Origin of the sequence: Pseudomonas sp. GM48 (assembly GCF_000282335.1) — a bacterium.
Lineage (GTDB): Bacteria > Pseudomonadota > Gammaproteobacteria > Pseudomonadales > Pseudomonadaceae > Aquipseudomonas.
In genome coordinates, this window is sequence record NZ_AKJM01000117.1 from 1 (window position 1) to 57321 (window position 57321).

General features: G+C 60.0%; 51 protein-coding genes and 1 other RNA gene (1 of these 52 only partly in view). 34 read left to right on the top strand and 18 right to left on the bottom strand.

All coding sequences use genetic code 11. The features are described 5' to 3' along the window. The 4 genes from PMI28_RS07695 to PMI28_RS07680 form a co-directional block, all read left to right on the top strand. Positions 1-538 (top strand): DUF1329 domain-containing protein (locus PMI28_RS07695; RefSeq protein WP_007989826.1); only part of this gene is annotated, 538 nt, incomplete at its 5' end. Between the two features lie 176 nt (positions 539-714). Beyond that, a complete protein-coding gene (locus PMI28_RS07690) occupies positions 715-3453 on the top strand; it encodes a LuxR C-terminal-related transcriptional regulator (RefSeq protein ID WP_007989828.1) in 2739 nt (912 codons plus the stop codon). Positions 3454-3539: 86 nt separating this feature from the next. Next, the gene (locus PMI28_RS07685) at positions 3540-4181 is read left to right on the top strand and encodes an MBL fold metallo-hydrolase (protein ID WP_007989829.1); all 642 of its coding nucleotides are present in this window, start codon (positions 3540-3542) and stop codon (positions 4179-4181) included. 102 nt (positions 4182-4283) lie between these two features. Then, complete coding sequence (locus PMI28_RS07680) at positions 4284-5024, top strand: OmpA family lipoprotein (protein ID WP_007989831.1); 741 nt, start codon at positions 4284-4286, stop codon at positions 5022-5024. A gap of 233 nt (positions 5025-5257) precedes the next feature. Here the strand turns inward: PMI28_RS07680 and PMI28_RS07675 are convergent, their stop codons facing one another. Then, entirely contained in the window at positions 5258-5692 is a 435-nt protein-coding gene (locus PMI28_RS07675; RefSeq protein WP_007989833.1) for a YhcB family protein, read from the bottom strand. A 144-nt stretch (positions 5693-5836) separates the two neighbouring features. On the opposite strand from PMI28_RS07675, the gene PMI28_RS07670 reads away from it, so the two are divergent. The 3 genes from PMI28_RS07670 (at position 5837) to zapE (ending at position 9031) form a co-directional block, all read left to right on the top strand. Continuing rightward, the gene (locus PMI28_RS07670) at positions 5837-6466 is read left to right on the top strand and encodes an alpha/beta hydrolase (RefSeq protein WP_033063536.1); all 630 of its coding nucleotides are present in this window, start codon (positions 5837-5839) and stop codon (positions 6464-6466) included. 24 nt (positions 6467-6490) lie between these two features. After that, positions 6491-7846 (top strand): tryptophan--tRNA ligase, encoded by a 1356-nt coding sequence (locus PMI28_RS07665; protein WP_007989838.1) that lies wholly within the window; start codon positions 6491-6493, stop codon positions 7844-7846. A 90-nt stretch (positions 7847-7936) separates the two neighbouring features. Beyond that, positions 7937-9031 (top strand): cell division protein ZapE, encoded by a 1095-nt coding sequence (gene zapE / locus PMI28_RS07660; RefSeq protein WP_033063537.1) that lies wholly within the window; start codon positions 7937-7939, stop codon positions 9029-9031. A 179-nt stretch (positions 9032-9210) separates the two neighbouring features. Here zapE and PMI28_RS07655 read toward each other — a convergent pair whose 3' ends face one another. The 5 genes from PMI28_RS07655 to PMI28_RS07635 form a co-directional block, all read right to left on the bottom strand. Continuing rightward, positions 9211-10206, bottom strand: a complete 996-nt coding sequence (locus PMI28_RS07655; RefSeq protein ID WP_007989842.1) for an asparaginase — start codon at positions 10204-10206, stop codon at positions 9211-9213. 78 nt (positions 10207-10284) lie between these two features. Further along, positions 10285-11487 (bottom strand): hypothetical protein, encoded by a 1203-nt coding sequence (locus PMI28_RS07650; protein ID WP_007989845.1) that lies wholly within the window; start codon positions 11485-11487, stop codon positions 10285-10287. A 16-nt stretch (positions 11488-11503) separates the two neighbouring features. Beyond that, positions 11504-12391 carry a nitrilase family protein gene (locus PMI28_RS07645; protein WP_007989847.1) on the bottom strand — a complete coding sequence of 296 codons (888 nt, stop codon included), beginning with the start codon at positions 12389-12391 and terminating at the stop codon, positions 11504-11506. Positions 12392-12595: 204 nt separating this feature from the next. Continuing rightward, a complete protein-coding gene (locus PMI28_RS07640; protein ID WP_007989849.1) occupies positions 12596-14542 on the bottom strand; it encodes a flavin monoamine oxidase family protein in 1947 nt (648 codons plus the stop codon). Positions 14543-14719: 177 nt separating this feature from the next. Next, entirely contained in the window at positions 14720-15715 is a 996-nt protein-coding gene (locus tag PMI28_RS07635; protein WP_007989851.1) for a GlxA family transcriptional regulator, read from the bottom strand. 146 nt (positions 15716-15861) lie between these two features. Here PMI28_RS07635 and PMI28_RS07630 point away from each other — a divergent pair, with 146 nt between their 5' ends. Continuing rightward, a complete protein-coding gene (locus tag PMI28_RS07630) occupies positions 15862-16998 on the top strand; it encodes an acyl-CoA dehydrogenase family protein (protein WP_007989853.1) in 1137 nt (378 codons plus the stop codon). A gap of 103 nt (positions 16999-17101) precedes the next feature. Here the strand turns inward: PMI28_RS07630 and PMI28_RS07625 are convergent, their stop codons facing one another. Next, positions 17102-18142: an NADP(H)-dependent aldo-keto reductase gene (locus PMI28_RS07625; RefSeq protein WP_007989856.1), complete on the bottom strand. Its 1041-nt coding sequence runs from the start codon at positions 18140-18142 to the stop codon at positions 17102-17104. 245 nt (positions 18143-18387) lie between these two features. Here PMI28_RS07625 and rplM point away from each other — a divergent pair, with 245 nt between their 5' ends. The 7 genes from rplM to PMI28_RS07590 all read left to right on the top strand — a co-directional run bounded on the left by rplM (position 18388) and on the right by PMI28_RS07590 (position 23276). Next, positions 18388-18816 (top strand): 50S ribosomal protein L13, encoded by a 429-nt coding sequence (rplM, locus tag PMI28_RS07620; RefSeq protein ID WP_003228062.1) that lies wholly within the window; start codon positions 18388-18390, stop codon positions 18814-18816. Between the two features lie 14 nt (positions 18817-18830). Continuing rightward, on the top strand, positions 18831-19223 hold the full coding sequence (gene rpsI / locus PMI28_RS07615) for a 30S ribosomal protein S9 (protein WP_003228056.1): 393 nt from the start codon (positions 18831-18833) through the stop codon (positions 19221-19223). A gap of 268 nt (positions 19224-19491) precedes the next feature. Further along, positions 19492-20085 carry a ubiquinol-cytochrome c reductase iron-sulfur subunit gene (gene petA, locus PMI28_RS07610; protein ID WP_007989858.1) on the top strand — a complete coding sequence of 198 codons (594 nt, stop codon included), beginning with the start codon at positions 19492-19494 and terminating at the stop codon, positions 20083-20085. After that, a complete protein-coding gene (locus PMI28_RS07605; protein WP_007989860.1) occupies positions 20085-21296 on the top strand; it encodes a cytochrome b in 1212 nt (403 codons plus the stop codon). Before petA ends, PMI28_RS07605 begins: the two co-directional genes overlap by 1 nt. Further along, on the top strand, positions 21296-22078 hold the full coding sequence (locus tag PMI28_RS07600; protein WP_007989862.1) for a cytochrome c1: 783 nt from the start codon (positions 21296-21298) through the stop codon (positions 22076-22078). The genes PMI28_RS07605 and PMI28_RS07600 overlap by 1 nt, the downstream gene beginning before the upstream one ends. A gap of 150 nt (positions 22079-22228) precedes the next feature. Beyond that, positions 22229-22846: a glutathione S-transferase N-terminal domain-containing protein gene (locus PMI28_RS07595; protein WP_007989864.1), complete on the top strand. Its 618-nt coding sequence runs from the start codon at positions 22229-22231 to the stop codon at positions 22844-22846. 16 nt (positions 22847-22862) lie between these two features. Further along, a complete protein-coding gene (locus PMI28_RS07590) occupies positions 22863-23276 on the top strand; it encodes a ClpXP protease specificity-enhancing factor (protein ID WP_007989866.1) in 414 nt (137 codons plus the stop codon). 149 nt (positions 23277-23425) lie between these two features. On the opposite strand, the gene PMI28_RS07585 is transcribed toward PMI28_RS07590, so the two are convergent. From PMI28_RS07585 to PMI28_RS07570, 4 genes are all read right to left on the bottom strand, one after another. Next, complete coding sequence (locus PMI28_RS07585; RefSeq protein ID WP_007989868.1) at positions 23426-24004, bottom strand: BON domain-containing protein; 579 nt, start codon at positions 24002-24004, stop codon at positions 23426-23428. Further along, entirely contained in the window at positions 24001-24594 is a 594-nt protein-coding gene (locus PMI28_RS07580; protein ID WP_007972584.1) for a phosphoheptose isomerase, read from the bottom strand. The genes PMI28_RS07585 and PMI28_RS07580 overlap by 4 nt, the downstream gene beginning before the upstream one ends. Positions 24595-24698: 104 nt before the next feature. Continuing rightward, a complete protein-coding gene (locus PMI28_RS07575) occupies positions 24699-25061 on the bottom strand; it encodes a YraN family protein (RefSeq protein ID WP_007989870.1) in 363 nt (120 codons plus the stop codon). Then, on the bottom strand, positions 25061-26872 hold the full coding sequence (locus PMI28_RS07570) for a penicillin-binding protein activator (RefSeq protein ID WP_007989872.1): 1812 nt from the start codon (positions 26870-26872) through the stop codon (positions 25061-25063). The genes PMI28_RS07575 and PMI28_RS07570 overlap by 1 nt, the downstream gene beginning before the upstream one ends. A 177-nt stretch (positions 26873-27049) precedes the next feature. Between PMI28_RS07570 and rsmI the strand changes: the two genes are divergently transcribed. The 18 genes from rsmI to lpxC all read left to right on the top strand — a co-directional run bounded on the left by rsmI (position 27050) and on the right by lpxC (position 46573). After that, the gene (gene rsmI / locus PMI28_RS07565) at positions 27050-27955 is read left to right on the top strand and encodes a 16S rRNA (cytidine(1402)-2'-O)-methyltransferase (RefSeq protein ID WP_177318978.1); all 906 of its coding nucleotides are present in this window, start codon (positions 27050-27052) and stop codon (positions 27953-27955) included. A 75-nt stretch (positions 27956-28030) separates the two neighbouring features. Then, positions 28031-28384, top strand: an RNA gene (gene rnpB / locus PMI28_RS29130) — RNase P RNA component class A. Positions 28385-28739: 355 nt separating this feature from the next. After that, on the top strand, positions 28740-29195 hold the full coding sequence (gene mraZ / locus PMI28_RS07560) for a division/cell wall cluster transcriptional repressor MraZ (protein WP_007989875.1): 456 nt from the start codon (positions 28740-28742) through the stop codon (positions 29193-29195). Next, positions 29192-30139 (top strand): 16S rRNA (cytosine(1402)-N(4))-methyltransferase RsmH, encoded by a 948-nt coding sequence (gene rsmH / locus PMI28_RS07555; protein ID WP_007989877.1) that lies wholly within the window; start codon positions 29192-29194, stop codon positions 30137-30139. Before mraZ ends, rsmH begins: the two co-directional genes overlap by 4 nt. Next, positions 30136-30429: a cell division protein FtsL gene (gene ftsL, locus PMI28_RS07550; protein WP_007989879.1), complete on the top strand. Its 294-nt coding sequence runs from the start codon at positions 30136-30138 to the stop codon at positions 30427-30429. Before rsmH ends, ftsL begins: the two co-directional genes overlap by 4 nt. Next, positions 30429-32168 (top strand): peptidoglycan D,D-transpeptidase FtsI family protein, encoded by a 1740-nt coding sequence (locus PMI28_RS07545; RefSeq protein ID WP_177318981.1) that lies wholly within the window; start codon positions 30429-30431, stop codon positions 32166-32168. The genes ftsL and PMI28_RS07545 overlap by 1 nt, the downstream gene beginning before the upstream one ends. Then, on the top strand, positions 32168-33631 hold the full coding sequence (locus PMI28_RS07540) for a UDP-N-acetylmuramoyl-L-alanyl-D-glutamate--2,6-diaminopimelate ligase (protein WP_007989883.1): 1464 nt from the start codon (positions 32168-32170) through the stop codon (positions 33629-33631). The genes PMI28_RS07545 and PMI28_RS07540 overlap by 1 nt, the downstream gene beginning before the upstream one ends. Next, on the top strand, positions 33624-34991 hold the full coding sequence (locus PMI28_RS07535; RefSeq protein ID WP_007989885.1) for a UDP-N-acetylmuramoyl-tripeptide--D-alanyl-D-alanine ligase: 1368 nt from the start codon (positions 33624-33626) through the stop codon (positions 34989-34991). Before PMI28_RS07540 ends, PMI28_RS07535 begins: the two co-directional genes overlap by 8 nt. After that, entirely contained in the window at positions 34991-36073 is a 1083-nt protein-coding gene (mraY, locus tag PMI28_RS07530) for a phospho-N-acetylmuramoyl-pentapeptide-transferase (protein ID WP_007989886.1), read from the top strand. The genes PMI28_RS07535 and mraY overlap by 1 nt, the downstream gene beginning before the upstream one ends. Before the next feature lie 6 nt (positions 36074-36079). After that, the gene (gene murD / locus PMI28_RS07525; protein WP_007989888.1) at positions 36080-37426 is read left to right on the top strand and encodes a UDP-N-acetylmuramoyl-L-alanine--D-glutamate ligase; all 1347 of its coding nucleotides are present in this window, start codon (positions 36080-36082) and stop codon (positions 37424-37426) included. Further along, positions 37423-38640: a putative lipid II flippase FtsW gene (gene ftsW / locus PMI28_RS07520; RefSeq protein WP_007989890.1), complete on the top strand. Its 1218-nt coding sequence runs from the start codon at positions 37423-37425 to the stop codon at positions 38638-38640. Before murD ends, ftsW begins: the two co-directional genes overlap by 4 nt. Beyond that, on the top strand, positions 38630-39700 hold the full coding sequence (gene murG / locus PMI28_RS07515) for an undecaprenyldiphospho-muramoylpentapeptide beta-N-acetylglucosaminyltransferase (RefSeq protein WP_007989893.1): 1071 nt from the start codon (positions 38630-38632) through the stop codon (positions 39698-39700). The genes ftsW and murG overlap by 11 nt, the downstream gene beginning before the upstream one ends. After that, complete coding sequence (gene murC / locus PMI28_RS07510) at positions 39693-41153, top strand: UDP-N-acetylmuramate--L-alanine ligase (RefSeq protein WP_007989894.1); 1461 nt, start codon at positions 39693-39695, stop codon at positions 41151-41153. The genes murG and murC overlap by 8 nt, the downstream gene beginning before the upstream one ends. Beyond that, complete coding sequence (locus PMI28_RS07505) at positions 41150-42133, top strand: D-alanine--D-alanine ligase (protein ID WP_007989896.1); 984 nt, start codon at positions 41150-41152, stop codon at positions 42131-42133. The genes murC and PMI28_RS07505 overlap by 4 nt, the downstream gene beginning before the upstream one ends. A gap of 4 nt (positions 42134-42137) precedes the next feature. Further along, complete coding sequence (locus tag PMI28_RS07500) at positions 42138-43007, top strand: cell division protein FtsQ/DivIB (RefSeq protein WP_007989899.1); 870 nt, start codon at positions 42138-42140, stop codon at positions 43005-43007. A gap of 15 nt (positions 43008-43022) precedes the next feature. Continuing rightward, a complete protein-coding gene (gene ftsA / locus PMI28_RS07495; RefSeq protein WP_007989901.1) occupies positions 43023-44282 on the top strand; it encodes a cell division protein FtsA in 1260 nt (419 codons plus the stop codon). Positions 44283-44355: 73 nt separating this feature from the next. Next, positions 44356-45549 carry a cell division protein FtsZ gene (ftsZ, locus tag PMI28_RS07490; protein WP_007989903.1) on the top strand — a complete coding sequence of 398 codons (1194 nt, stop codon included), beginning with the start codon at positions 44356-44358 and terminating at the stop codon, positions 45547-45549. A gap of 112 nt (positions 45550-45661) precedes the next feature. Next, complete coding sequence (gene lpxC / locus PMI28_RS07485) at positions 45662-46573, top strand: UDP-3-O-acyl-N-acetylglucosamine deacetylase (protein ID WP_007939852.1); 912 nt, start codon at positions 45662-45664, stop codon at positions 46571-46573. Between the two features lie 175 nt (positions 46574-46748). Here lpxC and PMI28_RS07480 read toward each other — a convergent pair whose 3' ends face one another. From PMI28_RS07480 to PMI28_RS07450, 7 genes are all read right to left on the bottom strand, one after another. Further along, a complete protein-coding gene (locus tag PMI28_RS07480) occupies positions 46749-48251 on the bottom strand; it encodes a sensor domain-containing diguanylate cyclase (RefSeq protein WP_033063538.1) in 1503 nt (500 codons plus the stop codon). A 247-nt stretch (positions 48252-48498) separates the two neighbouring features. After that, positions 48499-48711, bottom strand: coding sequence for a hypothetical protein (locus PMI28_RS07475; protein ID WP_007989907.1), 213 nt, complete (start codon positions 48709-48711; stop codon positions 48499-48501). 281 nt (positions 48712-48992) lie between these two features. Next, on the bottom strand, positions 48993-50357 hold the full coding sequence (locus PMI28_RS07470) for a heavy metal sensor histidine kinase (protein WP_007989908.1): 1365 nt from the start codon (positions 50355-50357) through the stop codon (positions 48993-48995). Then, positions 50347-51024: a heavy metal response regulator transcription factor gene (locus PMI28_RS07465; protein ID WP_007989910.1), complete on the bottom strand. Its 678-nt coding sequence runs from the start codon at positions 51022-51024 to the stop codon at positions 50347-50349. The genes PMI28_RS07470 and PMI28_RS07465 overlap by 11 nt, the downstream gene beginning before the upstream one ends. 9 nt (positions 51025-51033) lie before the next feature. Next, positions 51034-54135 carry a multidrug efflux RND transporter permease subunit gene (locus PMI28_RS07460; RefSeq protein ID WP_007989912.1) on the bottom strand — a complete coding sequence of 1034 codons (3102 nt, stop codon included), beginning with the start codon at positions 54133-54135 and terminating at the stop codon, positions 51034-51036. Next, the gene (locus PMI28_RS07455; protein WP_007989914.1) at positions 54132-55292 is read right to left on the bottom strand and encodes an efflux RND transporter periplasmic adaptor subunit; all 1161 of its coding nucleotides are present in this window, start codon (positions 55290-55292) and stop codon (positions 54132-54134) included. Before PMI28_RS07455 ends, PMI28_RS07460 begins: the two co-directional genes overlap by 4 nt. 729 nt (positions 55293-56021) lie before the next feature. Beyond that, entirely contained in the window at positions 56022-56990 is a 969-nt protein-coding gene (locus tag PMI28_RS07450) for a LysR family transcriptional regulator (RefSeq protein WP_007972623.1), read from the bottom strand. A 330-nt stretch (positions 56991-57320) separates the two neighbouring features. Between PMI28_RS07450 and PMI28_RS07445 the strand changes: the two genes are divergently transcribed. Further along, on the top strand, position 57321 holds a 1-nt sliver of the coding sequence (locus PMI28_RS07445) for an efflux transporter outer membrane subunit (RefSeq protein ID WP_007989917.1). The gene runs 1499 nt beyond the window's last position; a 1-nt sliver of its 1500-nt coding sequence is all that appears in the window; the start codon is cut by the window's right edge — 1 of its three bases falls inside, at position 57321; the stop codon falls past the right edge of the window.

The following is a 57321-nucleotide window of genomic DNA, read 5'->3' on the forward strand; positions in this document are numbered from 1 at the left end:
GGGTACGCCTGCCGATGGCCTGCGTACCTCCGATAACCTGGACATGTACAACGGTGCACCGGATCGTTATGACTGGAAGCTCGAAGGCAAGAAAGAGATGTACATCGCCTCCGACAGCTACAAACTCGACTCGCCAACGCTCAAGTACGACGACATCATCAAGGCCGGTCATATCAACCAGGACCTGGCGCGTTACGAGTTGCGTCGTGTGTGGCATGTGGTTGCAACCCTGAAGGAAGGTCAGCGCCACATCTACGCCAAGCGTGACTTCTACATCGACGAAGACACCTGGCAGGCAGCGGTCATCGATCACTACGACGGTCGCGGTCAACTGTGGCGCGTCGCCGAGGCCCATGCCGAGAACTACTACGACAAGCAAGTGCCGTGGTATGCCCTTGAAGCCCTGTATGACCTGCAATCGGGTCGTTACCTGGCGCTGGGCATGAAAAACGAAGAGAAGTCGGCCTATGACTTCGGCTTCACTGCCACCACCAGCGACTTCACCCCGGCCGCCTTGCGTCAGGATGGTGTTCGCTGACGTGAACTGAATAGAGGCCGCACCCTCTGAAAAACGCCCCGACTGGTTCGGGGCGTTTTTTTTGTTTGTAGTCTTTTTGTAGCCATTTGTAGCAATAACCTTCATTCCCTATCCGTTTACGGCTAGGCTGCGGACATCTGCAACGCCGCCACCCGCAATTCAAACAAGAGCCGGCTATGACTGATTTGTCTACACCCCCAGGTTCTGCAAACGTTGCTGTCGCGACACTCGACGGGCGCTTCTTCCGCCCGCCGTTGCCCGACGGCCATGTGCTGCGCCCACGTTTGTGCGAGCGCCTGAGTGCCGGGCTCGGTGGCAGGTTATTGCTGGTCAGCGCACCGGCAGGGTTCGGCAAGAGTTCGTTGGCGGTGGAGTTTTGTCAGGGGTTGCCGGCGCACTGGCAAAGTCTCTGGCTGGGGTTGAGCCCGCGAGACAGCGACCCTGGACGTTTTCTCGAGCGCCTGCTGGAAGGCCTTCAGGACTATTTTCCGCACTTGGGCAGACAATCTCTCGGTCTATTGAAAATGCGCCAGCGCCATCAGCCGTTCGCGTTCGAAGAATGGCTGGACGGTCTGCTCGACGAATTGGCCGGGCACCTGTCCACGGCGACGCCATTGCTGCTGGTGCTGGATGATTACCATCTGGCCCAGGGGCCGGTGCTGGACCGTTGCCTGCAATTTTTCCTCAATCATCTTCCCGATGGTTTGCTGGTGATGGTCACCAGTCGCCAGCGTCCCGACTGGCACCTGGCACGGCTGCGGCTGTCGCGGCAACTGCTTGAGTTGCATGAACAGGATTTACGCCTGACCCACGACGAGGCCTTGAGCCTGCTCGACCGGCACAGCAGTTCCTTGCGCGGCGAGGCACTGGAAAACCTGATCCAGCGCAGCGAAGGCTGGGTTGCAGGGTTGCGCTTCTGGCTGCTGGCCGCCTCGGAGGCGGGCACCGACGGTGCGCTGCCGCAATCGTTGCACGGTGGGGAAGGGCTGATCCGCGATTATCTGCTCGAAGAAGTCATCGATTGCCTGCCCGCCGAAGTCCAGTCGTTCCTCTACGACACGGCGCCCCAGGAACGTTTTTGCAGTGAACTGTGCGATGCCGTTCGCGACGCCCATGACAGCGGGGAGATCCTGCGCTTCCTGCTTGCCCACCAGGTGTTCCTGGTGCCGCTGGATGAGCATGGCCATTGGTATCGTTACCACCACCTGTTTTCCGATCTGTTGCGTACGCGGCCGACTTCCCAGTCGATGGTGCCGGCCGCCAGCCTGCACCTGCGCGCCTGCCGCTGGTTCAATGCCCAGGGTCTGCTCGATGAGGCCGTGGAGCAGGCCCTGCGCGCCGGTCATCTGGACGTCGCGGCGAACCTGGTGCAGAACCTCTCCGAAGAACAACTGCTGGCCGAGCAGAACGTCGGCATGTTGCTGCGCTGGAAAATGGACTTGCCTGACAGCTTGCTGATCAGCACGCCTCGGCTGATCGTGCTCTATAGCTGGGCGTTGGGGATGGCTTGTCAACTGGATGCGGCCGAGGAACTGGCCAGCCATTTGAGCCGCTTCCTGCCCGCGCCGTCGGCCACCGCACAGAAGTCCATGCTGGCTCAATGGCTGGCGTTGAGTGGCATCATTGCCCGTGGGCGCGGCAACCGCGAACTGACGCAGCGGTACTGCCGCGAAGCGTTGGACAGTCTTCCGTCCAAGCGTTACGGCCAGCGCCTGATGTGTCTCTCGACCTTGTCCAACCTGGCCATTGCCGACGGTGATTTGTGGCGGGCACGGGGGCTGAACCGCGAGTCGCTGGAGCTGGCGCAGCGGGTCGGCAACCCGTTGTTCGAAGCATTGGCACACTACGACCGCGCCCGGGTTCTGCAAGCACGCGGGGAAATCTGTCGGGCGCTGGAAGAGGTCCGTCAGGGATTGCAGCGCCTGCAGAGCTTGTCTGCGCAACGGCTGTATGCGGTTCGCGCCCGGCTGACCTTGTACGAAGGCTTTTTGCTGGCCCTGCGCATGCAGCCGCAAGCGGCTCGGGTGCGATTGCAGGCCGGTTTGAGCGAGGCGCGCGCCTGTCGTGACATCAGCGTGCTCATCGGCCACTGCGTGATTGCCAGGCTGGAAGGCAGCAGCGGCGAGTTCGCCAAGGCTTTTGCCGAACTGGCCGAAGCCGAACGGCTGATGCACATCTGGGACGTACCGCCGATCTACTACCTGGCGATGATCACCCTGGTCAAATGTGAACTCTGGCTGGCCCAGGGACGCACCGATCTGGCCGAAGCCTGGCTGGCGCGTCTGGGGCAGACCTATAACGGCGAAAACGGCGCGGCACCACCGGAATTCCACCCGCAATTGCCGTTGCATATCGAATTGCAACAAGCCTTGCTGGAAGTCATCCAGGGTCAACCGATGCTGGCCGAAGGGCGTTTGAATGTGCTGCTGGAACATGGTCAGCAAAGCGGTCGGCAGTTGCTCAGCGCCATGGCGTTGACCCAGAAAGTGATGTTGTTGCTTGGCAGCGGGCGCGAGCCGGAAGCACGCAAGGCACTGGCCCAGGCGCTGGACGCCGCCGGCGGAGGGGTGCTGCAACCCTTTGAGGGCTTGCTGGCCGAGCACCCGGACTGGCTGCGTGGGCAGCTGCAACTCTGTCCGCCAACCCCCGTATCCCTGAGCCTCAGTGAAAAACTGCCTGCATTGGCTGCCCGTCCCGGACTGGAGTCCTGCGCGGCCGCGGAACAGCTCAGCACGCGGGAAATGGCGGTCCTGCGCTTGATCGCCCAAGGTTGTTCGAACCAGGAAATCAGCGATCAGCTGTTTATCTCCCTGCACACGGTCAAGACCCACGCCAGCCACATCAACAGCAAGCTCGGGGTCGAGCGACGCACGCAGGCCGTGGCGCGAGCCAAGGAGTTGGGAGTACTGGGTTAAGTATTTTTCACGTTACACATCGCAGCCATTGGCTGGATACTCAATTGTGCGAAAATCGCTCGTCCCCGTTTATCGAGCAGGCCCCGATGTCCCAGCAACCCAGCCTTATCCGCGAAACTTTCCCCGTCGGCCCTTTGCAGTGCAACTGCACGATCATCGGCGATCCGGTGACGAAAAAGGCCATCGTCGTCGATCCGGGTGGCAATCATGAGCTGATCCTGGCGCGGCTCGACGCCTTGGGGTTGAAAGTGGTCAGCATCATTCACACCCATGCGCACCTCGATCACTTCCTGGCCTCCGGTCAACTCAAGGAGAAAACCGGCGCGACCTTGCATTTGCACAAGGAAGACCAGTTTCTGTGGGACAACCTGGAAATGCAGTGCCAGATGTTCGGCGTCCCTTATACCCCGGTGCCGTCCCCGGACCGCTGGCTGGCCGATGATGAAGAACTGGCCTGCGGCTGTGGCGTGGCGCTGCACACGCCGGGCCATACACCGGGCTCAATGAGCTTTTGGTTTTCAGATGCCAAGCTGCTGATCGCCGGTGATACGCTGTTTCGTCGCGGCGTCGGGCGCACGGATTTGTGGGGTGGCGATCAGGCGACCATCGTGCGCTCGATCAAACAGCGGCTGTACACCCTCGACGAAGACGCGACCGTGGTAACCGGACATGGTCCGGATACCCGGCTGGGCGACGAAATGCGCGAAAATCCGTTTGTTCGGGGCTGATTTGTAACAGTTGGAATTTTTACTGATTAACATGATCCAACGCCCGCAAAGGCTGATGCCTTGGTCCGTTGCACCACAGAATGCAAAAAGTAGGAGCTTTACATGTTCACCACGCGTCGTTTGATTATTGTCGCTACGGCTGTGGCCGTTTTGTCCGGTTGTGCATCGCCTAACCCTTACGGCGGTCAGGGCCAGGCTCAGGGCCAGGCGGATAGCGGCTCCGAAGGCATGAGCAAGACCGCGAAATACGGTGGCCTCGGCGCTCTGGCCGGTGCGCTGGCCGGTGCTGCCATCAACCACGATAACCGTGGCAAGGGCGCGCTGATCGGTGCGGCAGTGGTCGGTGCTTCCGCCGCCGGTTACGGCTACTACGCCGATCAACAAGAGAAAAAGCTGCGCGCCAGCATGGCCAACACCGGTGTTGAAGTGCAGCGCCAGGGCGACCAGATCAAGCTGATCATGCCGGGCAACATTACATTCGCTACCGATTCGGCGAACATTGCCCCAAGTTTCTATCAGCCGCTGAACAACCTGGCTGGCTCGCTGAAAGAGTTCAACCAGAACCAGATCGAGATCGTCGGCTATACCGACAGCACCGGCAGCCGCCAGCACAACATGGACCTGTCCCAGCGTCGTGCCCAGAGCGTGGCAACCTACCTGACTTCGCAAGGTGTCAGCGGTGCCAACCTGAGTGCTCGCGGCGCCGGTCCGGATAGCCCGGTTGCCAGCAACGGCGACATCAATGGCCGGGCGCAGAACCGCCGTGTAGAGGTCAACCTCAAGGCGATTCCGGGCCAGCAGTACGGTGCCCAGCAGCAAGGTACGGTCCAGCAGTACCCTTGATCGTCTGATTGAACCCCAGGCGTAAAAAAAAACCGCCCGATCCTTAACAGGTCGGGCGGTTTTTTTGTGTTGTCAGATCCGGCCCCTTCGCGAGCAAGCCCGCTCCCACTCCAATGTGGGAGCGGGCTTGCTCGCGAAGAGGCCAGTGTGGGCAACAGTAATATCGAATCAGAAACAAAAAAGCCCCCGGACATGTGATTGTCCAGGGGCTTTTTGCTATGCGCGAAACCTGATTACTTTTTCAGGCCGTAATGCTCATCGAGCATGCCCGGCGCGTTCGGGGCTTTCGGTGCGTAGTCGCGAGGCGGCTCCTGATTGCGTGGTGGCGTCAGGCGTTCACGGGGTGCCTGTGCCGCATCGGCGTGCAGGGAGGCCAACAGGCGTTGGCGAGTCTGTTCGTCCAGGGCCAGGCGGTTGGCGCCCTCGGCGAGATGGTCCTGCACTTCCTGATAGCTCTGAGTCAGTTTCTTGACCAGTGTCGCGGTGCTGTTGAAGTGGGTCACCACCTCGTTCTGATAACTGTCGAAACGTTCCTGAATATCGTCCAGCTGACGCTGCGTGCGGCTGGGCGCGGCGTTCGGTGCAACGCGAGCGATCAGGAACCCAATGGCGACACCCACAACCAGGGCAAGAGTCGGTAACAACCAAACTAAGAGCGAGTGTTCCACGAGTCCTTCCTCTATAAACGGCTTTGCTTTACGTTAACGGCTCGAACCTGCGCTGTATACCGCGATTCACTCGCAATAGACAGCCACAGACAATTTGCTAGACGAGTCGACCCGATCCGAGGTCACGGAGTTCCTTCCTTGCTTATGCGTGAAACCCCTGTAGTGATTGATGGCCCGGTGGGTCAACTGGAAGCACTGTACCTGGACAACGAGCAGCCGCGTGGCCTGGCGCTGATCTGCCATCCGAACCCGGTGCAGGGCGGCACCATGCTCAACAAAGTGGTTTCGACCCTGCAGCGCACCGCGCGAGATGCCGGTTTGATTACCTTGCGTTTCAACTACCGTGGCGTCGGCGCCAGCGAAGGCACCCACGACATGGGCACCGGTGAAGTCGATGATGCCCAGGCTGTGGCCGAGTGGTTCCGGGCCAAACACCCGGAATTGCCGCTGACCCTGTTCGGTTTCTCCTTCGGTGGATTTGTTGCAGCAAGTCTCGGCGGACGCCTTGAGGCCGAGGGCGAACAGCTCAAGCACCTGTTCATGGTCGCGCCAGCGGTCATGCGCCTCGGCGATCAGGATCGGTTGCCGCGGCACGGCGAACTGACCCTGATTCAGCCGGAAACCGACGAAGTGATCGATCCACAAGTCGTTTACCAATGGTCTGACAAGCTCGAACGCCCCCATGAGCTGCTGAAAGTGGCAGAATGCGGACACTTTTTTCATGGCAAGCTGACCGATCTCAAGGATCTGATCCTGCCGCGTCTCTCGAATTGATTGCAGTCTGACAAGCGATTACCCATGACGACTCGTACCCGTATCCTCACCGGCATCACCACCACCGGCACGCCGCACCTGGGCAACTACGCCGGCGCCATCCGCCCGGCGATCATCGCCAGCCGCGACAGCAATGCCGACTCGTTCTACTTCCTGGCCGACTACCACGCCTTGATCAAATGCGATGACCCGCTGCGCATCCAGCGCTCGCGTCTGGAAATCGCCGCGACCTGGCTGGCCGGTGGCCTGGATGTCGACCGCGTGACGTTCTACCGCCAGTCCGACATCCCGGAAATTCCCGAGCTGACCTGGCTGCTGACCTGCGTCGCTGCCAAGGGCCTGCTCAATCGCGCCCACGCCTACAAGGCTTCGGTGGACAAGAACGTCGAGACCGGTGAAGACCCGGACGCCGGTATCACCATGGGCCTGTACAGCTATCCGGTGCTGATGGCTGCGGACATCCTGATGTTCAACGCGCACAAGGTGCCGGTCGGTCGCGACCAGATCCAGCACGTGGAAATGGCGCGGGATATCGGCCAGCGCTTCAACCACCTGTTCGGCCAGGGCAAAGAGTTCTTCACCATGCCCGAGGCGTTGATCGAAGAAAGCGTCGCCACATTGCCGGGCCTGGATGGCCGCAAGATGTCGAAGAGCTACGACAACACCATTCCGCTGTTCAGCAGTGCCAAAGAAATGAAGGACGCGATTTCGCGGATCGTCACCGACTCCCGCGCGCCGGGCGAAGCCAAGGATCCGGATAATTCGCACCTGTTCACCCTGTTCCAGGCGTTCGCCACCCCGGCGCAGGCCGACGAGTTCCGCAGCGAACTGTTGCAGGGCCTGGGTTGGGGCGAAGCGAAGAATCGACTGTTCCAGCTGCTGGACAGCGAGTTGGGCGAGTCCCGTGAGCGCTACAACCAGCTGATCGAGCGCCCGGCGGATCTGGAAGACATCCTGCAGCACGGCGCGAAAAAGGCCCGTGCGGTAGCGACACCTTTCCTCAACGAACTGCGTGAAGCGGTGGGCCTGCGCTCCTTCGTTGCCCAGGCTCAAGTAGCGGCGACCACCAAGAAAAAAGCCGTGAAGGCTGCACGTTTTGTCAGCTTCCGTGAAGACGACGGCAGTTTCCGCTTCCGTCTGCTGGCCGCCGATGGCGAACAACTGCTGCTGTCGCGCAACTTCGCCGATGGCAAGACCGCCGGTCAGGTGACCAAGCAACTGCAATCGGGTCAGCCACTGGACGTGCGTAGTGAAGACCTGAACTTCAGTGTCTGGCTGGAAGGCGAGTGCGTTGCCGACAGCCCGGCCTTTGCCGACAGTGCTGCGCGTGATGCTGCCGTCGAGGCTTTGCGCATCGCCCTGACACCAGTTCAGGAATAAACAACGGTTCGGCCCGACCATGGGCCGATTGCCATTCCTCCGGGCCGTCGCTACAGTGTCGGCCCGTTTTTGTTGCCTTGCTAACGAATTATGACGCCCCTAGAACGATATCAAGCTGATCTGAAACGCCCGGAATTCTTCCATGACGCCGCGCAGGAAACTGCCGTGCGTCATTTGCAGCGCCTGTACGACGACCTGATCGCGGCCGAGCAAAACAAGCCGGGCCTGCTGGGCAAGTTGTTTGGCAAGAAGGATCAGACCCCGGTCAAGGGCCTGTATTTCTGGGGCGGCGTAGGTCGCGGCAAGACTTACCTGGTGGACACCTTCTTTGAAGCGCTGCCGTTCAAGGAGAAGTCCCGCACTCACTTCCACCGCTTCATGAAGCGTGTGCACGAAGAGATGAAGACCCTGGGTGGCGAGAAAAACCCGCTGACCATCATCGCCAAACGCTTCGCCACCGAAGCCCGGGTGATCTGCTTCGATGAATTCTTCGTCTCCGACATCACCGACGCCATGATCCTCGGCACCCTGATGGAAGAACTGTTCAAGAACGGCGTGACCCTGGTCGCGACGTCGAACATCGTGCCGGACGGCCTGTACAAGGACGGCCTGCAACGCGCGCGCTTCCTGCCGGCCATTGCGCTGATCAAGCAGAACACCGAGATCGTCAATGTCGACAGCGGCGTCGACTATCGTCTGCGTCACCTCGAACAAGCCGAGCTGTTTCACTATCCGCTCGACGAAGCCGCCAACGAAAGCCTGCGCAAGAGCTTCCGTGCGCTGACGCCGGAATGCACGGCAGCGGTCGAAAATGACGTGCTGATGATCGAAAATCGTGAAATTCGTGCCCTGCGCACCTGCGATGACGTGGCCTGGTTCAACTTCCGCGAACTGTGCGACGGCCCGCGCAGCCAGAACGACTACATCGAACTGGGCAAGATCTTCCACGCAGTGCTGCTCAGCGATGTCGAGCAGATGAGCGTCACCACCGACGACATCGCCCGGCGCTTCATCAACATGGTCGACGAATTCTACGACCGTAACGTGAAGCTGATCATTTCTGCCGAAGTCGAGCTCAAGGATCTCTACACCGGTGGTCGCTTGAATTTCGAATTCCAGCGTACCTTGAGCCGTCTGCTGGAAATGCAATCTCACGAATTCCTGTCCCGGGCGCACAAGCCGTAAGATGATTCGGAAAATGAAAAGGGCCTGCACATGCAGGCCCTTTTTTTGCGCTGAAGAAACCTCAAATTCACCGCAATCCCTGTGGGAGCGGGCTTGCTCGCGAAGGCGCCGGGTCAGTTGATATTAATTTCACTGAAAATCCGCTATCGCGGGCAAGCCCGCTTCCACAGGGTTTTGCATCAGGGTTGAAGGCGAGAGTTGTCGTTGAGATAGCGTGCCAATTCATCCTGCCGCTGGCAGCCGAGGAGTAGCCAAAGCAGGATCCTGGCTTTGCGCGGGCAGAGAAAGCCTGCCATCAGTGCGCCCTTGCGAGTCAGGTCCAACTCGCTGCCAGCAAACCCGTAGGAATGTTGCGCGGTGGAGCCAGAACCGGTGCGGGTTGCAATGATCACAGGGATTTTCCCGGCGATGACCTCGATCATCGCAGCCCAGCTCTCCGAGACATGCCCGGCACCGAAACCGGCAATCACCAACCCGTCGTAGCCGAGTTTGAGGACGTTTTCCAATAACAGGGTATCGGCAGACAGTGACGCTTCCAGCAGGGCGACCTTATGCGTTGTGTGTTGTGGCAAGGGCATAACGCTGCGCGGCACCGACGGACACAAATAACCAACGTGGTTTTCCACCAGCAAGCCAGCGGGGCCGAAGATGGGCGAAGAGAATGCCTGCAGGGCCAGCGAATCGGTTTTGCGTACGCACCTGGCCTGATGAATCTGTCCGTTCATCACTACCTGGACGCCTCGCCGCCTGCTGTTTTCGGCCAGCGCGACACGGCAGGCATCCAGCACATTTGCCGGGCCGTCGGCGCCAGCCTGTTTGGCCGAACGCATGGCGCCCGTCAGGACCAGGGGTTCATCGCAGTCCCATAGATAATCGAAAAACACGGCCGCTTCTTCGAGGGTGTCGGTACCTTGGGTGATGACCACGCCGACGGCACCTTGCTCTACCTGATATTTCGCCCAGGAAAGTACGCTCAGCAGGCACCCGAAGTTCAATGATGCACTGGGCAGCAGGCCCAGGGTTTCAACCGTCACCCGGGCCAGCGTCGTCAATTGCGGTACGGATGCCAGCAGGGCTTCGCCGCGGACTGTTGGAATCACGCCTTCGCCGGCGTTCCTGGCTTGTATGCTCACGGTGCCACCGAGCGCAGCGATGGCCAGTTTGGGTCGGTCCATGTCATACCTCGCTTACTTGCGATGAGGGGTGGCTGTATCCGCTTTTGAGGTCGTGATACAGCCGGTTGGCCGCGTGCTTCAAAGCGCGATCAGGAAGCCGATCAGGGGGATGATCAATGCCGTGCTGACAGCCATGGACAGGACATTGCCGATGTAGCCGTGCATGTCGGTCGGCAATCTGGCGGATATCGCACAGGCCAGGGGTGGCGCGCACAGGGCCCCCAGTACTGCGCTTGAGACGATGACCTGCCAACTGCCGCCATAAGTCAAAAGCGCCGCAGGCACGACGGACACCAGCGGCACGTAGGTCGGGTACCAGCCGCGCAACATCCATTGCCGGCGCCAGAACACCACGCCGATGGCAGAGGTCAGCGCCTGGGCGCCGATCAGTTGTGGCAGCAGACCTGAGCCGTAAACCGGGCTCATCGGGTTCAAGGTGTAGGCCAGCCAAGCGCCCGCCAGCAATCCGATGCTTGCCAGTTCATTGCCAAAGAACGGCGCTTCCGAGAAGTCGGCCAGGACCCTGCGCAAGCTCCAGACCACGCCGTAATCCGGCGTTTTGGCGGGGGTGGGTGCGGGTACAAGGTCCGATGGCGTTTCGCAGGGGGCGGATTTCACCAGGCTGGGCAGGTAACGACAGAGCAGAAAAGCCAACACGCTGGCGATCGCCATGCCCGAGACATTGCCGATCACCACCGGCAGGCCCAGTGGGTTGCAGACATGGTTGACGATCAGCAAACACATGGGCGTGACGAGTACAGCCCCCATGATCGCGCCGTTGATCGTGACCTTCCAGCCGCCGCCAAACATCAGCACCATCGCCGCTGGCAGCGAGACAAATGCGGCAAACGTGGGTTGCCAGCTCGAGGCTGTCACCGTCCAGCCCCACAGCAAATTGCTGAGCAACAAACCGAGCAGGGAACTGGTGACCAGCCACGGCCACAATCCGGTGCCATAGGAAATGGCGAAACCTTGCCAGGGCTTTTTCGTGCGATTCGCCCAATACGCCAGATAGGCCCCCGCCAGCAGCCCGATGGAGGCGAACTCGTGTTTGTAGAAAGCCACTTCACTGATGTCTCCCACCACCCAGCGCAACCAGGCGCTCGGCTCGGGCAGGCCCGACAGCATGTCGCTGTAGCTTGGCCAATGAGCGGACCAGAAGGAACGGTTGGTGAATGAAAGCCAGATAATCAGCAACGTCGTGGCGATCATCAGCAAGATGATCGCCGTATCGAAAGGCGTTCGGTGGATAGGGCGGTTTTTGTCGGTTGTGGTTTTCATGAGTGATGTCTCCTGATCAGCGCGGGAGACATGCGTGCTGGGTATAGCCGAGCATTTGGCCGTAGAGGTCGGCTCGACGATCGCGATGCAGGTCGTTCAGGCTGTTCCAGATGGGTGCGCTGCGTGAACTGGTCAGGTCGATGTCGGCAAACAGGATTTCCTGTTTGTCCGCTGAGGCTACCGCGCCAATCGGCCAGCCGTTGGTGCCGGCAATCAGCGAGCAACCGAGGTAGCGAGCGCCTCGCTCTTCGCCTATCCGGCTCGCCGCCGCGATAAACACATTGTTGACGTGAGCGGCGGTCATCGTCAGATACGACGCCATGCACTTGCCGGCATCGTCGAACAGCGGCGGTGGCGTCCAGACCCAGTTGTTCAGGCTGCAAATGATGTCCGCGCCTTGCTGGCTGAGGATGCGCGGTACTTCCGGAAACCAGATGTCCCAGCAGATCAGCATCCCGATGCGGCCAATGGGCGTATCAAACACCGGGAAACCCAGATCACCCGGTGTGAACCACAATTTCTCCAGATTCCACAAATGGGCTTTGCGGTACTTGCCGATAAAACCGTCCGGCCCGAGCAAGACGCTGGTGTTGAACAGGCGCATGCCGTCACGCTCGGCCAGGCCGGCAACCAGATAAACCTTGTGTTTACCGGCAAACGCTAACCAGCTCTGCACGCTTGGCCCTTCGGGAATCAGCTCCGAATGGTCGAAGGCATCCTGCCGGTTACGGAAAAAATACCCGCAGTTGGAAAGCTCAGGCACGACGATGAGATTCGCACCGCCGTTGACCGCTTCCAGCGCCAGTTCCAGGCTGCGCCGCAGATTCGCTTCGCGATTCTCCAGGCCGACTTGTGGATCGAATTGCACGACGGCTACACGAACAGGACTTGTTGGCTCGCTCATTACGGATGACTCCTTTTTATTGTTATTCACGCTGTTTAACTGCGTGTTTATAAGAGTTGAATCAGCCGCTGGGCGTAAGTCAGCGGCTTCCGATAAGGCTGTAGTCCTTGTCCCAAGATGGAAGATTGAAGGCGTTGACGGGGGCGACAGGCGCGCCGGGGAAAGAGCCAATACACGTCGTGCATGGCTCTGGAGTGAAGGGGGTCAGGGGCGGAGCTGGTAGTGCGGATAGTCATTCATGGTGAAGCCACCATTGAAGGTCGCGGCGGTTTTGTTGCAAATGTGAATGACCGCATCGACGGCCCCGCGAAAGCAGGGTTCCGTCCAGCCGGCATCGACTGAAAATGATTCACCGGAAAAATACAAACCTGACAGGTGGGCGAAATCCCTGTTGTATCTCATCAAGCCGACGGCGTCGTAATAGGTGCCTGGGCGATACAGCCTGGCGCAACCCAGGGCGTTTTTATCGGTGATCCAGCGTTGGACCACGGCCTGGTCAATGCCAATGTAGGGCGAAATTCGCTCCTGAATATTGGCGCAGTTCATCAGGATACGGTCCAGCTCTTCGACACATTGGGCCACCAGTTCCTTGTCACTCAGCAAACCGAGTTTGGTGGCGTCATCCTCCCAGGTGTAACTCAGGAGAATGCAGTCATCGCTGTAGTGATCGTTGTAGCGGTAGGCATAGACGTCATGGATAAAACTGTCGGTGACGATTGCCTGCGGAATTTTGCCGGGGCTCGACAGGAATGACTTTTTCAATGGCGCGTAAACTTTGCAACTGGTTTCCCAGTGCGCCGTTTTATAGGCATTGATCGTCTCGTAAGGCAGCATTTGCTGGGTGAAATGTTCAAGTTTGATTCGGGTTTCAATCAGCCAGGACGGCAGGGTCATGATGACGGAGTCGAAGTCATCGAAGTGTTCCTGGGTGTGCGTGGGTTGGCTGTGTTTCCAGTTGAAGTAAACGCGTGTTTTGCGGTTGGCCAGTTTTCTCAGGCGGGTAACGGATGAGTCTGTGAGAAAGCCGTTGCTTCGTTCACGGCTGTGTTCATAGACGGATTTTCCGGTCTCCTCGATGGCCATGAAGAACAGGCACTCGCTCAGTGAGGCGAGCCCGATGTAGCGCGGCCTGTCGAAGCCAAGGCCCGCCGAGTCATGCACGGCTTCGCTGTGCAGGCAGGGCGAGGCCAGCGGATTACCCTGTGTATCCACCCGTCCATGGATCAGTTGCAGATGACTGCTGAAATCGAAAATGGCCGTGCGCAGGGGGTAGAGGGCACAAACATCGTAAAAGGCCCCCCAACTGCCGTCACCGATGCCGATGGCATAGAAAATGGCCGACTCCTGCGCAGACATTCCCAGCCCGCCAAAGTCTCCGGGCGACCGTTCATCCCAGGCTTGCAGGGCCGGCATGCTGACCAGATTACGGAAGGACACGCTCTCGTATTTGCCGACGATCGCCGCCCACATGGCTTCCCATTTGTCGCTGGCGTACACCGCCGCGACATGCCGGGTCATGCGATCGGCAAAAGATTTCCACTTGGCATAGACCTTTTGCAGCTCTTCTCCGGGTGGTGGAGTCCGGCCATCCTGGTTTTTCCATACCAGCATCTGCGCAATGGTTCCGCCGCCCATGCTGCCCTCGCGAAGATAGATCCCGGTAGAGCTGACCCACTGGCTTCCGGGGTTGGCAAAGTCTGAAAACGCCAGGTCGAACGCCTTGGCGTAATAGGCCATCAGCGATCTGCCCTCTGTCGGTGATTCGCCTGCCCGGTTGAAAAAAGGCATGCGCATGGCGCCCATTTCAAATGGCGTATGAGTTTGCGCCGGGTGCTGGCTGCCGAGGACGGTCAGGTGCCTGCCGCCGATGCGCCTGGATTGTTCGATGAGGGTGATTTGGGTAAAGCCACAACGATAGAGTTCTCTGGCGGCCGTCAGTCCGGTGACGCCTGCGCCGATGATGCAAATCCGGTGTTGTTGCTCGTTTGCCCGGGCGATGCCGTTTTCCTGTTCAACCAGCGCCCGATAGTCGAAGCACAAGTCAGGTGGATTGGGAAAGCGCGCGGCCCATGGGTTATCAGCCGTGGGCGTTGTTGTGGCAGCGTCTTCGGCAACGGATGAAGGGTAATTGTCGCTTGATCCAATAGTCACTGTTGATCTTCCCTGTCAGCACTGATGGTGAATGCAGGGAGAGAGATTGAAGCGTTGAAGACTTCACGTACATGAGCTCAATCGGGTTCGTTGGCGCTCTTCGTTCCGCTTTTTTCGTAGGAAAAAACTACAAAAAAAGGCCTGCGATGCAGGCCTTTCTCAATGCTTTCCCTGGCCTCAGGCCGCTTGCTGAAATTGCTGCCGATACTGGTTCGGCGACAGCTCTGTGTGCTGGCGGAACAGCCGCGCAAAGAAGCTCGCATCGTCATAACCGACTTCGTAACTGATGGTCTTGATGCTCTTGCGGCTGCCGGATAGCAAGCCCTTGGCGGTTTCGATGCGCAGGCGTTGCAGGTAATGCAGCGGTTTGTCCCCGGTGGCGGTCTGGAAGCGGCGCATGAAGTTGCGGATGCTCATGCCGTGTTCGCGGGCGACGTCTTCGAAACGGAACTTGTCGGCGAAGTGTTCTTCGAGCCAGTGCTGGATCTGCAGGATGATCACATCCTGGTGCAGCTTCTGCCCGCCAAAACCGATGCGTCCTGGCGAGTAACTGCGCTGTACCTCATACAGAATGTCCCGCGCTACGGCCTGGGACACATTGGCGCCACAGAAACGCTCGATCAGGTAAATGTACAGGTCGCACGCCGACGTGGTACCGCCGGCGCAGTACAGGTTATCGGCGTCGGTCAGGTGCTTGTCCTGATTGAGTTGAACCTGGGGGAAGCGTTCGGCGAAGGCATTGAAGAAGCGCCAGTAGGTGGTCGCCTCCTTGCCATTGAGCAGCCCGGCTTCGGCCAGCCAGAAAACCCCGGTCGCCTCGCCGCACAGGACGGCACCGCGTGCATGTTGCTGGCGCAGCCAGGGCAGGACTTGCGGGTAACGTTTGCACAGGCTGTCGAAATCGTCCCAGAACGCAGGAAGAACGATGATGTCGGCGTTTTCCAGTCCGCCATCTACCGGAATCAACACATCGCTGAAGGTGCTGACCGGTTTGCCATCGGGGCTGACCAGGCGTGTTTCGAACGCCGGTGTCAGGCCTTGGCCCAGCTGTTTGCCGTAGCGCAGGCTGGCGAGATGGAAGAAATCCTTGGCTTGCAGAAGAGTGGAAGCAAAAACCCGGTCAATGGCCAGGATGCTGACGCGCCGCAGGGGCGTGGAGGCTTGGTTAGACATAATTCAACTTTATTTTTATAGGGGGAAGTGGTCACCAGACGGCTGGATCGTCTTATTTTTTGTCGGATGTGTCCAGTGTCCTGTATCGGAAGCGAGGCATAGTCTCTGAAGGTCAACTCCTTCTAAAAACAAAGAAAAGGTGCCGCATGATCCCCAGAACCCTGTTCAGTTCCGAGCACGAGCTTTTCCGCGACAGCGTGCGAACGTTCCTCGAAAAGGAGGCGGTGCCGTTCCATGGGCAATGGGAAAAACAAGGCTATATCGACCGCAAGCTCTGGAACAAGGCAGGGGAGGCGGGGATGCTCTGCTCGCACCTGCCGGAAGAGTACGGTGGCCTGGGGGCGGACTTTCTCTACAGCGCGGTGGTGATCGAGGAAGTGGGGCGACTTGGCCTGACCGGCATCGGTTTTTCCCTGCATTCGGACATCGTCGCGCCGTACATCCTGCATTACGGCAGTGAAGCGCTGAAGCGCAAGTACCTGCCGAAACTGGTGTCCGGCGAGATGGTTACCGCGATCGCCATGACTGAACCGGGCGCCGGTTCCGATCTGCAAGGGGTGAAAACCACGGCAGTGCTCGAGGGTGACGAGTACGTGATCAACGGCTCCAAGACCTTCATCACCAACGGTTACCTGGCCGACCTGGTGATCGTCGTCGCCAAGACCGATCCGAAGGCCGGCGCGAAGGGCACCAGTCTGTTTCTGGTGGAAGCCAATACGCCAGGTTTCGACAAGGGCAAGCGTCTGGAGAAAGTCGGGATGAAGGCTCAGGACACGTCGGAGCTGTTCTTCCAGGACGTGCGTGTGCCCAAGGAAAACCTGCTGGGCCAGGCCGGGATGGGGTTTGCCTACCTGATGCAGGAATTGCCCCAGGAGCGCCTCACCGTGGCCGTTGGCGGCCTGGCTTCAGCCGAAGCGGCGCTGCAATGGACGCTGGACTACACCCGCGAGCGCAAGGCGTTCGGCAAGTCGATCGCGGACTTCCAGAATACCCGGTTCAAACTGGCGGAGATGGCCACGGAAATCCAGATCGGCCGCGTCTTCGTCGACCGCTGCCTGGAATTGCACCTGCAAGGCAAGCTCGACGTGCCGACGGCGGCAATGGCCAAGTACTGGGGCACTGACCTGCAATGCAAGGTGCTCGATGAATGCGTGCAATTGCACGGTGGCTACGGGTTCATGTGGGAGTACCCGATTGCCCGGGCGTGGGCGGATGCGCGGGTGCAGCGGATCTATGCCGGGACGAACGAGATCATGAAGGAGATCATTGCCAGATCATTGTAGGAGCGAGCTTGCTCGCGATGGTCGTCAACGATAACGTTGAAAACCTGACACCCAACGGTGTGCTCAGGTTTTTCGCGAGCAAGCTCGCTCCTACAAGTGGGGGTTATGGCGCAGGGTTCGGATGATCCTTGTGAATCGCCTCGATCCCTTCCAGCACTTCCTCCGACAACTTCAAGTCGAAACTGGCGATATTGCTCTCCAGTTGCTCCATCGTGGTCGCGCCAATGATGTTGCTGGTCACGAACGGCTGCTGCGTCACGAACGCCAGGGCCATTTGCGCCGGGTCCAGGCCGTGCTCGCGAGCCAGGGCCACATAACGGCTGCAGGCGGCTTCCGATTGCGCGTTGAAATAGCGGCTGAAGCGGCTATAGAGGCTCAGGCGAGCTTTTGGCGGGCGGGCGCCACCTTCGTACTTGCCTGACAGGAAACCGAACGCCAGCGGCGAGTAGGCGAGCAGGCCGCATTGCTCGCGGATGGCGATTTCCGCCAGGCCGACTTCGAAGCTGCGGTTGAGCAGGTTGTACGGGTTCTGGATCGAAACGGCGCGCGGCCAGCCACGGGCTTCGGCCAGGGCCAGGAAGCGCATGGTGCCCCACGGCGTCTCGTTGGACAGGCCGATGTGGCGGATCTTGCCGGCGCGGACCTGCTCGTCCAGCGCTTCGAGGGTGTCCTCCAGCGGGGTCAGGTTGGCCTCGATCTTGTGCTTGTAGCCGAGCTGGCCGAAGAAGTTGGTGCTGCGCTCCGGCCAGTGCAATTGGTACAGGTCGATGTAATCGGTCTGCAGGCGCTTGAGGCTGGCGTCCACGGCTTCGGTGATGTGCTGACGATTGTGCCGAAGGTTCTTGTCGCGGATGTAGTCGATGGTGTTGCCGGGGCCGGCGATCTTGCTGGCCAGGATCCAGTCGGAGCGGTCGCCACGGCTTTTGAAGTAATTGCCGATGTAGCGTTCGGTGGTGGCGTAGGTTTCGGCCTTGGGCGGCACCGGGTACATCTCGGCGGTGTCGATGAAGTTGATCCCGGCACTCTTGGCCCGTTCAATCTGGGCGAAGGCGTCTGCCTCGCTGTTTTGCTCGCCCCAGGTCATGGTTCCGAGGCAGAGGGCACTCACGTTCAGATTCGTTCGGCCTAGCTGGCGATAGTCCATCGGGTGCTCCTTGGGCAAAACAATCATAAAAGCAGGTTGAATTATTTTTCGCAATCTGCATAATTGCGCACCTCTTTCTGCAGTGGAAGTGATGCGCCGCCGCCGAAGAATCTTGCCGTTGAACGGACGCGCCGACCCGAGCCCCCGAAAGCGTCTGTATCCGGCTGCCTTTGACTTGTCAAAGTACGCACTATTCAGTAAGATCCGCCGTCTAATTTACAGGGCGGCCCCTGAGGCTATAAAGAATGAAAACTTTTACTGCTAAACCGGAAACAGTAAAGCGCGACTGGTTTGTCGTCGACGCTGCTGGTCAGACCCTGGGTCGTCTGGCCACCGAAATCGCGAGCCGTCTGCGTGGCAAGCACAAGCCTGAGTACACTCCTCACGTTGACACCGGCGACTACATCGTCGTAATCAACGCTGAGCAGATCCGTGTTACCGGTGCTAAAACCACTGACAAAATGTACTACTCCCACTCCGGTTTCCCGGGCGGCATCAAGTCGATCAACTTTGAAAAGCTGATCGCCAAGGCCCCTGAGCGCGTGATCGAGACCGCGGTCAAAGGCATGCTGCCTAAGAACCCGCTGGGTCGCGACATGTACCGTAAGCTGAAAGTCTATGCGGGCGCTGCACACCCTCATACTGCTCAGCAGCCCCAAGAACTGAAGATTTAACGGAATAGTTCATTATGTCGGCGACTCAAAATTACGGCACTGGCCGTCGCAAGACCGCAACCGCACGCGTTTTCCTGCGTCCGGGTACTGGTAACATCTCCATCAACAACCGTTCGCTGGATAATTTCTTCGGCCGCGAAACTGCCCGCATGGTAGTTCGTCAGCCGCTGGAATTGACTGAGACTGTCGAGAAGTTCGACATCTACGTCACCGTGATCGGCGGTGGTGTAAGTGGTCAGGCTGGCGCAATCCGCCACGGCATCACTCGCGCTCTGATGGACTACGACGAGACTCTGCGCAGCGCCCTGCGTAAAGCCGGCTTCGTAACCCGCGATGCTCGTGAAGTTGAACGTAAGAAAGTCGGTCTGCGTAAAGCGCGTAAGCGTCCGCAGTACTCGAAGCGTTAATTCGCTTTCACGTTCAAAAAAGAACGCCCAGTTTCCTCACGGAGCTGGGCGTTTTTTTGTGCCTGCGATTTATCAAAGAATTGCGCTGTGACAACTTGCCACATCCGTAGACGCCCTATACTACAAGGCTTGGGGGTGATGGGTTCCGGTAATTACCTTGTCAGAATTGGGGCTTTTCATTACCATTCGGCAAAATTTTTATAAGTACATAGATTTACTTAGTAGATGCCTGATTTAACAGGCCACAAAGCTGATGGGAGAGGACTGAATGAGCAATGACGGCGTGAATGCAGGCCGGCGTCGCTTCTTGGTAGCAGCCACATCCGTGGTGGGTGCTGCAGGAGCGGTGGGGGCTGCGGTCCCGTTCGTGGGGTCATGGTTTCCCAGTGCCAAGGCGAAAGCCGCAGGTGCACCGGTGAAAGTGAATGTCAGCAAAATCGAGCCAGGCCAGCAGATGATTGCTGAGTGGCGCGGCCAGCCGGTGTTCATCGTCCGCCGTACACAGGAAATCCTGGGGAATCTGAAGAAGATCGAGGGCCAGCTCGTTGACCCGACCTCCAAGAACTCGACACAACCGACTTACGTTGATCCGCAAACCCGTTCGATCAAGCCTGAGGTTCTGCTGCTGATCGGTATCTGCACGCACCTGGGTTGTTCGCCGACGTTCCGTCCCGAAGTGGCACCTGCGGATCTGGGTAAAGACTGGGTAGGCGGTTATTTCTGCCCTTGCCACGGTTCCCACTACGATCTGGCTGGCCGCGTCTACAAGTCGCAACCTGCGCCTTTGAACCTGCCAGTTCCCCCGCATTCCTATGAGACCGACGACATCATTGTCATTGGCGTCGATACGGAGAAAGCGTGATGAGCAAGTTCATGGATTGGGTTGACGCGCGCTTTCCCGCCACCAAGATGTGGGAAGACCATCTCAGCAAGTATTACGCTCCGAAAAACTTCAACTTCTTCTACTTTTTTGGCTCCCTCGCACTGCTCGTTCTGGTCAACCAGATCGTTACCGGTGTCTGGCTGACCATGAGCTACAACCCGTCGGCGGAAGAAGCGTTCGCTTCCGTCGAATACATCATGCGTGACGTCGAGTACGGCTCGATCCTGCGTCTGCTGCACTCCACCGGCGCTTCCGCATTCTTCATCGTGGTCTATCTGCACATGTTCCGTGGCCTGCTCTACGGTTCGTACCAGAAACCGCGTGAGCTGGTGTGGGTCTTCGGCATGTTGATCTACCTGGCGCTGATGGCCGAAGCCTTCATGGGTTACCTGCTGCCGTGGGGCCAGATGTCCTACTGGGGTGCCCAGGTAATCATCTCGCTGTTTGGTGCGATCCCGGTCATCGGCAACGACCTGACCCAATGGATTCGTGGTGACTACCTGATTTCCGGTATTACCCTGAACCGCTTCTTCGCCCTGCACGTGGTTGCCCTGCCGATCGTTATCCTTGGTCTGGTGGTGCTGCACATCCTGGCGTTGCACGAAGTCGGTTCGAACAACCCGGACGGCGTGGACATCAAGAAACACAAGGACGAAAACGGCATACCGCTGGACGGCATTGCCTTCCACCCGTACTACACCGTGAAGGATATCGTCGGCGTGGTGGTGTTCCTGTTCATCTTCTGCTCGATCGTGTTCTTCTTCCCGGAAATGGGCGGTTACTTCCTCGAAAAGCCGAACTTTGAAGTGGCGAACGCCTTCAAGACTCCGGAGCACATTGCTCCAGTCTGGTACTTCACCCCGTTCTACGCCATCTTGCGCGCGATTCCGGACAAGCTCTTCGGTGTGATCGCCATGGGTGCGGCCATTGCTGTGCTGTTCGTCCTGCCATGGCTGGACCGTAGCCCGGTCAAGTCGATGCGCTACAAAGGCTGGCTGAGCAAGATCTGGCTCTGGGTGTTCTGCATCGCGTTCGTGATCCTGGGTGTGCTGGGCGTATTGGCCCCAACCCCTGAGCGTACGTTGGTGTCGCAGGTATGTACCTTCCTGTACTTCGCCTACTTCATTCTGATGCCGTTCTACACCAGGCTCGAGAAGACCAAACCGGTTCCGGAAAGGGTGACTGGCTGATGAAAAAACTATTTGCTGTATTGATGCTTGCCGCGCTGCCAGTGTTCGCTTTCGCAGCTGAACACGGTGGTCCCGAGCTGGAAAAAGTCGACATTGACGTTTCCGATAAGGCAGCCATGCAGGACGGCGCACGTACGTTCGCCAACTACTGCATGGGTTGCCACAGTGCCAAGTTCCAGCGCTATGAGCGTGTTGCCGACGACCTGGGCATTCCCCATGAGTTGATGCTGGAAAAACTGGTGTTCACGGGTGCCAAGATCGGCGACCACATGAGCATCGGCATGCAGCCTGCGGACGCCAAGGCCTGGTTCGGTGCGGCGCCACCGGATCTGACCCTGGTTGCCCGTGTTCGCGGCACTGACTGGCTCTATGGGTACCTGAGATCGTTCTACGAAGATCCTTCGCGCCCATGGGGTGTGAACAACAAGGTTTTCCCGAACGTGGGTATGCCTAACGTCCTGGCTGGCCTGCAAGGTCGCCAGGTCGTCGGTTGCAAGCAGGTTCAGATCGTCGAAGACGGCAAGAAGCAATATGATCCGTTGACCGGTGCGAAGCTGACTCATGAAGCGTGTGATCAACTGACCATCGTGCCGAAAAGCGGTGCTCTGACTGAAGAGCAGTTCGATGAGAAGGTCAAGAATCTGGTAACCTTCCTGGCTTACTCGGCTAACCCGGTTAAGCTGCAACATCAGCGCATTGGTACTTACGTATTGTTGTACCTGGCGTTCTTCTTCGTCTTCGCTTACCTGCTCAAGCGCGAATACTGGAAAGACGTGCACTGATAAAGCTACAAGCTATTGCTGTTAATCGCGCGCGCCCAAGGGCGCCTCTGAAGATGTAGCGAATCTGGTGAACCAGTCGTTACGGGAGGCGCCCTCTGGGCGCGCTCGTTTTTGAGCTTTCGATAATTTCTACAAGCGAGGAGGATCGCCATGGGCGTGACCAATCGGTTGGCCTGTTACTCCGACCCCGCCGACCACTATTCCCACCGAGTGCGCATCGTACTGGCAGAGAAGGGTGTCAGCGCCGAGATCATTTACGTGGAGGCTGGTCGCCAGCCACCTAAACTGATTGAAGTGAACCCTTACGGCAGCTTGCCCACCCTGGTCGATCGCGACCTGGCGTTGTGGGAGTCGACTGTGGTGATGGAATATCTGGATGAGCGTTACCCGCACCCGCCGCTACTGCCGGTTTATCCGGTGGCGCGTGCCAACAGTCGTCTGCTGATGCACCGTATTCAGCGAGACTGGTGTGGTCTGGTGGACCTGATTCTGGATTCACGGACCAAGGAAGCGGCCCGTGCCGTGGCTCGCAAAGAGTTGCGCGAAAGCCTGACGGGTGTGTCGCCACTGTTTGCCGACAAGCCGTTTTTCCTCAGTGAGGAACAAAGTCTGGTGGACTGCTGCCTATTACCAATACTCTGGAGATTGCCGATCCTGGGTATAGAACTGCCGCGGCCGGCCAAGCCGCTGCTTGATTATATGGAGCGCCAGTTTGCGCGTGAGGCTTTCCAGGCGAGTCTGTCTGGTGTCGAACGCGACATGCGCTGAGGCTTAAGGAGCCGCTATGAACTCCAGTCGACCTTATCTGGTCCGCGCGCTCTATGAGTGGATTGTGGACAACGATTGCACCCCGCACATGCTGGTCAATTCCGAGTATCCGTCGGTACAGGTGCCTCAGGGTTTTGCCAGTGACGGACAGATCGTCCTGAACGTATCGCCACAGGCCGTGCGCCACTTGCACATGGACAACGAGGCGGTCAGTTTCGAGGGGCGCTTTGGTGGCGTGCCGCACACCTTGTACGTGCCTATTGCATCGATCCTGGGTATCTACGCCCGGGAGAACGGCCAAGGCATGGTGTTTGATCTGGAATCGCCGATGGGCGAGGACGAAGAGATCGATCCGGATGACGATCTTCCACCACCTGACAGCGAGCCACCGCGTCCAAGCGGTCGACCCAGTCTGAAAGTGGTGAAGTAATAAAAAAGGCGATCCGCAAGGATCGCCTTTTTTATTACGTTGTAGGAGCGAGCTTGCTCGCGATGGGCGTGAACGATGACGGTTGCTGTCTGAATAAACGCGGTGTCGTTGCGTTTTTCGCGAGCAAGCTCGCTCCTACAAGTTGTGGATCAATCGATGTACTCAAACAACTTCACGATCTTCTGCACGCCGGAAACGCCTTGCACCAGGTTGGTCGCCTGCGCAGCTTCCTGTTTGGTCAGCAGGCCCAGCATGTAGACAATGCCGTTTTCAGTGACGACCTTGATGCGCGAGCCGGGGATGTTCGCATCGGCAAGCATCTGGGTCTTGATCTTGGTGGTCAGCCAGGTGTCGTTCTGGCGAGCCAGCAGCGAGGAGGGGGGCAGGATTTGCAGTTCGTTGTGCACCTGCTTCACGCGTTGAACAGCGGCGGCGGCCTGTTCGGCCTTGGCCTTGAGGTCTGCGCGTGGCGTTTGCCCGGCGAGCAGCACAACACCGTTGAAGCTGGTGACAACGATGTGTGAGTCTTTATCCAGGGCCGGGTCGGCCTTGGCGACGTTCACGCCAACCTTGGTGTCGATCAGGGAGTCGTCGATCTTGCTGCCCAGCGTACGAGTACCGCGGTCATCTTCAATCGGTGCTTCACGGCTGGCGGTCACTACCGAGGTGCAGCCGCTGATGCCGAGGCACAGGGTCAAGGCCAGTAGGCCAAGGCGATTAGGGGTCATTCTTCACTCCCGAACAATTGGCTGTCGATCAAGTCGCAAAGGCAATGGATCGCCAGCAGGTGGACTTCTTGAATACGAGCGGTGACGTTGGCCGGTACGCGAATCTCGACGTCCTCGGGCAATAGCAGCGACGCCATGCCGCCGCCATCACGTCCCGTCAATGCTACGACAATCATTTCGCGATCATGTGCGGCCTGGATCGCTTGAATTATGTTGGCCGAGTTGCCGCTGGTGGAGATAGCCAGCAACACGTCGCCCGGTTGGCCGAGTGCACGGATCTGCTTGGAGAAGATTTCGTTGTAGCTGTAATCGTTGGCGATCGAGGTGATTGTCGAGCTGTCGGTCGTCAGGGCAATGGCTGGCAGGCTCGGGCGCTCGCGCTCAAAGCGATTGAGTAGCTCGGACGAAAAGTGCTGGGCATCACCGGCAGAGCCGCCGTTACCACAGGAAAGCATTTTGCCTTCGTTGAGCAGGGCGTTGACCATGACCTGGCTGGCTTGCTCGATGTGCGGTGCAAGTACTTCCATCGCCTGTTGCTTGGTGTCGATACTGGCCTGAAAAAGCTGGCGAATTCGGGATTGCATGTCCATCTGTGTGACCTTAATTAGCGCGGCTGTTCGGCACGTGAATGTGCAGCCCGCAAAGCAAAGAGCAAAAGTGTTGGGTGATAGTGTCCGGTTCGCAATGCCGGCGATCAGCCGTCGAAGGCATTCTGTAGCCAGTTCAACTGATCGAGATTGCTGTCGATGGCGATCACGTCGAAGCGGCAAGGGGAATTGGCCCAGCGCGACTCGCGCTGAAGAAAATATTGCGCGGCGAAAATCAGTTTTTGCCGTTTGCGCTCATCGATGCTATCGAGCGCGCCACCCCATTGAGTGTTTTTTCTGTAGCGGACTTCAACGAATACTACTGTATCGCCATCTAGCATGACCAGATCAAGCTCGCCGCGTTTACACAACCAGTTCTGCGCCAGCAGGTGCAGACCCTGTTGTTGGAGATGCTCGAGCGCATGGCGCTCGGCATCCTTGCCGCTTTGCTGGCGTGACCTGTCAGGCATCAGCGAGAGGTGTCCGGCAGGCGTTGAACCTGGCCGTTGGCGAACTCGGCCCAGGGCAACTGACGCACGACCCGCTGGCTCTGGCTCATGCCAAGGCTGCCCGATTCACCGTCAATTCGGCTGTCTGGCAGAGACTTGAGTTGGCCCAGGCGCGGCGCCAGTCGATAGGCATCCACGCCCATCGCATACAGGCGCCCCAGGCTGCCGGCGGCTTGAGGCCATTGGGCGGTGACCTGGCGGCGCAGTGGATCATTGGCATCCAGCAACCATGGCGTCTCGCAGAAGCGAATGCCATTCATGTCGTTGTACTGGTTGACGTCACCGCTGGCGCTGAATACGTGAGAGGTGGCGTATACCGGCACATCGCCTGCGTACTGAAAGTTCAGGGTCGGCTTGATCTGCTGGGCCTGCTGCGGTGTTGCGGCCAGGAAAATGAATTCGATGTCCTGGCGGCGCGACGGCTGGGCGGCTACTTGAGAGCCAACTGTGCTTTGCAGGCTCTTGGCGCGACCTTCGCTCTGGCGCAGCTGGAACATATCGGCAATTTGCTGGGCCAGCTGGACCGGTTGATCGACGCGTTCGGTGGCAACGATAGTGCCGCCATTGGCTTGCCAATCCTGGCTGAACGCCTTGAGCACGCGGTCGCCCCATTCGCCTTTCGGCACCATGATGGCTGCCCGGTGCAGGCCGTCGGCGCGAGCGCGGCGCGACACTTCGCGGGCTTCGTCTTCAGCGGCAAGACCGAACTGGAACAACTGCGCCGGGCCTTGATCACCTTCGCTGTAGTTCAACGCCAGGGTGGTGATCGGCAGTTGCGGGCGAGTGCTCAGCTGTTTGACCAGCGGCTTCTCCAGCGGGCCGATGACCAGTTGCACGCCATCGGCCTGGGCCTTGCGGTAGAACTCGTCCATGGAGGTCAGGCGCGAGCTGTCATAAAACTCGATGGCAGGTGGTTTCTGCCCGGCCTGTTGGGCCTGGTAGTGAGCGGCCATGAAGCCGTCGCGCAGTGCTTTGCCGACCGAGGCCAATGGGCCGTCCTGAGGCAGCAGCAGGGCGATTTTGCTCAGGGGCTGGCTGGCCAGTTCCTTGAGCTGGGTCAGTGGCTGCGGCAATTGAATGGCTGCCGGGTGTTTTGGATTGCGCGAGCGCCAGTTGTCGATGGCCGCTTGTTGCTGTTCCAGGGTGCCGGCGGATTTCACCGCCAGCGCCAGGGACATCCAGCCGCCGAGGTCGTCGGCGGTGTTTGGCTGCAACTGATCGGTCGGCAGCGAAGCGATCAGGGTCCAGATGGCTTCGTGGTTTTTGCTCGCAGCTTCACCTTTCAGCATCGGGGCGATGAAAATGCGCTCCCGAGCAGCGGCGAGGGTCTGGCCATCGGCTTCCAGGGCGCGGGCGTGAACAGTGCCGGTGCGGACCTGTTGCTCGACGGGCAGTTCGCTCAAGCGTTGCATGCTTGGGTGGCTCAGGGCAGTCAGTGCTGCCTTGGGCTGATTGCGGGTCATGGCCAATTCAGCTGCCAGGGTGTTGGCGAAAACCTGCTGGCCCGGCTTGAGTTGCTCGATGGGCACCTGTTGCAGGATTTGCGCGGACTGGCCGGCATTGCCCTGGTGATAGGCCAGGTCGGCAGCGCTCAAGCGCAGCAGCGCGGCATCTTCCGGCGATTTGCTTTGGGCGGCCTTCTCAAGCAGCTGCTCGATACTGGCGTCCGGTGTCCGTGGAAGTTCGCCAAGGCTGGAGGAGGGCGAGCTGGCGCAAGCCGCCAGCAAGGCAGCGAGGCAGAGGGCAGATAACAGCCGCAGGCAAGCGATCATGTAAGCGTTCCTGATACTCGATCAAATTAGCGTGGAATTGTACCCAAGCACTGGCCGGGGCGCGATGTTACTGGCGTGAATCAATCAATTTAGCTGGTGTAAATGTTGCGCCAGTGCGCAAACGGTCGCCGAAGCCGCGTTTGGTTGCGCGTATCGTGAGTCTCGCTACGCGCTACAATGGCGACTTTTACCGATGATGAGGTGTGCGCTTTGACTGCTCCAGGTGCTTTGAATTCCGCTGCTGGCTCGCTTTATGTGGTGGCGACGCCCATCGGCAACCTGGATGACATCAGTGCGCGGGCGCTGAAGATTCTGCGGGAAGTGGCCTTGATCGCCGCGGAAGACACCCGCCATTCCCAGCGCTTGATGCAACACTTCGGCATTTCGACGCCGTTGGCGGCCTGCCATGAACACAACGAGCGGGATGAAGGTAGTCGCTTTATCACTCGTCTGCTTGCCGGTGACAACGTGGCGCTGATCTCCGATGCCGGGACGCCGCTGATTTCCGATCCGGGTTACCACCTGGTGCGGCAGGCCCGGGCTGCGGGTATCAATGTGGTGCCGGTTCCGGGGGCCTGCGCGTTGATTGCCGCGTTATCGGCGGCGGGGCTGCCTTCCGACCGTTTCATTTTCGAAGGTTTTCTCCCGGCCAAGGCTGTGGGGCGGCGAGCGCGCCTCGAGCAGGTAAAGGAAGAGCCGCGCACCTTGATCTTCTATGAGGCGCCGCATCGCATCCTTGAATGCCTGCAAGACATGGAGCTGGTGTTCGGCCCGGAGCGTCTGGCGCTACTTGCGCGTGAGCTGACCAAGACGTTTGAAACCCTCAAGGGGTTGCCGCTGGCCGAGCTGCGCGAGTTTGTCGAGTCGGACAGCAATCAGCAGCGCGGCGAGTGCGTGGTGTTGGTGGCGGGCTGGTCTGCGCCCGAGGAGGAGGGCGCTGTCAGCAGTGAGGCAATGCGCATCCTCAACCTGTTGCTCGAAGAAATGCCGCTCAAGCGTGCGGCGGCATTGGCGGCGCAAATCACCGGCGAGCGAAAGAATGTGCTGTACCAGATTGCGCTGGATAAACAGAAAGGGGAGTAAAACCCGACGTACCGGCGCACTCAAAGGCGCTTAGCGCTTGTTCTTCGGGCGCTCTGCCGGTAACCTTCGCGGTGGAGAGTCGATCGGACAGTCGCTGCCCTCTATGAAAATTAGGGGGGGGAGGAAAGTCCGGGCTCCATAGGGCGAAGTGCCAGGTAATGCCTGGGAGGCGTGAGCCTACGGAAAGTGCCACAGAAAATAACCGCCTAAGCGCTTCGGCGCCGGTAAGGGTGAAAAGGTGCGGTAAGAGCGCACCGCACGTCTGGCAACAGTTCGTGGCTAGGTAAACCCCACTTGGAGCAAGACCAAATAGGGTCCCAAGGCGTGGCCCGCGCTGGGACCGGGTAGGTTGCTAAAGATGTCCAGTGATGGCCATCGTAGACGAATGACTGTTCAAGACAGAACCCGGCTTACAGATCGACTCTCCACCTTTTTTTCCCTCTGCTTCAATCATTGAGCAAGGGGAATGGTGATAGCAATTTCCCTCCTTGCACATTCATCCGCAGAACCTCTTTTGTAATACCAAAAAAATCTTACTCTTAATAAATTACTTTAACTTCCGAACGCAGCCTTCTGTGCTGATTCAAGTTATCGGGCAGTTTCATCTGCCAGATTCCCGTTGCTCCTCCTTTAATGCTCCTAAATCTCAGTTCTGTAAGGGTTTTCCTTTAACCCGCGCCTTGACGGTGTGGTGGGCGCATTCCTATAGTGTGCACAAGTGGCGGAAAGTGGCATGAAGTGGGTTTTTTGAACTCAAAACGCTAAAATTTGGAGAAACGCTGACGTGTTTCGCGGAGCCAACGCTATCAGTCTCGATGCAAAGGGCCGTCTCGCTATGCCGAGCCGGTACCGTGACGAGCTCGTTTCGCGTAGTTCCGGTCAATTGATCGTAACAATTGATGCCGTTGATCCTTGTTTGTGTGTTTACCCGCTCGATGAGTGGGAAATTATTGAAACCAAACTGCGCGCACTGCCTTCGCTTCGCGAAGAGAACCGCCGCCTGCAACGTTTACTGATTGGTAATGCCGTCGACCTCGAGCTCGATGGCAGTGGTCGTTTTCTGGTTCCGCCGCGTCTTCGTGAATATGCCAAGTTGGATAAGCACGCGATGTTGGTAGGCCAACTGAACAAGTTCCAATTGTGGGACGAGGATGCCTGGAACGCGGTTTCTGCCGCTGACCTGGCTGCTATTCAACAACCGGGCGCGATGCCTGATGAACTGCGTGATTTGATCCTGTGACTATTGATAGCGGCTTTAACCACATCACCGTACTGCTTGACGAAGCCGTCGAGGCTCTCGCCGTACGCCCTGATGGCTGCTATCTGGACGGCACGTTCGGGCGCGGCGGGCACAGCCGGCTGATCCTCAGCCAGCTCGGTCCTGATGGTCGGTTGCTCGGATTCGATAAAGATCCACAAGCGATTGCCACCGGGCAGACGCTAGCGGCCGAAGACGGCCGCTTTGTCGTTGTGCAGCGCAGCTTTGCCGAGCTCGGTGCCGAAGTGGCCGAGCGCGGCATGAACGGCAAGGTCAGCGGTGTGTTGCTCGATCTGGGCGTGTCTTCGCCGCAGCTTGACGATCCTGAGCGCGGTTTCAGTTTCCTCAATGACGGTCCGCTCGACATGCGCATGGATCCGTCCCGCGGAATCAGCGCTGCCGAATTCGTCAACACCGCACCCGTGGAAGAAATCGCCCGGGTGTTCAAGGAATACGGCGAAGAGCGCTTCTCCGGTCGCATGGCCCGTGCCGTGGTCGAACGTCGCGACATCAAGCCATTCGAGCGCACCGGTGATCTGGCGGAAGTCCTGAAAGTCGCCAACCCGGCGTGGGAAAAGGGCAAGAACCCTGCAACCCGTGCATTCCAGGGGTTGCGTATTCACGTCAACAACGAACTGGGTGATCTGGAAACCGGCCTCGAAGCCGCGCTGGATTGCCTGGAAGTGGGCGGTCGCCTGGTGGTGATCAGCTTCCACTCGCTGGAAGACCGTATCGTCAAACTGTTCATGCGCAAACTGGTGAAAGGCGAAGCCGACAACCTGCCGCGCAACCTGCCGGTTCGGCATGTCGCCTTCGAACCGAAAATCAAAGTCCATGGCAAAGCGCAGACGGCCTCCGACGCCGAACTCAAAGCCAACCCACGTTCCCGTAGCGCTGTCATGCGTGTGGCGGAGAAGCTGCGGTGAGCAAGCTTTTCGCCAAGCCACTGCCCGGCGGAAGCTTCTTCATGCTGCTGCTGTTTGTCGGCGTGCTCGTGTCAGCCATCGGCGTGTCTTACAGCGCGCACTGGAATCGCCAGTTGCTGAACTCGCTGTACAGCGAGTTGAGCGTGCGCGACAAGGCACAGGCCGAGTGGGGCCGGTTGATTCTGGAACAGAGCACCTGGACGGCCCACAGTCGTATCGAAGTGCTGGCTTCCGAACAATTGAAAATGCACATCCCTGGTGCCGCTGACGTGAAGATGGTGGCGCCATGATGAAACTCGAAGGCGCTCTCTTTCCGTGGCGGTTCCGCGTGGTGCTGGGGTTACTTGGCATCATGGTGGCCGCGATTGCCTGGCGCATCATCGACCTGCAAGTGGTCGACCGTGACTTCCTTAAAGGTCAGGGCGATGCGCGCAGCGTTCGTCATATTCCGATTCCCGCTCACCGTGGTCTGATCACCGACCGTAACGGCGAGCCTTTGGCGGTCAGTACCCCGGTGACTACGCTGTGGGCCAACGCCAAGGAAATGCAGCTGGAAAAAGACAAGTGGCCAGCACTGGCCGCCGCGCTGGGACAAGATCCCAAAGCCCTGACCGAGCGTCTTGAGGCCCAGGCCAACAAAGAATTCATTTACCTGGTGCGCGGGCTGACGCCTGAGCAGGGTCAGGCCGTGCTTGACCTGAAAGTACCAGGCGTCTACGGCATCGAAGAGTTCCGGCGTTTTTATCCTGCCGGTGAGGTCACCGCCCACATGGTCGGGTTTACCGACATCGACGATCACGGTCGCGAAGGCGTCGAACTGGCCTACGACGAATGGCTGGCCGGGGTCCCCGGCAAGCGTCAGGTGATCAAGGACCGGCGCGGCCGGCTGATCAAGGATGTCCAGGTCACCAAAAACGCCAAGGCCGGCAAGCCCTTGGCGTTGTCCATTGACCTGCGCCTGCAATACCTGGCCAACCGTGAATTGCGCAACGCGATCATCGAGAACGGCGCCAAGGCCGGCAGCCTGGTGATCATGGACGTGAAGACCGGCGAGATCCTCGCGATGGTCAACCAGCCGACCTACAACCCGAACAACCGTCGCAACCTGCAACCGGCGATGATGCGTAACCGCGCGATGATCGACGTGTTCGAACCGGGTTCGACCATGAAAGCGATTTCCATGAGCGCCGCGATTGAAACCGGGCGCTGGAAGCCGAGCGATACCGTCGAGGTGTATCCGGGCAGCTTGCAGATTGGTAAATACACCATCAAGGACGTCTCCAAGACCGAAGGCCCGGTGCTCGACCTGACCGGCATTCTGATCAACTCCAGTAACGTCGGGATGAGCAAGGTCGCGTTCGATATCGGCGGTGAAACCATTTTCCGTCTGGCGCAGAAGGTCGGGCTCGGCCAGGACACTGGCCTGGGCTTCCCGGGCGAGCGCGTCGGCAACCTGCCGAACTACCGCGAATGGCGCAAGGCAGAAACCGCCACGCTGTCCTACGGCTACGGTATTTCCGTGACGGCGATCCAGTTGGTCCACGCCTTCTCGGCCCTGGCCAACAACGGTCGTCTCGCGCCGCTGACCCTGATCAAGACCGACAAGGCACCGCAAACCACTCAGGTGTTGCCGGAAGCTGTCGCGAAAACCATGCAAGGCATGCTGCAGCAAGTGATCGAGGCCCCGCGCGGTGTGTTCCGTGCGCAGGTGCCGGCGTATCACGTGGGCGGCAAGTCGGGTACTGCACGTAAAACGTCGGTCGGCACCAAGGGATACGCCGAGAACTCGTACCGCTCGCTGTTCGCCGGTTTCGGCCCGATGAGCGATCCGCGCTACGCCATCGTAGTGGTGATCGATGAGCCGACCAAGGCCGGTTACTTCGGCGGCCTGGTTTCCGCGCCGGTGTTCAGTCGCGTGATGTCGGGCACCCTGCGCCTGATGAACATTACGCCGGACAACCTGCCACCCACTCAACAAGCGAACGCAACACCGGTCGTTCCGCTGAAAGCTAATGGAGGGCGCGGCTGATGTCTCTGAGCCTGAACAAGATATTCCCTCACGCCGGTCACGATCTGCTGATTCGCGAACTTGCCCTGGACAGCCGCAATGTGCGCGCGGGCGATCTGTTCCTTGCCGTGCCGGGCGGGAAATTCGATGGGCGCGCGCATATCGCTGACGCCTTGCAGCGCGGCGCTGCAGCGGTGGCCTATGAAGTAGAAGGCGCCACGGTCCTGCCGATCACTGAAGTGCCGCTGATTCCGGTCAAAGGTCTGGCGGCCCAGCTGTCGGACATCGCCGGGCGTTTTTATGGCGAGCCGAGCCATCACCTGAACCTGGTTGGCGTGACCGGCACCAACGGCAAGACCAGCGTGACCCAATTGGTCGCCCAGGCACTGGACCTGCTCGGCCAGCACTGCGGCCTGGTCGGCACCCTCGGTTCCGGTTTCTACGGCGCACTGGAAAGCGGCCTGCACACCACGCCGAACCCGATTGCCGTGCAAGCGACCCTGGCGGACCTGAAAAAGGCCGGGGCCAAAGCCGTGGCGATGGAGGTTTCTTCCCATGGCCTGGACCAGGGCCGCGTGACCGCCTTGGCCTTCGATGTGGCGGTGATGACCAATCTGTCCCGTGATCACCTGGATTACCACGGCACCATGCAGGCTTACGGCGAAGCCAAGGCCCAGTTGTTTGCCTGGAATGATTTGAAATGCCGCGTGGTCAATCTCGACGACGAGTTCGGTCGGCAACTGGCCGCCGACAAGCGCGAGTCGCGACTGATCACCTATAGCCTGGAAGATTCCAGCGCCTACCTGTATTGCCGCCAGGCGCAATTCGACGACGAAGGCGTGCGCGCCACCTTGGTTACGCCCCAGGGCGAGCATCACTTGCGCAGCACTTTGCTCGGTCGCTTCAACCTGAGCAATGTCCTGGCGGCGGTCGGTGCGTTGCTCGGTCTGGATTACGCCCTGGACGAAATCCTCAAGGTGCTGCCGAAGCTCGAAGGCCCTGCCGGGCGCATGCAGCGTCTGGGCGGTGGCTCGCAGCCGCTGGTGGTGGTCGACTACGCCCACACCCCGGATGCGCTGGAAAAAGTACTGCTGGCCCTGCGTCCACACGCCAAGGGCCGGTTGTTGTGCCTGTTCGGTTGTGGCGGTGACCGCGATCGCGGCAAGCGTCCGTTGATGGCCGAAGTGGTCGAGCGCCTGGCCGATGGCGTGCTGGTGACCGATGACAACCCGCGTACGGAAGACCCGTCAGTGATTTTCGATGACATCCGTGCCGGTTTCACGGCTGTGGATAAAGTGGCGTTCGTTGCCGGTCGCGGTCAGGCGATTGCCCGGTTGATCGCCAGCGCATCGGTGGACGACGTGATTGTCCTGGCTGGCAAAGGTCACGAGGACTATCAGGAAATCAACGGCGAGCGTCATGCCTTCTCCGATCTGGTCGAGGCCGATCATGCCTTGACCGCGTGGGAGGTGGCCCATGCTTAAGGCCTTGAAACTGAGCGAACTGACTGCTGCGCTGAATGCTCGCCTGGTGTCCGCCGACGCCAGTTTCGACGGTGTCAGCATCGACAGCCGTGCGATCAAGCCGGGTCAGCTGTTCATTGCCCTGACCGGGCCACGTTTCGATGGTCATGATTATCTGAATGACGTGGCGGCCAAAGGCGCCGTCGCAGCGCTGGTCGAACGTGAAGTCGCCGACAGTACGCTGCCGCAACTGCTGGTCAAGGACACCCGTCAGGCACTGGGACAACTGGGTGCGTTGAATCGTGCCGCGTTCACCCAACCCGTTGCCGCCGTGACCGGCTCCAGCGGCAAGACCACGGTCAAGGAAATGCTGGCGAGCATCCTGCGCACACGCGGCGCAGTGCTGGCGACCCGTGGCAACCTGAACAACGACCTTGGCGCACCGCTGACCTTGATCGAACTGGCGCCGGAACACACCGCGGCCGTGATCGAACTGGGCGCCTCGCGCCTGGGCGAAATAGCCTACACCGTCGGCCTGACCAAGCCGCACGTGGCCATTCTCAATAACGCCGGGACCGCCCACGTCGGCGAGTTCGGCGGCCCGGAAAAGATCGTCGAGGCCAAGGGCGAGATTATCGAAGGGCTGGATGCCGATGGTGTCGCCGTTCTCAATCTCGACGACAAGGCATTCGGCATCTGGAAGGCGCGCGCCGGTGATCGCAAAGTGCTGACGTTTGCATTGAGCAACACCAGCGCCGATTTCTACGCCAGTGACCTGGCCACTGATGCCCGCGGCTGCCCGGCGTTCAACCTGCACAGCCCTGAAGGTGTGGAGCGCGTTCAACTGAACCTGCTCGGCACCCATAACGTCGCCAACGCCATGGCCACCGCCGCTGCCGCCCATGCCCTGGGTGTGTCGCTGTTCGGTATCGCCACCGGCCTTGGCGCAGTGCAACCGGTCAAGGGTCGCACCGTCGCGCAACTGGCCAGCAATGGCATGCGCGTGATCGATGACACTTACAACGCGAACCCCACCTCCATGTGCGCCGCCGTTGATATACTCGCCGGCTTTTCCGGCCGCACCGTTCTGGTGCTCGGGGATATCGCCGAGTTGGGCGAGTGGGCGGAGCAAGGGCACCGCGACGTGGGCGAGTACGCCCGTGGCAAGGTTTCTGCGCTGTACGCCGTCGGGCCAATGATGGCTCATGCCGTGAACGCATTCGGTCCACAGGCTTTTCATTTCAGCACGCAGGCTGAACTGATCAAGGCCTTGGGCGCCGAGCAAGACACAAACACCACCATTTTGATCAAGGGGTCGCGCAGCGCTGCGATGGAAAACGTCGTCGCCGCTTTGTGCGGGTCCAGTCCGGAGAAACATTAATGCTGCTGCTGCTAGCGGAGTATCTGCAACAGTTCTACAAAGGCTTCGCGGTCTTCCAGTACCTGACCCTGCGCGGGATTCTCGGTGTACTGACCGCGCTGGTTTTGTCGCTGTGCTATGGCCCGTGGATGATCCGCACTTTGCAGAACCGTCAGATCGGTCAATCCGTTCGCAATGACGGCCCGCAGTCGCACCTGTCCAAGTCGGGTACACCGACCATGGGCGGCGCGCTGATTCTGTCGTCCATCGGTGTCAGCACCCTGCTTTGGGCTGACCTGACCAACCGGTACGTCTGGGTCGTACTGCTGGTGACCTTGCTGTTCGGCGCCATCGGCTGGGTCGACGACTACCGCAAGGTGATCGAGAAGAACTCCCGTGGCCTGCCAAGCCGCTGGAAGTATTTCTGGCAGTCGGTATTTGGCCTGGGTGCGGCGATCTTTCTGTATGTGACAGCTGCCACTCCGGTGGAGACCACGCTGATACTGCCGATGCTCAAGGACTACAGCATTCCGCTGGGCGCAGGTTTCATCGTCCTGACCTATTTCGTGATTGTCGGTTCGAGTAACGCGGTCAACCTGACCGACGGCCTCGACGGCCTGGCGATCATGCCGACGGTGATGGTTGGCGGCGGCCTGGGCATCTTCTGCTACCTGTCGGGTAACGTGAAGTTCGCCGAATACCTGCTGATTCCTTATGTACCGGGCGCTGGTGAACTGATCGTGTTCTGTGGCGCACTGATCGGAGCCGGCCTGGGCTTCCTCTGGTTCAACACCTATCCGGCACAAGTCTTCATGGGTGACGTCGGCGCACTGGCGCTGGGCGCAGCCCTTGGCACCATCGCGGTGATCGTCCGTCAGGAAATCGTCCTGTTCATCATGGGCGGCGTGTTCGTGATGGAAACCCTGTCAGTCGTCATTCAGGTCGCCTCTTTTAAACTGACCGGTCGCCGCGTGTTCCGCATGGCGCCCATTCACCACCACTTTGAACTCAAGGGCTGGCCCGAGCCACGTGTGATCGTCCGTTTCTGGATCATCACCGTGATTCTCGTGCTGATCGGCCTTGCCACCCTGAAGCTGAGGTAGAAACTCGTGTCTCTGATCGCTTCTGACCACTTCCGCATCGTTGTCGGCCTCGGCAAGAGCGGCATGTCCCTGGTTCGCTTCCTGGCGAACCGGGGCGTGGCGTTTGCCGTGGCCGATACGCGGGACAATCCACCGGAACTGGCCACGCTCAAGCGTGACTATCCGCACGTGGAAGTGCGTTGTGGCGAGCTGGACGTCGAATTCCTGTGCCGCGCCGACGAGCTCTACGTGAGCCCCGGCCTGGCGCTGGCGACCCCGGCCCTGCAGGCCGCCGCCGCCCGTGGCGTGAAATTGTCCGGTGACATCGAGCTGTTCGCGCGTAACGCGAAGGCGCCGATCGTGGCCATCAGCGGTTCCAACGCGAAAAGCACCGTGACCACGCTGGTCGGCGAAATGGCGGCAGCGGCTGGCAAGCGTGTTGCCGTCGGCGGCAACCTCGGTACCCCGGCGCTGGATCTGCTGCGCGACGACGTCGAGTTGTACGTGATGGAGTTGTCGAGTTTCCAGTTGGAAACCACCGATCAACTCAACGCCGAAGTGGCGACCGTGCTCAACATCAGTGAAGACCACATGGACCGTTACAGCGGTCTGCCGGCCTATCACCTGGCCAAGCACCGGATTTTCCGTGGTGCCAAACAGTTCGTGGTCAATCGCCAGGATGCCCTGAGCCGTCCGTTGATGGGTGAGGGCCAGCCGTGCTGGACCTTCGGCCTGAACAAACCCGATTTCAAAGCGTTCGGTATCCGTGAAGAAGATGGCGAGAAATACCTGGCCTTCGAATTCCAGAACCTGATGCCGGTGCGCGAATTGAAGATTCGTGGCGCACACAACCAGTCCAACGCCTTGGCGGCCCTGGCCCTGGGCCATGCGGTTGGCCTGCCGTTCGATGCCATGCTGTCGAGCCTGCGCACTTTCGCCGGTCTCGAGCATCGCTGCCAATGGGTCCGCGACCTCGACGGCGTGGGCTATTACAACGATTCCAAAGCCACCAACGTTGGCGCCGCGCTCGCGGCCATCGAAGGCCTGGGTGCGGACATCGACGGCAAGGTCGTGCTGATCGCCGGTGGCGACGGCAAGGGTGCCGAGTTCAAGGATCTGCGCGATCCAGTGGCGGCCAACTGCCGCGCCGTGATCCTGATGGGCCGCGATTCCGACAAGATCGGCGAGGCCATCGGCGATGCCGTACCGCTGATCCGCGCCGGCTCCCTGGTCGAGGCCGTCGAGCAATGCCGCGCCGCTGCCCAGCCGGGCGACGTGGTGCTGCTGTCGCCTGCCTGCGCCAGTTTCGACATGTTCAAGAACTACGAAGACCGTGGTCACCAGTTCGTCCAAGCCGTGGAGGATCTGGCATGAGCCTGAAAGACATCATCAAGCCATACCCTTCGCCGATCATCACCGGGCGCGGTATCGACCTCGATTTCCCGATGCTCGCCGGTTGCCTGACGCTGCTCGGCCTGGGGCTGATCATGATTGCCTCGGCATCGACCGAAGTGGCGGCCGTGCAGTCGGGCAGCGCCCTGTACTACATGATTCGCCACCTTATTTATGTGGTGCTGGGCCTGGGTGCCTGCATCGTCACCATGATGATTCCGATTGCCACCTGGCAACGCCTGGGCTGGCTGATGCTGCTGGGTGCATTCGGCTTGCTGGTGATGGTGATCATTCCGGGGATTGGCCGTGAGGTTAACGGCTCGATGCGCTGGATCGGCTTCAGTTTCTTCAACGTCCAGCCTTCCGAGATCGCCAAGGTGTTCGTGGTGATCTACCTCGCCGGTTATCTGGTGCGTCGCCAGAAAGAAGTGCGCGAAAGCTGGATGGGCTTTTTCAAGCCGTTCATCGTACTGCTGCCGATGGCGGGCCTGCTGCTGATGGAGCCGGACTTCGGTGCCACCGTCGTGATGATGGGCGCTGCGGCGGCAATGCTGTTCCTTGGCGGCGTCGGGCTGTTCCGTTTTTCCCTGATGGTGGTGCTGGCTGTCGGCGCGGTGGTGCTGCTGATTCAAATGCAGCCCTATCGGATGGCGCGTCTGACCAACTTTGCCGACCCGTGGGCCGACCAGTTCGGTGCCGGCTATCAGTTGTCCCAGGCATTGATCGCTTTCGGTCGCGGCGAATGGCTGGGCGTCGGCCTGGGTAACAGCGTGCAGAAACAGTTCTACCTGCCGGAAGCCCACACTGACTTCGTGTTCTCGGTCCTGGCCGAAGAACTGGGTGCGGTGGGTTCCCTGTGCACTGTGGCACTGTTCGTCTTCGTGTGTATTCGTGGCATGTACATCGGTTTGTGGGCAGAAAAGGCCAAGCAGTTTTTCGCGGCTTATGTCGCCTACGGTTTGTCCTTCCTGTGGATCGGTCAATTCCTGATCAACATCGGCGTGAACGTGGGCCTGCTGCCAACCAAGGGCCTGACGCTACCGTTCCTCAGTTATGGCGGTAGTTCGTTGGTGATTTGCTGTGCCTGTCTCGGCTTGTTGCTGCGCATCGAGTGGGAGAGTCGAACCCACTTGGGCAGTGAGGAGATGGAGTTCCATGAGAGCGACTTCGCCGAGGAGCCGCATCATGGGCGCTAACGTGATGATCATGGCTGGCGGCACCGGTGGCCACGTGTTCCCGGCGCTGGCCTGTGCCCGCGAATTCCAGGCACGCGGCTATACCGTGCACTGGCTCGGCACCCCGCGTGGCATCGAGAACGACCTGGTGCCGGCCGCCGGAATCGAACTGCACCGGATCAACGCCAGTGGTCTGCGCGGCAAGGGCAAGCTGTCGCTGCTCAAGGCACCGTTCATGTTGCTCAAGTCGGTCTGGCAGGCGCGGGCGATCATTCGCCGTCTGCAACCAGTCTGCGTCGTTGGCTTTGGTGGTTATGTGACCGGTCCGGGCGGCGTCGCCGCCAAACTGGCCGGTGTGCCGGTGATCGTTCACGAGCAGAACGCCGTGGCCGGTACCGCCAATCGGTTGCTGGTGCCGTTGGCCGCCCGAGTCTGTGAAGCGTTCCCCGACACCTTTACCCTGTCGAGCAGCCGTCGGACCACCGGTAATCCGGTGCGCACCGAACTGTTCCTCGAGACATCGCGACCCGCCCTGGCCGGTCGCAAGGCGCGTTTGCTGATCCTGGGCGGAAGCCTGGGCGCAGAGCCGTTGAACAAGTTGCTGCCTGAAGCCCTGTCGCAAGTCGCTGCCGACTTGCGTCCGGAAGTGTTCCATCAGGCCGGCAAAAACCACGATGAAGTGACTGCAGAGCGCTATCGCGCGGCTGGCGTCGAGGCGCAGGTGCAGCCCTTCATCAAAGACATGGCCCAAGCCTACAGCTGGGCCGACCTGGTGGTATGTCGCGCAGGCGCGCTGACCGTCAGTGAACTGGCCGCTGCCGGTCTGCCCTCGATGCTGGTGCCCTTGCCCCATGCCATCGACGATCACCAGACCCGCAACGCCGAATATTTGGCCCGTGAAGGCGCAGCCTTCCTGATGCCGCAAAGAACGACTGGCGCCGCGGATCTTGCCGCTCGCCTGACAGAGGTCCTGATGCAACCACAACAACTCAACGAAATGGCTACTGCGGCACGCCGCCTGGCCAAACCCGATGCCACCCGTAACGTTGTCGATAGCTGCCTGGAGGTGGCCCATGGTTGAGAGTCAGAAAGCCATGCCACAACCGGAAATGCGCCGTATTCGTCGCATCCACTTCGTCGGTATCGGCGGTGTGGGCATGTGCGGGATTGCCGAAGTGCTGCTGAACCTGGGTTACGCCGTGTCCGGCTCCGACCTGAAGGCGTCGCCCGTCACCGAGCGTCTGGAATCCTTCGGGGCGCAGATCTTTATCGGCCACCGCGCCGAGAACGCCGCCGCTGCCGACGTGCTGGTGGTGTCGAGTGCCGTGAACACGTCCAACCCGGAAGTCGCTACCGCACTGGAGCGCCGTATCCCGGTGGTGCCGCGTGCCGAAATGCTGGCTGAACTGATGCGTTATCGCCACGGCATTGCCGTTGCCGGTACCCACGGCAAAACCACCACCACCAGCCTGATCGCTTCGGTGTTCGCGGCCGGTGGCCTGGACCCGACGTTCGTGATCGGTGGCCGCCTGAATGCCGCGGGCACCAATGCCCAGCTCGGCACCAGCCGCTACCTGATCGCCGAGGCCGACGAAAGCGACGCCAGCTTCCTGCACTTGCAGCCGCTGGTGGCCGTAGTCACCAACATCGACGCCGATCACATGGCGACCTACGACGGCGACTTCAACAAGTTGAAGAAAACCTTCGTCGAGTTCCTGCACAACCTGCCGTTCTACGGTCTGGCGGTGGTGTGCCTGGACGATCCGGTGGTGCGTGAAATCCTCCCGCAGGTCAAGCGTCCGACCGTTACCTACGGCTTCGGCGAAGACTGCGACGTGCGCGCCATCAACGTGCGCCAGCAAGGCATGCAGACCTTCTTCACCGTGCTGCGCCCTGATCGCGAGCCGCTGGATGTTTCGGTAAACATGCCGGGCAACCACAACGTATTGAACGCACTGGCGACCATCTGCATCGCCACCGACGAAGGCGTCAGCGATGAAGCCATCGTCCAGGGCCTGTCCGGGTTCCAGGGTGTCGGTCGGCGTTTCCAGGTCTACGGCGAACTGCCGGTGGACGGCGGCAACGTGATGCTGGTCGATGACTACGGTCACCACCCGACCGAAGTCGCGGCCGTGATCAAGGCCGTACGCGGTGGCTGGCCGGAGCGCCGTCTGGTGATGGTCTATCAGCCGCACCGTTACAGCCGCACCCGCGACCTGTACGACGATTTCGTCAATGTGCTGGCCGACGCCAACGTGCTGCTGCTGATGGAGGTCTACCCGGCCGGCGAGGAGCCGATTCCGGGCGCCGACAGCCGCAAGCTGTGCAACAGCATCCGTCAGCGTGGCCAGCTCGACCCGATCTACATCGAGCGTGGTGTCGACCTCGCGCCAGTGGTCAAGCCACTGCTGCGCGCCGGCGACATCCTGCTGTGCCAGGGCGCCGGTGATATCGGCGGTCTCGCACCAAAACTGTTGAAAAGCGAGTTGTTCGCCGGTGCCGTTGCCGCGCCGGAGAAGGGGAAGTTGAAATGACTGCAGCCTACGCCAACCTGGTCTCCACGATCGCGCCGAAAGACTTCGGCCGCGTCGCCGTGCTGTTCGGCGGCAAGAGTGCCGAGCGTGAAGTGTCGCTGAAGTCGGGCAACGCGGTTCTCGACGCGCTGCTAAGCGCCGGTGTCGACGCGTTCGGCCTCGACGTGGGTGATGACCTGCTGCAGCGTCTGCAGAGCGAAAAGATCGACCGTGCCTTCATCATCCTCCACGGTCGTGGCGGTGAAGACGGCAGCATGCAGGGCCTGCTCGAATGCCTGGGCATTCCGTACACCGGCAGCGGCATCCTGGCTTCGGCCCTGGCCATGGACAAACTGCGCACCAAGCAGGTCTGGCACAGCCTGGGCATTCCGACGCCACGTCACGCGGTACTGAGCAGCGAGGCCGATTGTATTTCGGCAGCGACGGAACTGGGCTTCCCTTTGATCGTCAAACCGGCCCATGAAGGTTCGAGTATCGGGATGGCCAAAGTGAGTTCCGCGTCTGAGTTGATCGACGCCTGGAAAGCGGCCAGTACCTACGATTCGCAAGTGTTGGTCGAGCAATGGATTCACGGTCCGGAGTTCACCATCGCCACCCTGCGTGACCAGGTGTTGCCACCGATTGCCTTGGGCACGACGCACAGCTTCTACGACTACGACGCCAAGTACATCGCCAACGATACCCAGTACCGCATTCCATGCGGTCTGGACAGCGCCAAGGAAAAGGAACTCATGGACCTCACGGCGAAAGCCTGTGAAGCGCTGGGTATCGCCGGTTGGGGCAGGGCAGACGTGATGCAGGACGCCGAAGGGCAGTTCTGGTTCCTGGAAGTCAACACCGCACCGGGCATGACCGATCACAGCCTGGTGCCGATGGCGGCCCGTGCCGCCGGTCTGGATTTCCAGCAACTGGTTCTGGCCATTCTGGCCGAGAGCGTTGCCGGCAACACTGCCGGTAACCAAGAGTCGACGAGAGGTTAAGGCCATGCAAGGCGCACAGCTCAGACATCAGCCCTCCGCACCGCCCGGCCGCAAGCCGGTGCCACGGGGTGCCAGCCGAATGGTGGCCAAAGAGCCGATGTCCGTGCGCCTGCCGAAAGCCAACTTCGGTTTTCTCAAAGCGTTGTTCTGGCCGGTGCTGCTGGTGGCTTTGGGGTTCGGTACTTACGAAGGCGCGACACGGTTGTTGCCGTATGCCGACCGGCCGATCACCAAGATCAACGTGCAGGGCGACCTGAGTTACATCAGCCAGCAAGCGGTGCAGCAGCGGATCGCCCCGTACGTGGCGTCGAGCTTCTTCACCATCGACCTGGCGAGCATGCGCACCGAGCTGGAAACGATGCCATGGATTGCCCATGCCGAAGTGCGCAGGGTGTGGCCGGATCAAGTGGTGATCCGCCTGGAAGAACAACTGCCGGTGGCCCGTTGGGGCGACGAGTCGCTGTTGAACAACCAGGGCCAGGCCTTCACTCCGCGTGAGCTGGCGAACTACGAACACTTGCCTCAGCTGTTCGGCCCGCAGCGGGCTCAGCAGCAAGTGATGCAGCAATACCAGGTGCTGAGCCAGATGCTCAGGCCGCTGGGCTTCTCGATTGCACGCCTCGAACTGCGTGATCGCGGCAGCTGGTTCCTGACCACCGGCCCCGGCAGTGCGGGTCCCGGGATCGAACTGCTGCTGGGACGCGGCAACCAGGTGGAAAAGATGCGCCGTTTCATCGCCATCTATGACAAGACGCTCAAAGAACAGATTACGAACATTGCGCGCATCGATCTGCGCTACGCCAACGGCCTCGCTGTTGGCTGGCGGGAACCTGTAGCGCCCACGGCAGCCCAACCCGCTGTCGCGAAGAATTAAGAAGAGGCAGGACCCATGGCAAACGTGCAAAGCGGCAAAATGATCGTCGGTCTCGATATCGGCACCTCCAAGGTGGTGGCGCTGGTAGGCGAGGTCGCGGACGACGGCACGCTGGAAATCGTCGGGATCGGCACCCATCCGTCCCGTGGCCTGAAAAAAGGCGTGGTGGTGAATATCGAATCCACCGTGCAATCGATCCAGCGCGCCATCGAAGAAGCGCAGCTGATGGCTGGTTGCCGCATTCACTCGGCGTTCGTCGGTGTGGCTGGCAATCACATCCGCAGCCTGAACTCCCACGGCATCGTGGCGATTCGTGATCGCGAAGTCAGCTCGGCCGACCTCGAACGTGTACTCGACGCCGCCCAGGCTGTGGCGATTCCGGCTGACCAGCGCGTGCTGCACACCCTGCCGCAGGATTACGTGATCGATAACCAGGAAGGCGTCCGCGAGCCGCTGGGCATGTCCGGCGTGCGTCTGGAAGCCAAGGTCCACGTGGTCACCTGTGCCGTCAACGCCGCACAGAACATTGAAAAATGCGTGCGTCGCTGCGGCCTGGAAATCGACGACATCATTCTCGAACAGCTGGCTTCCGCGTATTCGGTACTGACCGATGACGAGAAAGAGCTGGGCGTGTGCCTGGTGGACATCGGTGGCGGTACCACCGACATCGCGATCTTCACCGAAGGCGCGATCCGTCACACCGCCGTGATTCCGATTGCCGGTGACCAGGTGACCAACGACATCGCCATGGCGTTGCGCACCCCGACCCAGTACGCCGAAGAAATCAAGATTCGCTACGCCTGCGCCCTGGCCAAACTGGCCGGTGCCGGTGAAACCATCAAGGTGCCAAGCGTTGGCGACCGTCCACCGCGCGAGCTGTCCCGCCAGGCCCTGGCCGAAGTGGTCGAGCCGCGTTACGACGAGCTGTTCACGCTGATCCAGGCCGAACTGCGCCGCAGCGGCTACGAAGACCTGATCCCGGCCGGCATCGTGCTGACCGGCGGTACGTCGAAGATGGAAGGCGCCACCGAACTGGCCGAGGAAATCTTCCACATGCCGGTGCGCCTGGGCGTGCCGCATGGCGTGAAAGGTCTGGATGACGTGGTACGCAACCCGATCTATTCCACCGGCGTCGGCCTGTTGATGTACGGCCTGCAGAAGCAGTCCGATGGCATCTCGTTCTCGGGCATCGGCAGCCGTGACAGCTACAGCAATGAAGAGCCGCAGGCTCCGTTGCTGGACCGCCTGAAGAAGTGGGTCCAGGGCAACTTCTAAAGATTTACCGCAACACCGTTACACCGAAGCACGCAGTAGGCGAAAAAACTAGAGAATGTAAAGGAGAGGGAAAATGTTCGAACTCGTAGACAACATCCCCGCAAGCCCGGTAATCAAAGTTATCGGTGTCGGCGGTGGCGGCGGCAACGCTGTCAACCACATGGTCAAGAGCAACATCGAAGGCGTCGAATTCATCTGCGCCAACACCGATGCTCAAGCGCTGAAAAACATCGGCGCGCGCACCATCCTGCAACTGGGCACCGGCGTGACCAAGGGCCTGGGCGCTGGCGCCAACCCTGAAGTCGGCCGTCAAGCCGCTCTGGAAGACCGTGAGCGCATTGCCGAAGTGCTGGCCGGCACCAACATGGTGTTCATCACCACTGGCATGGGCGGTGGTACCGGTACCGGTGCAGCGCCGATCATCGCCGAAGTGGCCAAGGAAATGGGCATCCTCACCGTTGCGGTGGTGACCCGTCCGTTCCCGTTCGAAGGTCGCAAGCGTATGCAGATCGCCGACGAAGGCATCCGCATGCTCTCCGAAAGCGTCGACTCGCTGATCACCATTCCCAACGAGAAACTGCTGACCATCCTCGGTAAAGACGCAAGCCTGCTGTCGGCTTTCGCCAAGGCTGACGATGTACTGGCCGGTGCCGTTCGCGGTATCTCCGACATCATCAAGCGTCCGGGCATGATCAACGTCGACTTCGCCGACGTGCGTACCGTGATGAGCGAAATGGGCATGGCGATGATGGGCACTGGCTGCGCCAGCGGTCCGAACCGTGCACGCGAAGCCACCGAAGCGGCCATTCGCAACCCGTTGCTGGAAGACGTGAACCTGCAAGGCGCTCGCGGCATCCTGGTAAACATTACCGCCGGTCCGGATCTGTCCCTGGGTGAATACTCCGATGTGGGTAGCATCATTGAGGCATTCGCTTCCGAGCACGCGATGGTCAAGGTCGGTACCGTTATCGATCCGGACATGCGCGACGAGCTGCACGTGACTGTCGTCGCGACCGGTCTGGGCGCTAAAATCGAGAAGCCTGTGAAGGTCATCGACAACACCGTCCACACGTCGATGGCTTCGCAGCCACAACAACAAGCCCCTGTTCGTCAGGAAGCTCCAGCGGTGAACTACCGTGACCTGGACCGTCCGACCGTTATGCGCAACCAGGCCCAGGCCGGTGCTGCGACTGCCGCGAAGATGAATCCGCAAGATGACCTGGACTACCTGGACATCCCGGCATTCCTGCGTCGTCAGGCCGATTGATGAAATGTATCAGGGGTATTCGGGTGATTGGTGTTCAGCAAAGGTCTGGTCTGCTATCATCGCCAGCCTTTGTTGATACCAGTTCGCAATTTGCGCTGAAGCGGCCCATGCCATGATTAAACAACGCACCCTGAAGAATATTATCCGTGCCACAGGTGTCGGCCTGCACTCCGGGGAGAAGGTCTATCTGACCCTCAAGCCAGCGCCTGTCGACACCGGCATTGTGTTTTGTCGCGCCGACCTCGATCCCGTGGTGCAGATTCCTGCCCGCGCGGAAAACGTTGGTGAAACCACTATGTCGACCACGCTCGTTAACGGTGACGTCAAAGTGGACACGGTAGAGCACTTGCTCTCGGCCATGGCAGGCCTGGGCATCGATAACGCCTACGTCGAGCTCTCCGCGTCCGAAGTCCCGATCATGGATGGTAGCGCCGGACCTTTCGTATTCCTGATTCAATCGGCTGGCCTGGAAGAACAGGACGCCGCCAAGAAGTTCATCCGCATCCTGCGTGAAGTGACAGTGGAAGATGGCGACAAGCGCGCTACTTTCGTCCCTTTCGAAGGGTTCAAAGTGAGCTTCGAGATCGATTTCGATCACCCGGTTTTCCGTGACCGCACCCAAAGTGCAAGCGTGGATTTTTCCAGCACTTCGTTCGTAAAAGAAGTCAGCCGCGCCCGTACCTTTGGTTTCATGAGTGACATCGAGTACCTGCGCAAGCACAACCTCGCACTCGGCGGCAGTGTTGAAAACGCTATTGTGGTCGACGCCGATGGCGTACTGAACGAAGACGGCCTTCGCTATGAAGACGAATTCGTGAAGCACAAGATTCTCGATGCAATTGGTGACCTCTACCTGCTGGGCAATAGCCTGATTGGTGAGTTCAAGGGCTTCAAGTCCGGCCACGCACTGAACAACCAGCTGCTGCGCAAGTTGATTGAGCAGACAGATGCCTGGGAAGTCGTGACGTTCGAAGACGCGAGCACTGCACCGATCTCTTACATGCGCCCGGTTGCGGCTGTGTAAGCAAAAAACCTCTCTAGTTTTTTAAAGGCTACCTTCGGGTGGCCTTTTTTTATGTCCTGATTTCTATGGTGGCAGTGAAGGCCCCTTCGCGAGCAAGCCCGCTCCCACAGGGGGGACGCGGTCAACTGTGGGAGCGGGCTTGCTCGCGAAGGGGCCAGTCGGTTCAGCATAAAATTCAGCTGGCATACACCACCCGGTTACGCCCCCCTTCCTTGGCCTGATACAGCGCCTTGTCCGCGCTGAACAGCAACTGCTCCAGGTTGATCTCGCTGGTCGTCGTCCAGGTTGCAATACCGATACTCACGCTCATCGGCGACTCATCGGCGTCCACCAGTGGCAGTTCTTGCACCGCCGCCCGGATATGTTCGGCGATCTGCTGCGCGCCTTCACTGCCGGTCTCGGCCAGGATCACCGAAAATTCTTCGCCACCATAGCGAGCCACCAGGTCCGCCGGGCGATGGACATTGGCGCGGATGACCTCGGCCAATGCCCTTAAGGCTTCGTCACCCGCCTGATGCCCGTGCCGATCATTGAAGGCCTTGAAGTGATCGGCATCAATCATCAGCAACGACAATGGCTTGCCGCTGCGCTGCGCACGAAACCATTCATGGCGCAGGGCCTGATCAAGGGAGCGGCGGTTGGCTACGCCGGTCAAGGCATCGGTGGCCGCCAGTTGCGCCAATTCCTGCTCGGCATATTGGCGCAGGCGCAGTTCGCGGCACAGCAGCAAGGTCAGCCACAGCAGACCGATGCACAAAACCCCGGTAGCACCACTGATCACGTAGGCCGTGCGGTTCCAGGTGGCGAACACTTCATCGATGGAAAGGGCCACGATGACGGTCAGCGGCAGATTACCGACCCGGGAAAAGGTGTACAGGCGCCGTTGATGGTCGACGCTCGACACGCTTTCGAAAGTGCCGTTGCGCTCCTGCAGCATGCGTACGACGTTGGGGCGGCTGGAGAAGCTTTTGCCGATGGAGTTTGGTTCCCGGTACGGCTTCTGCGCCAGGAGGATCCCGTCATTGTTGATGATGCCCAGCGTACTGCCGGTGCCGATGTCGAGGCTGTTGAACAACTGATCGAAGTAGCTCATGCGCATCGAGGCTACCGCGACCCCCAGAAACTCACCCGTGGGCGAGGAAACGCGCCGGCTGAAACTGATGCGCCATTCGTCGCGGTCATCGCAGTCGCAGCGCGGCTTGAACGGCTGGCTGATAAACATGCCGGTGTCGCGATTGAAGACATGGGCCTGGAAATAATCGCGGTCAGCGAAGTTGCCCGGTTTCGGTTCGATCAGTGATGAGTCGGCCAGCACGTCGCCGTGCTTGTCCAGCAGCAGGATGTCGCCTTTGTAGCGCGCGGTGGTGGAGCGATCGAACAGCACCAGATGGCGGATCTGCGCAGAAACCTGTTTCAGGTCGTCCCGCTGGGCGGCGGCGATCAGGCCCTGCAAGGTCAAGTCATAGAGCTCGACCGTACGCAGGACATCGGCATCGATCAGTTGCGCAATGGTGGTCGCGCTGCGTGTAGCGGTTTGCTGGGCGTAGGCGTGTTCGCGGATCAGTAGAAAAGTGACGATGCACAGGATCGAGATGACAGTCAGGGTGCTGCCGAAGATCACCATGATCTCAGGTCGTCTGGTTTTGCCTGAAAATTGTGGGGTTCGGCTTGCGGTCATAAGACAAACGTCTGCTGGAAGGACTTTGTAAGCGTAGTTCCATAAACGTCACAGCCGAATGATTCGTTCCGGTTGCTCAAACGATTAATCAATGGCGTGGGCGTCAGTGACTTTCGTTGCAAAAATTGCAATGAAGGTTGAGTCGCCACTAAAAAAAAAGCCGCTGACAGCAGCGGCTTCGAAGACAACTTTTCAAAGGGAAGAGCCAATGAAAAGTGTCGAGGGAAACAGGCGCGACAGGTGCAGATCAGCTGTCTTCCTGGACCTGGATGCTGGATGTTTGCGGGGCTTGGGAGTCTTGCGCAGCCTTGGCCGTCATCTCGATCTGATGCTCTTCGAACGCCGCAGAGCGTGCGGCGTTATGTGCTACGAAAGTCTGCGATTCTTCCGCCATCACTACTGGCGACAGGAACAAAGAGGACAAAACGAAAGCGCTGGCAATACCCATACTGTTGGACATCTTTAAAACCTTCTTGCTTGGCAAGTGCTGTTTGGTGCGGGCAAAGATAAGGACATGAGGCGAGGGGAAAAAGAGCGGATTGATGAAAGGACTGTTGCGGTTACGGCAATAGTGAGTAGTGCAAAGCGCTTTTTGTGGCGAGGGAGCTTGCTCCCGCTCGGCTGCGAAGCAGTCGTGAGTCCAGTCAGCACAAAACTGTTTGAAAGAACGCGTACACCAGTTTTAGGGCCGCTTCGCAGCCCAGCGCGAGCAAGCTCGCTCGCCACAGTAGTTTGTGTGTTTCAGATGGGAAGGTGTATGCCGAAGGTATTCATCCCATGATCACTGCGCACGAATACATCGCCGCCATGCATCAACGCAATCGCCTTGACGATGGCCAGACCCAAGCCGTGATTGTGGCCGCTGTTGCTGCGCGACGCATCGACCCGGTAGAAGCGCTCGAACAGCCGTGGCAGGTGTTCACGGGCAATCGGCTCGCCGGGGTTGGCGACGCCGATGCTGACTTGATGCTCCCGGGCTTCGATCCGCACCTGGATCACCTGCCCGGGCCCGGTGTGTTGCACCGCGTTGTTCAACAGATTGATCAACGCCCGGCGCAAATGCGCGATCTCGATCCGCACTTGCGCGTCACCACTGACCTCAACCCGGACCTGAGCGTCCTCGAGAATGAAATCCAGATACTCCAGGGTCGTGGCCACTTCATCTGCCAGCGATGTGGACGTCAATTTGGTCGCTTTGCTGCCCTGATCGGCACTGGCGAGGAACAGCATGTCGTTGATGATCGAACGCAGCCGTTCAAGCTCTTCGAGGTTCGATTGCAACACTTCGAAGTAATGTTCGGCGGAGCGTCCGCGGGTCAATGCGACCTGGGTCTGGCCGATCAGGTTGGTCAGTGGCGAGCGCAGTTCGTGGGCGACGTCGGCATTGAACGATTCAAGGCGTGAGTACGCTTGCTCAACCCGTTCCAGGGTCGAGTTGAACGAGCTGACAAATTGATCGAGTTCCGGCGGCAACGGTGACAATCGCAAGCGCCCCGAGCGCAACGGCGGGGCCAGGCGTTGGGCTTCCTGGGACAGTTTGATCAGCGGCTTGAGCCCGATCCGCGCCACCCAATAACCCAGCGCCGAAGCCAGCAACACGCCGACAATCGCCAGGCTGATCAGCGCGATCAACAGTTGATGCTGAGTCTGGAAAAACGTCTCGGTATCGATGGCGATCATGAAGCGCAGCGGTGGGCGCTGGTCCTTGGCGGGAAATTCGCTGACCAGCACTTTCAGCGGATACGGGTGATCCGGCAGCTGCATGTCGCGCGTGCCCAGCGGCCCTTGGGCAAAGGTGCGGATTTGCGGTGTCAGGTTGCCGTATTCGTAGTGCGGATCGCCGCTGATGATCCAGAAACTGATGCGTTTGTCTTCTTCGCTCAGCAGATTGAGCTTGTTGTTGATCTTCACCCAATGCTCGGGTGTACCGTAACGGCCGACTGTGGATTCGAGCACGCTGTAGCGCGCATCCAGCTCGGCTTCGGGCAACAGGCCCAGGCCTTTGTCGACCTGCTGGTACAGCGCCCAGCCAATCAACAAAAACACCAACAGCGCCACCAGCGTGAACATGCCGCTGAGGCGCAGGGCGATGGAGTTACTGGACACCACGGCTCTCCAGCACATAACCCATGCCGCGAATGGTGTGCAGCAGCTTCTCTTCAAACGGTCCGTCGAGCTTGGCCCGCAGGCGTTTGATCGCGACTTCGACGACGTTGGCGTCGCTGTCGAAATTGATGTCCCAGACCATCTCGGCAATGGCGGTTTTCGAGAGGATTTCACCCTGGCGGCGCGCCAATACGCTGAGCAGCGAGAACTCCTTGGCGGTCAGGTCCAGCCGTGCGCCGCCGCGAGTAGCCTTGCGGCTGATCAAATCTATCCACAGGTCGGCGATGCTCACTTGCACCGGTTCATGGCCACCGCTGCGCCGGGTCAGCGCTTGCAGGCGTGCCACCAGTTCAAGAAAGGAAAACGGTTTGCCCAGGTAATCATCGGCGCCGTCACGCAGGCCTTTGATGCGATCTTCCACACGCTCGCGGGCGGTGAGCATGATCACCGGGGTTTGTTTACGCGCACGCAAGGCGCGCAGCACGCCGAAGCCGTCGAGGCCCGGCAACATCACGTCGAGGACGATCACCGCGTAGTCGCTTTCCAGCGCCAGGTGCAGGCCTTCGACCCCGTCCCGCGCCAGATCCACGGTGTAACCCTGTTCCGTCAGGCCGCGGTGCAGATAATCCGCGGTTTTTTCCTCGTCTTCGATAATCAGAACACGCATGACCCCGCCTCAGTCTGTGGTCGCCAGCGCCGGTACTGGCGAGGGTTTGGGCCTATGAAATAACCGCTCCAGCCACAAGTATATGACCGGCGTGGTGAACAGCGTCAGCGCCTGGCTCACCAGCAAACCGCCGACCACCGCGATCCCCAGGGGCTGGCGCAACTCGGCGCCGGTGCCGTAGCCGAGCATCAGCGGCAGGGCGCCGAGCAGGGCGGCGAGGGTGGTCATGATGATCGGCCGGAAACGCGTAATGCAGGCCTTGAAGATCGCTTCTTCAGGTGACAGCCCGCCATTGCGCTGCGCTTCGAGGGCGAAGTCGATCATCAGGATGCCGTTTTTCTTGACGATACCGATCAACAGCACCAGCCCGATCAGGGCCATGATCGAAAAGTCCTGGCCGCAAATCCACAGCATGATCACCGCGCCGAGGCCTGCCGAGGGCAAGGTCGAAATGATCGTCAGCGGGTGCACGAAGCTCTCGTAGAGCACGCCGAGAATGATGTACACCGCCACCAGCGCCGCCAGAATCAGCCACGGCTGGCTGGCCAGCGAACTCTGGAACGCCTGGGCCGCGCCCTGGAAATTGCCACTGATCGCGGTCGGCATGCCGATGTCGACCTTGGCCTGGTTGAGCATGATTACCGCATCGCCCAACGCCACGCCGGGCGCCAGGTTGAACGACAGGTTGGCAGCCGGGAACATGCCGTCATGGGCGATGGACAGCGGGCCGATGGTCGGCGCATCGAACCTGGCCAGCGCCGACAGCGGCACCATTTCCCCGCTCAGGGGCGAGCGCAGGTAGAAATAGTTGAGGCTTTCGGCCTTGCCGCGCTGCTTGGTGTCCAGTTCCAGGATCACGTTGTACTGGTTGACTTGGGTCTGGAATTCGTTGATCTGGCGCTGGCCGAAGGCATCGTACAGGGCTTCGTCGACGTCGCTGGCGGTCAGGCCGAAACGCGCTGCGGCGCTGCGGTCGATGCTGATGTGGGTGATGCTGCCGCCCAGTTGCAGGTCGTTGGAAATGTCGCGGAACGCCGGGTTGCTCCGCAGTTTTTCCGTGAGGCGCTGGGTCCAGGTACTGAGTGTGCCGCCGTCATTGCTCTTGAGTACGTATTGATACTGGGCACGGCTCGGGCCGGAGCTGAGGTTGATGTCCTGGCCGGCGCGCAAGTACAGCACGATGCCCGGGACTTTCATCAGCTGCGGGCGAATCCGGTCGATGAACTCGCTGGCGGAAACATCGCGGTCAGCGCGTTTTTTCAGGGTGATCCAGAAGCGGCCGTTGGCGATGGTCTGGTTGCTGCCGGACACCCCGACCGAGTGCGAGAACGTCTGGACGGCGGGGTCGGCGGCGACGATTTCCGCCATTGCCAGGTGTTTTTTCACCATGTCGCCGTAGGAAATGTCCGCAGCCGCTTCGGTGGTACCCAGAACGAAACCGGTGTCTTGAATCGGGAAGAAGCCCTTGGGGATAAAGATGTAACCGGCGACGGCCAGGCCGAGGGACAGGCCGAACACGCCGATCATCAACTTCTGGTGGGCGAGGGCGTGGCGCAGGGCTTTTTCATAGAGCGCCAGCAGGCGTTCGCCGAAGCCCGGTTTGGCGTGGGCGTGATGTACCGGCGCGCGCATGAACAGCGCAGCGAGGGTCGGCGCCAACGTCAGGGACACCACCACCGAAATCATGATGGTCGAGGTGGCGGTCAGGGCGAACTCCTTGAACAACCGCCCGACCACGCCGCCCATGAACAGCAGCGGGATGAACGCAGCCACCAGCGAGAAGCTGATCGACACCACGGTGAAGCCGATTTCCCCGGCGCCTTTGATCGCCGCCTCGCGCATGCCGTCGCCGGCTTCGAGATGGCGGTGGATGTTCTCCACCACCACAATCGCATCGTCGACCACAAAGCCCACCGCCACCACGATCGCCACCAGCGTCAGGTTGTTCAGGCTGAAACCCATGACGTACATCAAGGCGAAACTGGCGATCAGGGACACGCCGAGTACCGCCGAGACAATCAGCGTGGCCGACAGTTGGCGCAGGAACAGAGCCATCACCGCGACCACCAGCATGATCGCGATCAGCAGGGTGATTTCCACTTCATGCAACGAGGCACGGATGGTCTGGGTGCGGTCGATCAGCGTCTTGACCTGCACCGAGGCAGGCAGCATCGCTTCCAGCTCCGGCAGGGCGGCCTGGATGCGGTCCACGGTCTCGACGATGTTGGCCCCTGGCTGGCGGAAGATCACCAGGTTCACCCCCGGTTGCGTGCCCGCCCAGGCCTGGACGTAGGCATCTTCCGAGCCGTTGACGACTTTGGCCACGTCTTTGAGATGGACCGGTGCACCGTTCTTGTAGGAAACAATCAACTGACTGTAATCCTCGGGGTGGAACAACTGATCGTTGGTGGACAGGGTTGAAATGCTCGATTCCCCGTACAACGCACCTTTGGCCAGGTTGAGGCTGGTTTGCTGGATCGCCAGGCGGATATCGGCGAGAGTCAGGCCGATGGCCGCAAGTTTGTCCGCCGAGACCTGGACGCGGATCGCTGGACGTTGCTGACCGGTGATGACGACCTGGCCTACGCCGTCGATCTGACTGATCTGACGCGACAGCAGGGTTTCCGTCAGGTCACTGAGTGTCGGGCCGGGCATCAGCGACGAGTTCACGCTAAGAATCAGCACCGGACTGTCAGCCGGGTTGACCTTGCGCCAGGTCGGCAGGTTCGGCATATCCTTGGGCAGCTTGCCAGCGGCGGTGTTGATCGCGGCCTGCACTTCCTGGGCGGCGGTGTCGATGCTCTTGTCGAGGGTGAATTGCAGGGTCAGGTTGGTCGAGCCGAGGGCGCTGCTCGACGTCATCTGGGTCACACCGGGGATGGCGCTGAACTGCACTTCCAGGGGCGTGGCCACCGAAGAGGCCATGGTTTCCGGGCTGGCACCAGGCAGTTGCGCCGCCACCTGGATAGTCGGGAATTCCGCCTCGGGCAAAGGTGCCACCGGCAGGCGCGGAAAGGCGATGGCGCCCAGCAGTACCAGGGCAAACGTCAACAGAACTGTCGCCACCGGGTGGTCGATGCACCAGGCGGATATCGAACCGTGGCCTTTCATTGCGCAGCCTCCGATTGCACCATTTGCGACGGCTCGGTCAGCACCTGCACCGTCGACCCCGGTTTGAGCCGCGACTGACCATCGCTGACCAGCACATCACCCGGCTTCACGCCTTTGATGATGTCCTGGCCGCTGCCTTGATAGACCATCTGCACCTGAACGGCTTCGACCTTGTCGCCGTTGACCCGGTACACGAAGTGTTGATCGAGGCCGCGTTGTACGACTGTCGGCGGCACCACCAGCGCATCTTTGTCCAGCGCGGTCTGAATCTTTACCGTCACCAGCAGGCCCGGCCAGAGCTTCTGCCCCGGATTGTCGAATTCGGCCTTGGCGCGGATGGTGCCGGTGTTGGCGTTGATCTGGTTGTCGATCAGGGTCAGGTGGCCTTCGCCGAGCAGGTTGCCGGTTTCGCCGTCGGTGTCGGCACCGATGTAGGCCTTTACCTGAGCGTGTTGCGGGTCGTTGATCAGGCCTTGCAGGGTCGGCAGCATTTGCTGCGGCAGGGAGAACTCCACTGCGATCGGGTCGATCTGGGTCACGGTGAACAGACCCTGGGCGTCGCTCATGCGCAGGAAGTTGCCTTCGTCCACGGTGCGAATACCGACACGGCCACTGACCGGGGAGCGTATTTGTGTGTAGGAAAGTTGTACCTCTGCAGAATCAATCGAAGCCTGGTTGCCTTGGGCGGTGGCCTTGAGTTGGTTGACCAGCGCTTGTTGCTGATCGTAGGTCTGCTTGGACACGCCGTCGTCGACGCTGAGCAGTTTGTAGCGCTTGAGGTTGACCAGCGCCACTTGCAGTTGCGCCTGGCTTTCGCCCAGTTGTGCCCGGGCCTGGTCGAGGCTGGCGCGGATCGACCGGTCGTCGATGGTGGCCAAAAGGTCGCCTTTTTTCACCAGTTGGCCTTCCTTGACCAGCAGTTTGGTGAGGATGCCGTCGATTTGCGGGCGGACCACGACGCTGTGCAGGGACAACACCGAACCGATGCCGCTGACATAGCGGGGCACGTCTTTTTCGGCGACGGCGACCACGCGCACGGGGATGGCGGTGGGGCTGGCGAGTTTGGCCTTGGCCGGTTTGGTTGCATACCACAGGCCCAGCGCTGCCAGGACGATCAGAAGGGCGACGAGCAGGGCGGGCTTGGTCTGGATTCGCATGCGAGTGGGGCGCCGGGGCTGGGTTTTTGGTCGAAGGGTAGTTTCCTTTATAAACCTGTTTGCTGGTCAGGAGGGTGACGGCTAACTGACGGCGCTGTCAGTTTGGGGGACTTGGCGGCCTTTCAGCCGACCATGTTCTTGGTTGACCGAGTACATATCCGTTTCTTTGGTAATGGCGGCTTATGGTTCCGCCCTTACGGCGGGTCACTTGGAAAAGACTGTAGGAGCGAGCTTGCTCGCGATGGAGGTCAACGATGATGCGGGGAGCCTGACACCCCGCGGTGCTCTCAGGTTTTTCGCGAGCAAGCTCGCTCCTACAGAGCCCGCCGCCATCGGCCATCCATGGCCGGGGGCGGCTAACCCGGCATCCATGCCGGGTTGCCCACTGCGCAGAACCTCCGCTCGGCCTCCCGAGGGGGCGTGCACCGCAAAAGCAAAAGCGAGGCGGCCTACCGGCCGGCCTGATTGTCTGGTTCGGTGTACACAGTACCTGTGGGAGCGGGCTTGCCCGCGAAGGCGGCCTGCCAGCCGACCAACCTCTTGCAGATGTACTCGATTCCTGTGGGAGCGGGCTTGCCCGCGAAGGCGGCCTGCCAGCCAACCAATCTCTTGCAGATGTACTCGATTCCTGTGGGAGCGGGCTTGCTCGCGAAGGCGGCCTGACAGCCGACCAACCTCTTGCAGATGTACTCGCTCCCACAAAGGATCAATCTGTGAGCTGAGAGATTTTCAGTTCGCCACCCGAACCCCACCCAGGCTCCCGCTCAATTCATACGCCGCCAATTCCGCCTGATGCGCGGCCAGCAGTTCCGGCAATGATCCGCGCAAATACTCGACCCAGGTCTTGATCTTCGCGTCCAGGTACTGACGCGAAGGGTAGATCGCATACAGGTTCAGTTCCTGCGAGCGGTATTTGGGCATCACCCTCACCAGCGTGCCATTGCGCAGGCCTTCTATCGCGGCATACAGCGGCAGGACGCCAACGCCCATGCCGCTGATGATCGCGGATTTCATTGCGTCGGCGGAGTTCACCAGAAACGGCGAGCTGTTGATGGTGACCATTTCCTGGCCATCAGGACCGTCGAAGGCCCATTTTTCCAGCGGAATCACCGGGCTCACCAGGCGCAGGCAGGCGTGGTTGAGCAGGTCGCTGGGTTTTTGTGCACAGCCGTTGGCTTTGACGTAGGCCGGCGAGGCGCAAACGATGCTGTAGGTGATGCCCAGGCGCTGGGAGACGAAGCCCGAGTCCGGCAGTTCGCGGGCGAGGACGATGGACACGTCGTAGCCTTCGTCGAGCAGGTCCGGTACGCGGTTGGCCATGGTCAGGTCGAAGGTTACGTCCGGGTGGGTCTTGCGGTAGCGGGCGATAGCGTCGATCACGAAGTGCTGGCCGATGCCGGTCATGGTGTGCACTTTCAGTTGCCCGGCCGGGCGTGCGTGGGCGTCGCTGGCCTCGGCTTCGGCTTCTTCGACGTAGGCCAGGATCTGTTCGCAGCGCAGCAGGTAGCGCTTGCCGGCTTCGGTCAGGGCGATGCGTCGGGTCGTTCGGTTGAGCAGGCGGGTTTGCAGGTGGGCTTCCAGGTTGGAGACCGCGCGCGAGACGTTGGCCGTGGTGGTGTCCAGTTGTACGGCGGCGGCGGTGAAGCTGCCGGCTTCGGCCACGTAACTGAAGGCGCGCATGTTTTGCAAAGTGTCCATGGGGTGCTCTCGGGTGCGATGGCAAATTGTGACACGAAGTTTCGGGGGCGGTGACCCCTACCTACGGATTATCTCGTTAACGGTAACAAAGATTCACAGGAATCCCGGCTTATCGCCCTTCAGGCCGCCCCATAGAATTGCGCAACTTGGGCAGCCGGGCTCGACCCACCGCATAACCTGTGGGAGCGGGCTTGCTCGCGAAGAGGGCATCACATTCAACAGCGATGTTGACTGACAGACCGCTTTCGCGAGCAAGCCCGCTCCCACAAAAGCGGATCTCCGGTTTCCAGAAAATCTCATGCCTCCCCCCTATTTCAGGAAATCACAGCAG

What these genes read in the sequence shown, in the direction of transcription:
- PMI28_RS07545 (WP_177318981.1), top strand. Translation starts at nt 30,429, where the DNA reads ATGAAACTCGAAGGCGCTCTCTTTCCGTGGCGGTTCCGCGTGGTGCTG.
- PMI28_RS07570 (WP_007989872.1), bottom strand. Translation starts at nt 26,872, where the DNA reads ATGATCGCTTGCCTGCGGCTGTTATCTGCCCTCTGCCTCGCTGCCTTG.
- PMI28_RS07595 (WP_007989864.1), top strand. Translation starts at nt 22,229, where the DNA reads ATGGGCGTGACCAATCGGTTGGCCTGTTACTCCGACCCCGCCGACCAC.
- PMI28_RS07625 (WP_007989856.1), bottom strand. Translation starts at nt 18,142, where the DNA reads ATGGACTATCGCCAGCTAGGCCGAACGAATCTGAACGTGAGTGCCCTC.
- murC (WP_007989894.1), top strand. Translation starts at nt 39,693, where the DNA reads ATGGTTGAGAGTCAGAAAGCCATGCCACAACCGGAAATGCGCCGTATT.
- ftsA (WP_007989901.1), top strand. Translation starts at nt 43,023, where the DNA reads ATGGCAAACGTGCAAAGCGGCAAAATGATCGTCGGTCTCGATATCGGC.
- PMI28_RS07540 (WP_007989883.1), top strand. Translation starts at nt 32,168, where the DNA reads ATGTCTCTGAGCCTGAACAAGATATTCCCTCACGCCGGTCACGATCTG.
- PMI28_RS07655 (WP_007989842.1), bottom strand. Translation starts at nt 10,206, where the DNA reads ATGGACCGACCCAAACTGGCCATCGCTGCGCTCGGTGGCACCGTGAGC.
- PMI28_RS07505 (WP_007989896.1), top strand. Translation starts at nt 41,150, where the DNA reads ATGACTGCAGCCTACGCCAACCTGGTCTCCACGATCGCGCCGAAAGAC.
- PMI28_RS07685 (WP_007989829.1), top strand. Translation starts at nt 3,540, where the DNA reads ATGTCCCAGCAACCCAGCCTTATCCGCGAAACTTTCCCCGTCGGCCCT.
- rpsI (WP_003228056.1), top strand. Translation starts at nt 18,831, where the DNA reads ATGTCGGCGACTCAAAATTACGGCACTGGCCGTCGCAAGACCGCAACC.
- PMI28_RS07450 (WP_007972623.1), bottom strand. Translation starts at nt 56,990, where the DNA reads ATGGACACTTTGCAAAACATGCGCGCCTTCAGTTACGTGGCCGAAGCC.
- rsmI (WP_177318978.1), top strand. Translation starts at nt 27,050, where the DNA reads ATGGCGACTTTTACCGATGATGAGGTGTGCGCTTTGACTGCTCCAGGT.
- PMI28_RS07590 (WP_007989866.1), top strand. Translation starts at nt 22,863, where the DNA reads ATGAACTCCAGTCGACCTTATCTGGTCCGCGCGCTCTATGAGTGGATT.
- ftsW (WP_007989890.1), top strand. Translation starts at nt 37,423, where the DNA reads ATGAGCCTGAAAGACATCATCAAGCCATACCCTTCGCCGATCATCACC.
- PMI28_RS07460 (WP_007989912.1), bottom strand. Translation starts at nt 54,135, where the DNA reads ATGAAAGGCCACGGTTCGATATCCGCCTGGTGCATCGACCACCCGGTG.
- PMI28_RS07665 (WP_007989838.1), top strand. Translation starts at nt 6,491, where the DNA reads ATGACGACTCGTACCCGTATCCTCACCGGCATCACCACCACCGGCACG.
- PMI28_RS07670 (WP_033063536.1), top strand. Translation starts at nt 5,837, where the DNA reads ATGCGTGAAACCCCTGTAGTGATTGATGGCCCGGTGGGTCAACTGGAA.
- PMI28_RS07500 (WP_007989899.1), top strand. Translation starts at nt 42,138, where the DNA reads ATGCAAGGCGCACAGCTCAGACATCAGCCCTCCGCACCGCCCGGCCGC.
- PMI28_RS07455 (WP_007989914.1), bottom strand. Translation starts at nt 55,292, where the DNA reads ATGCGAATCCAGACCAAGCCCGCCCTGCTCGTCGCCCTTCTGATCGTC.
- PMI28_RS07635 (WP_007989851.1), bottom strand. Translation starts at nt 15,715, where the DNA reads ATGTCTAACCAAGCCTCCACGCCCCTGCGGCGCGTCAGCATCCTGGCC.
- PMI28_RS07580 (WP_007972584.1), bottom strand. Translation starts at nt 24,594, where the DNA reads ATGGACATGCAATCCCGAATTCGCCAGCTTTTTCAGGCCAGTATCGAC.
- PMI28_RS07690 (WP_007989828.1), top strand. Translation starts at nt 715, where the DNA reads ATGACTGATTTGTCTACACCCCCAGGTTCTGCAAACGTTGCTGTCGCG.
- PMI28_RS07630 (WP_007989853.1), top strand. Translation starts at nt 15,862, where the DNA reads ATGATCCCCAGAACCCTGTTCAGTTCCGAGCACGAGCTTTTCCGCGAC.
- mraY (WP_007989886.1), top strand. Translation starts at nt 34,991, where the DNA reads ATGCTGCTGCTGCTAGCGGAGTATCTGCAACAGTTCTACAAAGGCTTC.
- PMI28_RS07465 (WP_007989910.1), bottom strand. Translation starts at nt 51,024, where the DNA reads ATGCGTGTTCTGATTATCGAAGACGAGGAAAAAACCGCGGATTATCTG.
- lpxC (WP_007939852.1), top strand. Translation starts at nt 45,662, where the DNA reads ATGATTAAACAACGCACCCTGAAGAATATTATCCGTGCCACAGGTGTC.
- PMI28_RS07600 (WP_007989862.1), top strand. Translation starts at nt 21,296, where the DNA reads ATGAAAAAACTATTTGCTGTATTGATGCTTGCCGCGCTGCCAGTGTTC.
- PMI28_RS07475 (WP_007989907.1), bottom strand. Translation starts at nt 48,711, where the DNA reads ATGTCCAACAGTATGGGTATTGCCAGCGCTTTCGTTTTGTCCTCTTTG.
- PMI28_RS07535 (WP_007989885.1), top strand. Translation starts at nt 33,624, where the DNA reads ATGCTTAAGGCCTTGAAACTGAGCGAACTGACTGCTGCGCTGAATGCT.
- ftsZ (WP_007989903.1), top strand. Translation starts at nt 44,356, where the DNA reads ATGTTCGAACTCGTAGACAACATCCCCGCAAGCCCGGTAATCAAAGTT.
- PMI28_RS07605 (WP_007989860.1), top strand. Translation starts at nt 20,085, where the DNA reads ATGAGCAAGTTCATGGATTGGGTTGACGCGCGCTTTCCCGCCACCAAG.
- PMI28_RS07575 (WP_007989870.1), bottom strand. Translation starts at nt 25,061, where the DNA reads ATGCCTGACAGGTCACGCCAGCAAAGCGGCAAGGATGCCGAGCGCCAT.
- petA (WP_007989858.1), top strand. Translation starts at nt 19,492, where the DNA reads ATGAGCAATGACGGCGTGAATGCAGGCCGGCGTCGCTTCTTGGTAGCA.
- PMI28_RS07480 (WP_033063538.1), bottom strand. Translation starts at nt 48,251, where the DNA reads ATGACCGCAAGCCGAACCCCACAATTTTCAGGCAAAACCAGACGACCT.
- PMI28_RS07645 (WP_007989847.1), bottom strand. Translation starts at nt 12,391, where the DNA reads ATGAGCGAGCCAACAAGTCCTGTTCGTGTAGCCGTCGTGCAATTCGAT.
- murG (WP_007989893.1), top strand. Translation starts at nt 38,630, where the DNA reads ATGGGCGCTAACGTGATGATCATGGCTGGCGGCACCGGTGGCCACGTG.
- PMI28_RS07650 (WP_007989845.1), bottom strand. Translation starts at nt 11,487, where the DNA reads ATGAAAACCACAACCGACAAAAACCGCCCTATCCACCGAACGCCTTTC.
- rplM (WP_003228062.1), top strand. Translation starts at nt 18,388, where the DNA reads ATGAAAACTTTTACTGCTAAACCGGAAACAGTAAAGCGCGACTGGTTT.
- PMI28_RS07680 (WP_007989831.1), top strand. Translation starts at nt 4,284, where the DNA reads ATGTTCACCACGCGTCGTTTGATTATTGTCGCTACGGCTGTGGCCGTT.
- PMI28_RS07585 (WP_007989868.1), bottom strand. Translation starts at nt 24,004, where the DNA reads ATGACCCCTAATCGCCTTGGCCTACTGGCCTTGACCCTGTGCCTCGGC.
- zapE (WP_033063537.1), top strand. Translation starts at nt 7,937, where the DNA reads ATGACGCCCCTAGAACGATATCAAGCTGATCTGAAACGCCCGGAATTC.